Source organism: Sphingobacterium pedocola (assembly GCF_015209965.1).
GTDB lineage: Bacteria > Bacteroidota > Bacteroidia > Sphingobacteriales > Sphingobacteriaceae > Sphingobacterium > Sphingobacterium pedocola.
In genome coordinates this window covers 878200-921132 of record NZ_MU158690.1, presented here as the reverse complement: position 1 = coordinate 921132, position 42933 = coordinate 878200, and the positions used below count along the sequence as shown (strand labels likewise).

Annotated in this window: 36 protein-coding genes (1 of these 36 only partly in view); 6 read left to right on the top strand and 30 right to left on the bottom strand. The window is 40.8% G+C overall.

Annotation, left to right across the window (positions count from 1 at the left end; genetic code table 11):
- Positions 1-3791: DUF7507 domain-containing protein (locus tag C4F40_RS13975; protein ID WP_196939998.1), on the bottom strand; the 3791-nt coding region annotated here is incomplete at its 3' end.
- A 398-nt stretch (positions 3792-4189) separates the two neighbouring features.
- Between C4F40_RS13975 and C4F40_RS13970 the strand changes: the two genes are divergently transcribed.
- On the top strand, positions 4190-5665 hold the full coding sequence (locus C4F40_RS13970) for a tetratricopeptide repeat protein (RefSeq protein ID WP_196939997.1): 1476 nt from the start codon (positions 4190-4192) through the stop codon (positions 5663-5665).
- Between the two features lie 27 nt (positions 5666-5692).
- On the opposite strand, the gene C4F40_RS13965 is transcribed toward C4F40_RS13970, so the two are convergent.
- The 5 genes from C4F40_RS13965 to C4F40_RS13945 form a co-directional block, all read right to left on the bottom strand.
- Positions 5693-7231 carry a helix-turn-helix domain-containing protein gene (locus tag C4F40_RS13965; RefSeq protein WP_196939996.1) on the bottom strand — a complete coding sequence of 513 codons (1539 nt, stop codon included), beginning with the start codon at positions 7229-7231 and terminating at the stop codon, positions 5693-5695.
- On the bottom strand, positions 7224-8318 hold the full coding sequence (locus C4F40_RS13960; RefSeq protein WP_196939995.1) for an AraC family transcriptional regulator: 1095 nt from the start codon (positions 8316-8318) through the stop codon (positions 7224-7226). The genes C4F40_RS13965 and C4F40_RS13960 overlap by 8 nt, the downstream gene beginning before the upstream one ends.
- Complete coding sequence (locus tag C4F40_RS13955) at positions 8312-9268, bottom strand: AraC family transcriptional regulator (RefSeq protein WP_196939994.1); 957 nt, start codon at positions 9266-9268, stop codon at positions 8312-8314. The genes C4F40_RS13960 and C4F40_RS13955 overlap by 7 nt, the downstream gene beginning before the upstream one ends.
- 393 nt (positions 9269-9661) lie before the next feature.
- Complete coding sequence (locus C4F40_RS13950; RefSeq protein WP_196939993.1) at positions 9662-9901, bottom strand: hypothetical protein; 240 nt, start codon at positions 9899-9901, stop codon at positions 9662-9664.
- Between the two features lie 93 nt (positions 9902-9994).
- Positions 9995-10258 carry a hypothetical protein gene (locus C4F40_RS13945; RefSeq protein WP_196939992.1) on the bottom strand — a complete coding sequence of 88 codons (264 nt, stop codon included), beginning with the start codon at positions 10256-10258 and terminating at the stop codon, positions 9995-9997.
- Positions 10259-10504: 246 nt separating this feature from the next.
- On the opposite strand from C4F40_RS13945, the gene C4F40_RS13940 reads away from it, so the two are divergent.
- From C4F40_RS13940 to C4F40_RS13920, 5 genes are all read left to right on the top strand, one after another.
- Positions 10505-10882 carry a hypothetical protein gene (locus tag C4F40_RS13940; RefSeq protein ID WP_196939991.1) on the top strand — a complete coding sequence of 126 codons (378 nt, stop codon included), beginning with the start codon at positions 10505-10507 and terminating at the stop codon, positions 10880-10882.
- 169 nt (positions 10883-11051) lie between these two features.
- Positions 11052-12053 carry a class 1 fructose-bisphosphatase gene (gene fbp, locus C4F40_RS13935; RefSeq protein WP_196939990.1) on the top strand — a complete coding sequence of 334 codons (1002 nt, stop codon included), beginning with the start codon at positions 11052-11054 and terminating at the stop codon, positions 12051-12053.
- A gap of 963 nt (positions 12054-13016) precedes the next feature.
- The gene (locus C4F40_RS13930) at positions 13017-14141 is read left to right on the top strand and encodes a sensor histidine kinase (protein ID WP_196939989.1); all 1125 of its coding nucleotides are present in this window, start codon (positions 13017-13019) and stop codon (positions 14139-14141) included.
- Positions 14138-14896, top strand: a complete 759-nt coding sequence (locus C4F40_RS13925; RefSeq protein ID WP_196939988.1) for a LytR/AlgR family response regulator transcription factor — start codon at positions 14138-14140, stop codon at positions 14894-14896. The genes C4F40_RS13930 and C4F40_RS13925 overlap by 4 nt, the downstream gene beginning before the upstream one ends.
- A gap of 128 nt (positions 14897-15024) precedes the next feature.
- Positions 15025-15297 carry a hypothetical protein gene (locus C4F40_RS13920; RefSeq protein ID WP_196939987.1) on the top strand — a complete coding sequence of 91 codons (273 nt, stop codon included), beginning with the start codon at positions 15025-15027 and terminating at the stop codon, positions 15295-15297.
- A gap of 60 nt (positions 15298-15357) precedes the next feature.
- Here C4F40_RS13920 and C4F40_RS13915 read toward each other — a convergent pair whose 3' ends face one another.
- From C4F40_RS13915 to C4F40_RS13800, 24 genes are all read right to left on the bottom strand, one after another.
- Complete coding sequence (locus C4F40_RS13915) at positions 15358-16734, bottom strand: hypothetical protein (protein ID WP_196939986.1); 1377 nt, start codon at positions 16732-16734, stop codon at positions 15358-15360.
- Positions 16724-17545: a fimbrial biogenesis chaperone gene (locus C4F40_RS13910; protein ID WP_196939985.1), complete on the bottom strand. Its 822-nt coding sequence runs from the start codon at positions 17543-17545 to the stop codon at positions 16724-16726. The genes C4F40_RS13915 and C4F40_RS13910 overlap by 11 nt, the downstream gene beginning before the upstream one ends.
- Positions 17546-17620: 75 nt before the next feature.
- A complete protein-coding gene (locus C4F40_RS13905; protein ID WP_196939984.1) occupies positions 17621-18160 on the bottom strand; it encodes a hypothetical protein in 540 nt (179 codons plus the stop codon).
- Positions 18161-18279: 119 nt separating this feature from the next.
- The gene (locus C4F40_RS13900) at positions 18280-21165 is read right to left on the bottom strand and encodes a hypothetical protein (RefSeq protein WP_196939983.1); all 2886 of its coding nucleotides are present in this window, start codon (positions 21163-21165) and stop codon (positions 18280-18282) included.
- A 95-nt stretch (positions 21166-21260) separates the two neighbouring features.
- Positions 21261-21935, bottom strand: coding sequence for a response regulator (locus tag C4F40_RS13895; protein ID WP_196939982.1), 675 nt, complete (start codon positions 21933-21935; stop codon positions 21261-21263).
- Between the two features lie 182 nt (positions 21936-22117).
- On the bottom strand, positions 22118-24043 hold the full coding sequence (locus C4F40_RS13890) for a polysaccharide biosynthesis protein (protein WP_196939981.1): 1926 nt from the start codon (positions 24041-24043) through the stop codon (positions 22118-22120).
- A 514-nt stretch (positions 24044-24557) separates the two neighbouring features.
- Entirely contained in the window at positions 24558-24770 is a 213-nt protein-coding gene (locus tag C4F40_RS13885) for a hypothetical protein (RefSeq protein WP_196939980.1), read from the bottom strand.
- Positions 24771-24872: 102 nt separating this feature from the next.
- On the bottom strand, positions 24873-27251 hold the full coding sequence (locus C4F40_RS13880) for a GumC family protein (protein WP_196939979.1): 2379 nt from the start codon (positions 27249-27251) through the stop codon (positions 24873-24875).
- 14 nt (positions 27252-27265) lie between these two features.
- Complete coding sequence (locus C4F40_RS13875; RefSeq protein WP_196939978.1) at positions 27266-28045, bottom strand: polysaccharide biosynthesis/export family protein; 780 nt, start codon at positions 28043-28045, stop codon at positions 27266-27268.
- A 266-nt stretch (positions 28046-28311) separates the two neighbouring features.
- On the bottom strand, positions 28312-28740 hold the full coding sequence (locus tag C4F40_RS13870; RefSeq protein ID WP_196939977.1) for a WxcM-like domain-containing protein: 429 nt from the start codon (positions 28738-28740) through the stop codon (positions 28312-28314).
- Between the two features lie 98 nt (positions 28741-28838).
- Entirely contained in the window at positions 28839-29207 is a 369-nt protein-coding gene (locus C4F40_RS13865; RefSeq protein ID WP_196939976.1) for a four helix bundle protein, read from the bottom strand.
- A gap of 144 nt (positions 29208-29351) precedes the next feature.
- Complete coding sequence (gene glmS / locus C4F40_RS13860; protein WP_196939975.1) at positions 29352-31193, bottom strand: glutamine--fructose-6-phosphate transaminase (isomerizing); 1842 nt, start codon at positions 31191-31193, stop codon at positions 29352-29354.
- A gap of 115 nt (positions 31194-31308) precedes the next feature.
- Positions 31309-32271: an MraY family glycosyltransferase gene (locus tag C4F40_RS13855; RefSeq protein WP_196939974.1), complete on the bottom strand. Its 963-nt coding sequence runs from the start codon at positions 32269-32271 to the stop codon at positions 31309-31311.
- A gap of 242 nt (positions 32272-32513) precedes the next feature.
- Positions 32514-33401: an NAD-dependent epimerase/dehydratase family protein gene (locus C4F40_RS13850; RefSeq protein WP_196939973.1), complete on the bottom strand. Its 888-nt coding sequence runs from the start codon at positions 33399-33401 to the stop codon at positions 32514-32516.
- A complete protein-coding gene (locus C4F40_RS13845) occupies positions 33388-34590 on the bottom strand; it encodes a glycosyltransferase family 4 protein (protein WP_196939972.1) in 1203 nt (400 codons plus the stop codon). The genes C4F40_RS13850 and C4F40_RS13845 overlap by 14 nt, the downstream gene beginning before the upstream one ends.
- Entirely contained in the window at positions 34587-35744 is a 1158-nt protein-coding gene (locus tag C4F40_RS21795) for an O-antigen ligase family protein (protein WP_390881645.1), read from the bottom strand. Before C4F40_RS21795 ends, C4F40_RS13845 begins: the two co-directional genes overlap by 4 nt.
- A complete protein-coding gene (locus C4F40_RS13835) occupies positions 35744-36241 on the bottom strand; it encodes an acyltransferase (protein ID WP_196939970.1) in 498 nt (165 codons plus the stop codon). The genes C4F40_RS21795 and C4F40_RS13835 overlap by 1 nt, the downstream gene beginning before the upstream one ends.
- Entirely contained in the window at positions 36234-37478 is a 1245-nt protein-coding gene (locus C4F40_RS13830; protein WP_196939969.1) for a lipopolysaccharide biosynthesis protein, read from the bottom strand. The genes C4F40_RS13835 and C4F40_RS13830 overlap by 8 nt, the downstream gene beginning before the upstream one ends.
- Positions 37475-38509, bottom strand: a complete 1035-nt coding sequence (locus C4F40_RS13825) for a glycosyl hydrolase family 28-related protein (RefSeq protein ID WP_196939968.1) — start codon at positions 38507-38509, stop codon at positions 37475-37477. Before C4F40_RS13825 ends, C4F40_RS13830 begins: the two co-directional genes overlap by 4 nt.
- Positions 38487-39671 carry a hypothetical protein gene (locus tag C4F40_RS13820; protein ID WP_196939967.1) on the bottom strand — a complete coding sequence of 395 codons (1185 nt, stop codon included), beginning with the start codon at positions 39669-39671 and terminating at the stop codon, positions 38487-38489. The genes C4F40_RS13825 and C4F40_RS13820 overlap by 23 nt, the downstream gene beginning before the upstream one ends.
- A 25-nt stretch (positions 39672-39696) precedes the next feature.
- Positions 39697-40017, bottom strand: a complete 321-nt coding sequence (locus C4F40_RS21595) for a DapH/DapD/GlmU-related protein (protein WP_231390068.1) — start codon at positions 40015-40017, stop codon at positions 39697-39699.
- 240 nt (positions 40018-40257) lie between these two features.
- Positions 40258-41355: an N-acetyl sugar amidotransferase gene (locus C4F40_RS13810; RefSeq protein ID WP_196939966.1), complete on the bottom strand. Its 1098-nt coding sequence runs from the start codon at positions 41353-41355 to the stop codon at positions 40258-40260.
- Positions 41356-41383: 28 nt separating this feature from the next.
- Positions 41384-42127 carry an SDR family oxidoreductase gene (locus C4F40_RS13805; RefSeq protein WP_196939965.1) on the bottom strand — a complete coding sequence of 248 codons (744 nt, stop codon included), beginning with the start codon at positions 42125-42127 and terminating at the stop codon, positions 41384-41386.
- Positions 42112-42933 carry the 3' portion of a Gfo/Idh/MocA family protein gene (locus tag C4F40_RS13800; RefSeq protein ID WP_196939964.1) on the bottom strand. Its footprint extends 81 nt past the window's final position, so 822 of the gene's 903 nt are visible here — the last part of the coding sequence; the start codon falls outside the window, past its right edge — the gene reads right to left on this strand; the stop codon is at positions 42112-42114. The genes C4F40_RS13805 and C4F40_RS13800 overlap by 16 nt, the downstream gene beginning before the upstream one ends.

Below are 42933 nucleotides of genomic sequence, written 5' to 3'. Positions count from 1 at the left end.
GGAAGCACATGCGTTACCRAKAKGGTCGCCGTCGCAGCAGGTGCAAGGGTGCCGATGTTCTCCTCGCCTGCAGGGATAACAGCGTTATCATCTGTCAGCACAAGGTTATCGATCGTCACGTTACCCGTGTTCGTTACTGTTATATCGTATTCAATTACGTCACCCACGCTGTCATAAGGACCTGCACTTGTGATCTCTTTTGTTACCGTAAATGTACCTTCCTGAGGCAAATCCGTAACAGTAGGATCATCATTATCAAAGTCAGTCCCGGATTGATCCTGAACTATGATGTTGGATGGGTCTGTTCCATCTACTGTTGCAATATTAGAAATACTCCCGTCGTCAATATCTCGTTGATTTATTGTATATATATATGTGATAATTCCTTCTTCAGTTGGGTTTAAATCCGAACCTAGTAAAAGATTTGAAACGCCAATCGTAGCATCGTCAATATTAATATCGCTTAAGATTATCCCGCCAGTATTTTTTATCGTAAAGGTATACGTCACTGTTTCATTTTCCTGAGCTAAGCCATCAGCATTTTCATCGTTAAAAACAGCTTCCTTCTTCAAGGCAATAGCCGGCACTTTTACTTCAACCTCCGGCTCTTCTGGCTCTGTTGGGTTTTCCGGGTCGGTAACCACCGCCGTGTTCTTTATCGAAACGGTACCCGCTGCAAGGCCTGCCTTAACTGTAGCCTCAAAACTTAACGTCAGCGTGCTGTTCGCAGCTACCGTCAGGTTGCTCCAGCTGATCGTATTGCCCGTAGCGATACCGCCGTTAGTGATGTTCGCGATGTTTTCAAGCTCCGATGGAACAACATCCGATACGCTGAAACCAGTACGGTCTGTACCGTAACTGTTCGTCAGCGTGATGTTGTACGTCAGTATATCGCCAGACTTCACGCTAGATGGATTGCCAACAAGTGTCTTCGCAGAAGTAACAGGTCCCGATGTAGGGATCTCTACCTCCGGTTCTTCTGGCTCTATAGGATTTTCCGGGTCGGTAACCACCGCCGTGTTCTTTATCGAAACGGTACCCGCTGCAAGGCCTGCCTTAACTGTGGCCTGGAAGCTCAGTGTAAGCGTGCTGTTCGCAGCTACCGTCAGGTTGCTCCAGCTGATCGTATTGCCCGTAGCGATACCGCCGTTAGTGATGTTCGTGATATTTTCAAGCTCCGATGGCACAGCATCCGAGACACTGAAACCAGTCCGGTCTGTACCGTAACTGTTTGTAAGCGTGATATTGTACGTCAGTACRTCSCCWGACTTCACGCTAGATGGATTGCCAACAAGCGTCTTCGCAGAAGTAACAGGTCCCGATGTAGGGATCTCAACCTCGCCTGTGATAGGTTTAGTTGGATCTACAGGGTCGATAGCCGTTGCAATATTTTCTATTTTAAGCGTACCTATAGCTAGAGTTTCATCTATTTTAACATCAAAACTCGTCGTCAACGTTCCACTAGCAGGAACGGTAAGCCCGGTCCATGAAATTGTTCTCGTCAAGGGATCATATATACCCCCATTACTAATAGATCCATCTATTACTGTTAAGCCGGTAGCCAACACATCAGACACACTAACTGGAGATTTGGCAAGAACATTTGCACTGTTATCTAAGGTAATATTATATGTAATGGTTTCACCTAATTTTACAACTGTGGGATTTCCAACTATTGACTTGGTTACTTTAATTAAATCAAGAAATACAACCGTTGTATTTTGTAGAATATTATTACATGGAGAATTCAATCCATTATTATCACATTCATAATACGGGTCGGTCGGTGGAACATACGTCAGTGGATCGCTCGGATCACTATCGTTAGTTGCATCCGGATCTGTCACGTCATTTGGTCGCAAAATAGTTGCTTCAACGGTCTTATTCCCTAAAATCATCGTCTCCGTCACCGTACCGGTGATGGTATATGTGACTTCACAACCATTGGGTAAATCTAGGACAGATGAATACGTATGTGCAGCGGCATCGTAACTTAAAACGACGGCTTCATTTCCACAACCATTTGCTTCAAAAGCGAACGATTCGGGATCAAACCCCTCTGGAACGGTAAACGAAAAAGGCGCTCCCGTAACGTCACTTGGTCCATCGTTTTTTATACCGACTGTATAGGTAAGATCATCCCCCACTACAACGGAAGTTTTATCGGGAGTGATATTCGAAATTTTTAGATCAGCAATCTTTACAGTTACATTCGTCGTCACCGTTACCGCTTCCCCCTTTATAAAAGTCCACGTATCAATGGATTTATTATCTCCAAACTGGCCCGACGTACCAGACCCCCCAAGCCCCCATATATGTCCATTTACCCTGCTACTAATACCAACGCTGTTTTCTGGCGGTAAATGACTGTTGTCTTTGGGGTCGGAATAACGTCCCCGGGGAGCGTTGTTTCCGTTGGTTCCGTCGGATACGTCCGTATCATTCCAGTATACAATATCGGAAACTACATTATTCAAATTAGTATGATCCAAAAGTTCTACAATCGTACCAAATCGATTGTATTCCATATCAAAGAATGGAAAATGTACTTCAGCACCCTGTAGCTGTACCGTTATCTTTGCGGGAACATTTCCAGGAGGAAGAGGAGAGTCCAATCCGTCTCTACCATCCCAAAAAATATTATTAAGTCCAGCTGAAGCGGATCCAGTAAGTGTACGCGTGACAAATGCGGCCGGTACAGCTGTGCTCTCTATAACGATGGTGTAATTACCTTGTGTACCAGCGGTAAACTGTACGAATCCACCTTTATTACTTACTTGTCCCGGTGTATTATCTGCACCTACCAATTTCACACCAGAAACTTCAGGCGTAACAACTTCATTTTTCAACCAGGTCGAACCGTTTGGAACCGCTCCTATTGCTACTGTAGGTAAATCGTTTGATGGTAACGTGTAAAACATCTTATGGGTGATATTCCGATCCGTATCCCCACTATTAGGATCGTGTACACGTCCGCCCAAATTACTTGTTGTATTCAAGCTTTTATAAATGGGCTCTTGTGTCGTTTGATCAATAAAACCATTATTGTTTACAAAAAAAGTAAAATATAGTCCATTATTACCATTGTTGTTAACCCGGTATGTATAACCATCTTTTGTTAATACATACACTAATCCGTCAAATCCATTGGTATTCGCGCTAGAAGTTCCATTACTAAGATTCAGCACATTTGTATATACGCGTCCTTTTACAAAACCAGAATTAGAAGTATTAATAACAGAAACGTCCCATGCAAGAATACCCGCATTACTACTGCTCTGTGTCCAGTTTGCGGTTGCCACATATGTATTACTAGGATCGTTTGTTGCCCTGGCAACAAACTCTATCCTATAAATTCCCTCAGCGGTCACATTATGATAAATGGGTGTGTACCTATTACCCCCCGTTTGCCCCGGTAGTTGTGGTCCGGCCAATTCCGCAGCTCGATTACTAATTTGACCGGCTGATGTACTGTTAACTAATAGACTGCCAGTGGGATCGTATAATCTAATACGTCCATTTCCGCCCCCCTGTGCACTAGACGCTAACGTAATCGTCTCCCCGCTTTTGGCGTACACGTAATGTGTGCCATGGTTAGCGAAAGGCCAGTTTACAGTAGGCGATGTGTGCGCACGTAGATAAGCACGTAAGCCAGTCGCGTTGTTCGGATACAAATCCCTAGATCCATCCGCAAAAGCGTTGGTACCTATAAGTGTAAACAGTAAGACCCCCAGATACAATACCCAGTTTGCTTGCCCCATTCGCCGAGCTAACGATTGAAAAAAATTCATGATACTATTCATATTTTCAAGAAAAAACATTAGTTTGGTAGATTATAGATCTTCCGTTACGAAAACCCACTTTTTCCCGGCGCAAATATGCTAACACCACGCTGAGATTCCTGTCTCATTTTTGAACGTTGTTGTCCATTTAAAAAAATGAGACAAAAAAAAGAATAACAATAGCCTGAAAAAGAGCCACATACAAATGCAAGAAGGCAACACCTCCCATTCTCACTCATACTCGTGATTTTCGCAAAAACCATACGATACTCATCTCAATAGTCGCTATTTTTGTAATCTTAAGCCAACTGATATTCGTAGCGGTTGCCGAATATCAGTATACATTTAAGCGATGCAGATCTTCAGCGCATTATACGCTTACATTAATCACCAGCTCTATTTTAAATATGACCGTATTCTTATCTATCTTTTTATTTCTATTCGCTCCTTCCGTTGGTCAGGCATTGCCCTTCAACGTAGACCTTACCTATCCCTTCGGTAAGACCAGCTCGTATCCCGCTCAGGCAACCGATAATGTCAATAAAGAAAAGGCTCATAAGAAATCGCATGCAATAACGGAAGATGGTATTCCGCATAGCGACAAGATCTACGTACAGATCCGTAAGGCAACAGAACTTTACGGGTCAGGGGATAGACAGCAGTCTTTACAAATCATCAATCGGATTGAAGACACCGTACTAGCTCGTGAGGAATACTATCATTTAAGCAACCTCCTCCGTATAAAATCAGTTATCATCCAGCAAGCAGGCTTCAAAGATGAGGGATTACGATTAATCGACCGCAGTATCCATTACGGTAAAAAAATAGCAGATAGCGACTCTAGCCATTATCAGATTGGTTACGCTTTATTGGCGAAGACGAGTATGGTGGAAGAAGAAACCGTGCGGCATCAATTGAAAAAAGCTGCTTACAAGCATATGAGTTCCATATCGAACCGTCACCCTAGACAGCAAAATGCTATGGCATCGGCTTTAACATCTTATGCGACAAGCCTCATGGACAAAAAGGAAATAGATTCGGCAGAAATGTACCTCTTAAAAGCATTACAGATATTCCCTCCAGACACCCTTTACAAGGTCTCAGACACCTTTTACACCTTAGAGACCATAGGAGTTCTCTATTTTGATAGCGGCAGATATGTGGAAGCAGCAACTTACTTTCAAAAGGCTCTTCGACATAATGAAACTGAACAAAACTCCTACCACACCAGCCGTATGTACCTGCGCTTACACGGCGCCTATGACCGAATGAACAAAACAACGGAAGCTGATTATTATTTACGGCAGTATTCTATCATTAAAGACAGCCTGGACCGCGCAAAAGACGCTTTGATAAATAACATCGCGATCGATAGAAAATCCGAGGAGCAATTTGATAAACCGCAAAACAAAGCACGTATCCGAAGTATAGTCATCACGCTGCTCGTCTGCATTTCCCTTGGCGTATTTGCATGGTATATCGGCAGACCGTTCGGTAAACGAAAGCAATACGATAAAGATGAAACAAATCCCAATATATTTACGGATATTGAGCCCGCACCTCAGTCACCACTTGCCCCTAGTCAAGATCAATTATTAGAGCTCTACGATCTAGCCAAAGCAAATAATCCGCTATTCCTGACCAAATTCTGCTCGCTCTTTACACTATATGTAGATAGGCTGAACCAGTTAGCTTTTCCGGAATTAGTTAGCTCCGAACTGGAAATATGCGCTTATCTCAAACTAAATCTCGATACGAAGGAGATATCCAGGTATACCCATCGCAGTATACGCTCCATCGAAAATAGAAGGCACAGGATCCGAAAGAAACTGAACCTTCCGCCTGATAGTGATCTGAAAAACTTTTTATTAAACCTAGAGTAGACAGTTTTTCTTATCTACTGGCGGTGATTAGAATGGTACTTCTTTATCCCTTAACTGTTGAATGTATTCTGAAGGCAACAGGCCGGTTTCTGCACGGAACGCAATAGAGAATTTACCATGCGTAGAAAACCCACACAAACTGGCGAGGTAACTGATTTTACAATTTAGCAGATTTGGATCCTCATCCAAACGCTTCACGATATAGGCAATTCTATGTTTCTGCAGATAAGTATTGAAATCAACTGCACGATATTTTCTAAAAATATAAGATACATAACGTACATTGGAGTGCATAACTGAAGAAAGCTTCGATAAGGTGATGTCAGTCTGGAGATAGAACTGGGTACTTTCGAGTTCCTCCAGCACCGACAAAAGCCTTTGTTCTGTTTCTTCGGCAATATGTACTTCATCATCCGTCTCTGAAATACCCTTTGTCAGGGTTTCGGCTAAAGCTATAGCATCTCTCTTACGAACAATAGGAATGCTCGTATCCACACGCCGATTACGTAGGATCAAAAAGCAAATAAAGATAAGTCCCAAAGCAATGACGACTATGGCTATGACAACGGTTTGCTTTTCAAAACGCTGTTGTTGCATTTCTCTGCTGTTTAATAACTGATCCGCTACATTCTGCCATATTGCTGTACGATTTTCCAGTGCTTTTGCATGAAGATCCTTATAATGAGACGCCCGATCTAAGTCCCGCGTCTTACTATAGAGTTTTGCGTACGATTCATAAAGCAGGAGCTTTAATTCTTCCCGGTTAGAGCTCGCGATGTATGGCATAGCTTCTTCCAGGTAATCTTCCGCTATCGCTAGCTTATTTCGCATTAAGGCTACTTCAGCAAGACCGCGATTGATATAGGGCCTTAAGTTACTTTCTTGATCACCGAGGAGCTGCAAAGAACTAAAAAACGATGAATCGGCCAAAGAAAGCTTATTTGTATTTAGATAACAGACACCAACCAGCTGATCGTTCGTTGCACGCACTAAAATACCGCGCGGACTGGATGACGTGTCCCTCTCGGCGTATTGTTTAGCTTCATTTAAAAATTTAAGAGCAGCCTCATAATTCGCGTCATTCATGGCATGAAATGCATTTTCCTGCAGGATATTAATTTTTGTCAACACATATCCATTTGCTTGGCGTTGCTTTTCATTAGCCCTCTCTGCTCTTTTTAAATATTTTCTAGATTCCGAGTATAAGCCAACATTTCGATACGTCGTTGCCAAAAAACCCGCTGTACGCGATTCCCATTCCAAAAATCCATCCAACTCGGCAATTTTATGCGCACGCACGGCATAAAGCAGTGCAGGCGGAATATCCCCTGTGCTGTGTTTAATATTTGCTAGGAGCATAAGCGCTTTGATCCGTTGAAGGTCCCCTTTTGCGTGTTGATACAACGAGTCGGCTATCCGCTCCGCCTCGATTACATTAGAAGAGATCTTGTCACTATACACCTCATTGTACCGCTGATCAAACGTTTTATCATTGGCGGATACCATAAAACAGATAAAAAAGGAAAGGAATATGCTTAAGCTTAAGAAGATGTTGTATCTATGCATTCCGACGTTTTTTAAACAAATGGTTATCACGGTATTCCAAAGGCGTGCAAGCCTTTTCCTGATTGAAATTACGGTAAAAAGATGCCCGTGAATTAAAGCCGCATTTCATGGCCAACTCTTCCATGCTATTTTCCAAAAATTCCATTTCCAATAATTCACAGGCTTTTTTCACCCGTAGCGAGTTGATCGCTTGTTTCACAGTAGCACCATATTCATCTGCAAAAAAAGCCACTACTACCGGCTTGGGTAGACGCAGTTCCCGTAACATCCCACTTATCTTAAATTCGGTATTCAGGTATCTTTCATGGCGCAGGTACGTTTCTATCCTTCCATAATATTTTTGGAATTTCGTAGTATCCACCGTAATAGCGGTTACATCGTTTTCCAGCAAGGGCTTCGGCTTCTCGATTTGAATATTAGCCTTCGAAGTAGCCCGCCGCGTACCCGTTAGCTGGTACAGTTGATAAAAATAGGCTAAGCATACACCGAGAAACATCGAAAGAAATATGACAAAACCAGATGTAGAGGAGGTCGCCCGATGCCCCTTTACCGTGCCGGTAATAACCAATGGAAGCATAAACGCCGCTAAAATTAAAAGAATCACAATAGCATATCGATAAATCCATTTCGAATCCGTATGTCTTCTATTATCGGATAAGACGACCACAATGGGATAAATCAACCAGGAGAGCGCCATCAGCCCATAAAGAATGGCAAAGTAAGGTCTATCGTATGCCATCCGGAACTGGTAAAAAGCTAAAAAACAACTATAAGCAAGCAGACCGATTATAAAGGGGAATGCATGCCAGATTATCGTTTTTAAGGAAAGCATATCGTTGTGTGCTGTCCGGTATGCAAAAAAAAGCAAGGGGCCATATAACAATCCAAAGGGCGCACCTCGATCCACATACTTCAGCCCAATAAAGACGTCGCGGAACAGTGCCGCGTGTATGATGTGAATGGTGACAAGTATCAAAAATGCGCGAATAACTTGATTCAACCGCGAAGGTGATGTTACCAAGCTTGATAAATGGATACCAAGCAATGCAACAACCAAAATAGCAGCGTATAATAACCAGATTACCATGCAGCGCTTTCGATATTTTCCCGATATGTACTAGGTGACATACCCACATATTGCTTAAAATATCTGTAAAATGTTGTCTTTGAGTTAAATCCACTTTGGTTAGCCAAGACCTCCATTTTCAATACCTGGTGCTCATGCTCCAGGAGTTCCTTCGCGTGCTCTATACGAAATTTTGCCAACCATTCGTAATAGTTGGTTTGTAGATACTGATTTATATAGTCTGTGATGTGTACCTTCGGGATTCCTGCCTTTTGTGCTAGATCATCGAGCGTCAAAGTGGTGTCCAAAAATAATTTATCACCAAGCATACATGTCATTAGTTTTTCTTCACACTGCCAGACAAGTGATTCATTCATTTCAACTTGTATTTTATCAGGTCGAATTTCCTCCGTTTCTGTTATCTTATCATCTTTGGAGACAAGTAAGTAATTGATGAGGAGCAAAATTGAGAAAACCATTACAAACGCAACCACGTACAACGGATCTACATCCAATTCGAAGCCCCACCGATGACTGAGCAATAGCATACCGACAAAAAAGCCAATTGCGTTGCCCAAAAAGGCTAACTGTCGCAAAAGAGCGAGCTTATCCGAAGTATCCGACATATTCCTGCGCATCCGAACCAACGCAACGAGCGGGTAACCGATCAACGACACGGTCATTATCGGAAAATAAACGTCGTAATAGAGCGGATTAGGCTTTCCTAATTGTAGAAGATACCAGAGTAAAAAGATAACGAATACACTAAAATGAACCACCATTGAAATCCGGTTTTCAAGCCTGCCCGAAGACGCTATTTTATACATCACTATAAAAATTGGGCCATATAAGAGCGGAATAGGAACGGTATAATCCTGAAAAATAAACAAGAGATGTATCACCTGCAAGAGTGCAAATGATAGTGCAAACCATTTAAAAACATTCTCATTTAACTTCTTGGTTAATAGCATTGTTATTCAATTTTATAGTATAATCAAGTACTTGCAATAAGCAGTCTGTTATATTTTCAATTTTAAAAAGCTACATCACTGCTTGCATTTTTCCGCGCATTATATTGCTTGCACAGCCTTTAGATCGCATGCCCGCATGTGATAGTTTTGAGCAGCTGGCGAGACGTCCTTATCTGTATTTTAAATTTTAACCTTAGGGTCAATTCAACGGTTGGCTTTACTTGTCTCTCTGATAGCTAGGCGAATATACAGGTTAATTTTTAAAAGCACTATTGAATAACTTAAACTTTACATTTTTGTAGCTAATACGCTACAAATTAAAATTTCCAATCGTTTAAAAACAAAAAAGCCACTTAAAAGTGGCGTGCATTAAAATGGAGCTATACGATGACCCTACTCGGTTATATCGTCCGCGGCTTCGTTGGGATCTTCGGTATCGGGAACCACGTCTTCCTCTGGAGATGGAGAAAAATCTTCGTCGTCTTCGTCCGGTGTTTCCTCTTCCGAGGGCCTCCCATCTGGGTCTACAGTCTCTACCCACTCCATTTGTCGTAGATAATCTTCGTAGGCTAAAATTAGCGCAATAACCAAACCTGGTTTTGAAGTTATTGTCGATATCTTGTCTGTGTTCATATTCAGTTAGCTTATGTATTAACAACATCCGACATCTGCAATTGTTTGTAACAACGATGCGAAATTCTATCGATTTTTAGGAACTTATCGGTGCTATTCTAAAAAGACGCTGCCTTTCAAGTCCTCTTCGGCTATCTCTGCCAGGGCATCATTTATAATTAGCAGTGCGGGTTCTTGTAAGGGAGGTCTCTTACCCGCAATATCCAACTGCATTATATATTCCTTCACATCTGGTATCTTTTGTGGCATCCAGGTAGGGTCATCATCATCTGCAAAATTAACAGACGTTAGAAGCGTGTAACCCTGCCATTCCAGCGAATGCAATACCGCACGCGTAAGCTTAACAAATTTCATCATGCTTATCTATTAAACAACTCCATCTCCTCTTCAAAACTCCATGTAGTCATACCTATCTACCTATTACTAGACAACATTTTAGCTATAATTTTGTTTAAAATTGCTTCATTTACTTCCGTATTTACCGCAAATCAATCGAAATATGTACTATTTTACGCCTTAAATCACCCAAACCATTCGGAAACATAAAAAATAATGTATACTTTAGAGATAAAGTTGCCCCGTTAATTAAATTATGATGATCAGATGAAAAAAATTATTTTTGTCGACAGTACTCAAATAGGCCATCTGACGTTTCAGGCTTATATTCTTGAGCTAGATACGCTAAATGTTGGTTTTGGCATCTATGTAGAGGGCTTAGATCCTCCCCTTGTTCTCTTCGAAAAAGATGCCTTAGATATCGTACGGCTGTCCATTGATGAAAATTTGGTTCAATTCATTGCCCAGAGAAGTACATCTAGCCGAATAGACCGCCTACACAATTTCAGTCGACTAATGGAATTTGTCAAATCGAGCGAAGAGATCGCTTCCAAAATGGTGTTTAAGAAAAAAAAGATGGAATATCTTGCCGATAGCAAACACCTCGTGCGGATGAAAAACATCTATATAAACGCCGGAAAATAACATCCCAAAAAAAGCCATTTTGCCTTCCTAAAAAATATTTAAAAATAAATTTAGCACATAACCTTCTATACAACAGTTATTTTAAATTCGTGTACAGATTACAATAAGCTAAAATTCACTTTTTTAGTTGCTAAAATATTACCTAGTTTTGCCACAAATTATAAGCAGTATGGCAATTAAAACGTTAGGACAATTTATCATTGAAAAACAAGCCGACTTTCCATATGCCAAAGGAGAACTTTCCCGTTTGCTGCGGGATATTGGCATCGCCGCCAAACTGGTCAATCGGGTAGTCAATAAAGCAGGGCTCGCAGACATCCTGGGGCAGCAGGGCGACATCAATGTACAGGGAGAAGTCCAACAAAAACTAGACGTGTATGCCGACACGCAATTTATCAACGCGTTAAAAATGGGCGGGGAATGTTGTTATGTTGCCTCAGAGGAACACGAAGAGGGTGTAGATTTATCTACAAATGTCACCTCACGGGAAGCGAAATACATCGTCTGTATCGATCCGCTCGATGGGTCGTCAAATATCGACTCCAATGTTTCGGTGGGCACCATTTTTTCTATTTACCGACGTCTCTATGCAGACCGTCCTATCCAAAAAGAAGAAATCCTTCAGGTTGGTCGTAAGCAGGTGGCAGCAGGTTACATCATCTACGGGTCGTCTACGATGTTGGTCTATACGACAGGTTGTGGTGTCAATGGATTTACGTTAGACCCCTCCATTGGCGAGTTTTGCCTCTCGCATCCTGACATGAAGATTGCCGCTCAGGGATCCATATACTCCATTAACGAAGGATATTACAGCAAGTTTCCACAGCCTGTAAAGCAATACATAAAATACTGTCAAGAGATTGATTCCGCTACAAACCGACCCTATACTTCGCGTTATATCGGCTCCATGGTAGCAGATATTCACCGCAATTTAATAAAGGGAGGGGTATTCATTTATCCGCAAACTTCCAATCATCCCGAAGGAAAACTGCGTCTGATGTATGAATGTAATCCGATGGCATTCATTGTAGAACAGGCAGGTGGTAAAGCAACTACAGGAAAAATAGCGATACTTGATATCCAGCCCCAATTATTGCATCAACGTGTGCCTATTGTTATTGGCAGTAGCGATATGGTCGAGCAGGTAGAAAGCTTCTATGCCAATCACTAACCGTATCATATCAGTAAAAAATTAATCCGTCATAATTAAAAAAATTCTTTCACCTTAATTTATTTACATTTAATTTATTACGTAAGGGGGGAGAAAAAAAACGAACTTATTTCGATTTGAATGTCCCCCACATTACCTTTCCGCCACTGGCCGTGGCAGGGCCTTCATTTTTTCATTAATATTTAGTTTTCAAAGGCATTCAAGAGCCTCTTCGAGGGTTTTTTGCTTGACCAAAAAAACGAAGCAAAAAAAGTCAAGACTTGGTCAATGTTACGCTAAAAGCTTTGGATTTACTAAACAGCTCCAAGCCGCTTCGCTTTGTGGATCTGTTCTTAACGCAAATCCAAAAGCTTTCTTAACGCTACATCGACCTAGGTCGTCCTTTAAACCCAGCTGAGGCACTAAGTAACAATTAATAACAAAGCACTATCCTTACAATTACTCAAGATGTCGCCTGTGAAGCTTTTGGTAATAGCAATGGGAGGCACTATCCCTACGGCCAAAAGGTTCGAGCGACACGGTTTTGCATCCTTTTGACAAGACAAAAGGATGAGCCAGTCGCGGCTTGAGCGACAAAAAGAAAAATATAGATATTAATGATACAAGCACTGCCTGGTATTAGTGAAGAAATTGTGATTAATTTAATCCTTCCTTTATTATCACTTCCAAAGCATTAGCTAATTCGAAACTTAGATTTTCTTAAAAAAAAAGTAAATCCTGAAGCGGGGAGCAACAGGATTCACAAACCAATTATTAACCTAAATTATGAATTTTTTTAAAAAAAACCAACCACTACTAAAACGTCCAATTTTTACTTTTAGTATGCATGATGTCTATTATTTTTAACAACCTTCTTTACAACAGAACAACTTGACAACAGATGATCAGCATTTGTATATAGGCAAATTACGAATAGTGCTTTTTCTATTGGGCTTTATTCATTTAATTTTTTTTTTCAATGGTATGAATGAGCTCTTTACATTCGGTTCGTTAATCCAACGCATTTTATCTAAGTTTGCAAAAATTATCGTTCGAAAAAACAAGATGGGTTTCAATTGTAATAGAGTAAATTATCCGTTAAAGGACTGGATTAAGCGCAGCTTTATTTTTTCCTTTTGCATCGTATCCATTCTGGCTATTGATATTATGTATCAAGACCAGCCTGCGTTTTGGTGTAACATTCTCATCGCTTTTATCTGCTTTTTTGGTGTCATCGTTTTCAACCTTCTAATTCACATACATTTTGATCTCAAGGATCCGGTCAAATCCCCTGTATATGTCAAATTATTAAGCTTTCTTTCCACGTTGGCCATCTGTTCGCTGACGTTTTACGTAACTACTCGTTTGGGTGTGATTAACATGGAAGAAAAACGGATTTTAAACACGTCCACGTTTGGCTTTATACTACTCATGGTTGTACGAGCTGCCATTCTCAATTTCATTGTACAGCTTTGGCTGTATTTCGTCATGAACGATCATTTTCGCAATCAACTCGAACTCGAACGGTCCAAGCTCGATAAGCTCAATGAGCGTGCAGTCAACCAGATGTTGCGGCAGCAAGTGCAGCCCCATTTTTTGTTCAATGCCCTATCCAGCCTGAAATCCCTGATTAAGAAAGATAGCGCCATGGCCGAATCCTATTTACTACAGCTTTCCGATTACCTTCGCGCTAGTTTTACAACATCCGAAGACGGATTAGCCACCGTAAAGCAGGAAATACAACTGTGCGAAGATTACCTCAACATGCAAAAGATCCGGTTTAACGACGCCATATCCTATGCCATAAATGTGTCTGAATCGGTGCTTAAAGACAGCCTTCCGGTTTTTTCGCTACAACCTTTGGTCGACAATGCCCTTAAGCACAATCAATATACCGTGGAGCACCCCCTTTATATTGAGGTGGTGGATCAAGACGGATGGATTATCGTGCGCAACAACGTCTGCCCGCGCAAAACATCCCATGAAGACAATAACAACTATGGCTTAAATAACCTCAAAGAGCGGTTTAGCTATTATTTGAAAGAAAGCGTGCACATTCATGATCATGGTAACTCATTCGAAGTACATGTTAAAATTATCACGCCATGAACGCCATCATCATAGAAGACGAAGATCTCACTGCAGAAGATCTGCATTGCACCTTGAAACGCCTGGACCCCACCATTGAACTGCTCACGCGCCTGTCCAGTGTCAAAGAATCGATCGCATATTTCAGCACAATGCCAGCCGTAGACCTTATTTTCAGCGACATACAACTGGGGGATGGCGAATCGTTCGAGATCTTCAAAAGCATCACGCCTCCTGCTCCCATCATATTCTGCACGGCGTACAATCATTACATGATGGAAGCCTTCCAGACGTTCGGATTGGATTATATCCTCAAACCCTTTTCGGATGAAAGCATCCAGAAAACCCTGCATAAATACAATTCGTTGAAGCATACGTTCAATAGGGGAACAAACGAGATGTTATCCGAGCTACAACATCAGACAGCAGGAGCCGAACAGCGACGTAAATCCATTATCGTCATGAACGGCGACAAAATCATTCCCGTTCAGTTCAGTGATGTGGTGCTCTGCTACATTGAATTCGACAATGTATTTATCAAGATCAGCTCGGGAAAGGAGTACTTGGTCAATAAATCATTGGATGAAATGGAACAACTGTTAGGGACAGACTTTTTTCGTGTAAACCGACAGCATATCCTAAAAAGGGAAGCCATTGCCTATGCAAATATGGGGCTCAGCCGCAAACTGATGTTGACACTGCATGTGAGCCATCCCATCAAAATTTCGGTCAGTAAAGAAAAAGCCAGTGCCTTTTTACATTGGTTAGAAGGCTGATAAGTCAATCCATTTCACGTCAACCTTTGGACGATTCAGTCTTCGATTTGTCTGCTTCAACTATTTTTTCATTTCGGATCTTTATAATTCTACACATCTTTGAATTAACAACTCAAACACGTAGTACGATGAAGAAATACATTTTAATATTCAAGACCTCGATCCGAACGATATTAGATCGATCCAATCTGATTCAAAAATTATACGCGGTTTCAAACGATGTGAAGTTTGCGACGGTAGATCTTGATGACGAAGATTTCATCTTACGGATAGAAAGCACCCGTCGGAACGAAGACTTCATTTCCCGTTTTCTATCCTTAGAAGGACATCAGGTATCCTTTTTAGCCGCATTTGAAAAAGATGAACAAGGGAGACCGTTGATGAAAGCATCTTATTATTAGTATTTAGTATTAAGTATTGAGTATTAATGCTAGGTATTAATTGCTACACTTGATCTCGACTTACAGAGCGGTTAGTGTATAAGTAATCACTGCTGTATACTTTCCTTTTGCTTTGTTTATTAATGCAGCCGTCTTGATACTGGGGATCGCATAGCGTATCCCATACTTCTTATCTACCTGCGGCACGTTAGACGATATAAGCACCTGAGATTGTGTCGATAGTTCCGCAATCGTATTTACCCCTGTTTCCCCTGTTGCTGGTCCGATCTGGAGGGAAGATACCGGGATAACATTGGGCCCGAACGTGAAATTAGCACTGTTTGCCCTTACGCTCACTTGATAGGGTGTAGTTTTACTCACTGTGATGTGCTCCGCAAGAGTACTGCTCACCCCATTTCGATAATGGTCAGCACTGGTAAACGCCAGATCCACCGCTGCATTACTTAGCTTCAATTCGCCCATATCCGCTACCTGTACGGTCAGGTTATTTGTTGTTGTTTTCGATACGGATGGAGTCGTATCCTTATCTTGCACCTGTAGATCGAATGTGGTACTATATACCCCTTTATTTATAAAATGTTGTTTTAGTGCCGCTGCTCCTATTTTAATCTGTGGAGTCAAACTGGTTTTGTTGCCAACAGGCACTGTAGCGACCGAATAGAACTTCTGTTTCGTCGTGCCCAGGCTAATTGTCGTACCGCCTTGTGGGGCGGTTACCATATACTGCAAAGCTGAAGTTAGCCCATTCGGATCACTAACCCCGGTGGCACCGTTAGAAAATGTAAATTTAGTGCTGGCCGTAGCTAAGGAAAACTGCATCGGCACCGTGTGCAACATACTGATCTGGCCCAATGCGCTGGAGGTATAGCCATTCCGGAAGTGATCGAAGGAATTGACATGTAACAGGATATCTGAAGGGGTAGTATTTGGTGTTAAGATAGCTGGTACGGCCAAGTTCAATAAAGCAGAGGTTGGGTTAACCGATACGCCCAAATTTATCCCCGTTATCCTTAAATGCAATATAGTTTGATAGTCTCCAAGTACCCAGGCATAATTATTTAGGTTATTTATTGCGTACCGCAAGCTAAATGCCCCCGTTGAAAAAAGCCCTATTATCGTTGAAAAAAGATTCTGTTCTGTAGCGCTTAGCATTACGGTTGTATAATCTACACCAGTTCTATTGAGCGTTAAAGACACCCGATTTACCGGTACCACCGCGGTAGAATTGGTACTGCTAAAGTTGGTGCCGGCAGTTCGCGCCTGTAAACCTGGAAGCAACGATACCACCGAATTATATTGAAACCCCGAAGCATTGAAAGATACCTGCCCCGCCCGCAGTGCCGCTTCATTGATCTGAAGTGTCGCATTTTGTGCCCTTACTGCACCCATCAGTGCAACCAGGAGTACCCCCATCACACTCAAGCTTCTATTCCACATAAATATCCTTTTCAGCAACTTTAAGATTGTATCCGGCTCCAGCATCCAGTAAAGATACCAGCAAGTAGTTCCCTTTCGGCATGCCAGCAGGCAACGCTATCTGCATAATCTGTACATCATGCGGCATAATCGCAAACGGTACAGGTTGCAATTTAAATTCTTCCCCACTTTCTTTATTCGTGAGTTCAACACGGATTGTACCGGTTTTATTGACATCGCCGTCGTTTTTATATTGCAGTTGTACCTTAGCCGCTTTCTCATCCTGAGCCGAAATAAACGTCAACTGTTCGTATTCTATTTCACCTTTTTGCGCGGCGGCTGGATTGTAAAAAAGCTGTACACCGAATTCGTATGCAATCTTTATGCCGATAGCCGATTCGTTCGTTGCAGACTCCTGCGGATTGGTTTGCGTTAAAAACACCATACTGTTTGAAGCAACATGCCCCACCCCTTCAGCCGGAATCTCCATATAGATTGTAACCAGCTTCCGTTCACCGGGTTTGATGACAAATGAATTCTCAGCGACACGGATCCAAGCGCTATTCGAATTTGGCAATGTACCTGCATCCGCATGTACCTTATTTCCGGAGATCTCCCTTTTCCAATCTTTAATACTAACTAAGAATTCGTAAGGCATTTTCCCCGAATTGGTTATCGTGAGTGTTTCGGATATCGTTTCTCCGGGATTACCCGACAACGTTATAACCGAAGGCGATACCGATATATCCTGCGCATACGACGAACCCACTGTGAGTATGAACAGCGAAAGTACACGAAGAGCACGTAGCGAAAATAACATTTTCAAGTTCATGGGTTAGAAAATAACATTTATCTGAAATACAAAAGTTGATGCAAAATGTTTGCATCAACTTTACTTACCGTATGATTACTGGGCAGAAACAGTATACGTCAATACGACGTTGTATTTTTCTTTATCCGCCTCGATCAAGGTTTGATTTGGTGCGATCTCGTATTTAAAGTCATAACCTTGATCTAATGTAGCTACGCTTTGTGAAACAATTAACTGATCGAGTGTAGTCGGAGTAATTACGTCTCCAAATGCATTCGCTCCTGTTTTCGATGCAGAAACTTTCAAGATATCCAAAGGCAAGGTGGCTGAGCTTGTAGTCGATACGAAAGTTGGTGTCTGCGCTTTTAAGTTTACGACATAAGACTTTGTACTCAACACACGTACTTGATCTGCTATTGTCTGTGTCTGCGTCGTATTGTATTTGTTCACATTATCGAAGAGAAAATCTACGGCGTTTGCTCCTGCTGCTGTACCACCGTCGCCAATACCACCAGCACTTAATACATCTTTTAATTCTACACTCACCGTTACATCCCTTGATTGTGCGTTTGCCAAATCAGTTGTAGATACCAATGCGGCTACTACAGCCACCAAAATTAACATGTTGTTTTTCATTTTTTTGAGTTTTTATTTTTTATATTTTGTCTTCTAATTAACTGCTGCAAAATTGCATACGATTACTTGTCTTTTAAAATTTTGCCCATCACATGTTGATGTGGGATCGCAATTTATTTTTAAAATTTTTTCACCTCCACTTTCCGCCGTTGATCCCTGGACTCAAACGTGAGGTGCGCATCAGTGCCTTTATGAAGGACAATCGACTTTTCATTGTCGATCACCCTTAATGGCAAAGCAACATCATCAATAGATACCGTGTATTCGGTCTCGGGCAAGAATAGATTGAACCTACCGTTTTCGTTTGTCATGGTCTTATACACCATACCGTGCGCGTCTTTCGCATATACGCGAATCCCTGCGAGCGAACCAAACGCTTCCGTATAAGCCTCCTTAATTGTACGCAACTCGCCACTCAACCGTACCGTTTTGACCAAGGGCATCATGATCTTTACATCCTTTGTTACCCCTATCTCCGAGGGTGCTAGGGGCGAAGTATTCCAACCATTCATATTCGCAATGACAGGCGCATACACCTTATCAGTAGGGGCGGTAAAGGTTACCATACCTTTGTCATTAGTAATCGCGGCCAATCCATTGATCTTAACCAAGATACCCGATACCAGCTGCTCACCCTTATCCTGTATCCCGTTGTTATTCAAGTCTTCAAAATAGATTAGGGTCAGTTTTTTCTCCCGTCCATTCGCTTGCGCGCCAATTTTCTTTTCGACCCCTATTTTGATCTGCCGCGTCGTATAAAGTGACGGATCCCTATAATCGATATTCGGCTCCAGATTATTAAGCCCTGTTTCCGGATTATACTGACGTAAATTTTGGAATCTGTTCACGCCGAAATACAGTTCTGTCGAAATCGCCCAATCATTTTTCAGATTCCACCGTGCGTGTGCATTCCCAATATAGTTCTGGTTTTTTGAATACCCATAGTAATAGTACATGGCCGAGGCGGTGACACTCAATCGGTTGTCGAGTGCAGCAAAGGATATATTAGGCCCTATGGATAGCACATCGTAATCCCTACTCGTACCATTGGCGAGCGCATCCGAGATATAAAATGGGTTGTGTTGATAAAAGGCATTTACACCCCATATGTTATTCCGGTAGCTCGCATTCACCCGTGTCGAGAAATAGGGAGCCGGAGGCCGTTGTGATGTATTCTCAGACGTATATCCGTTGTCCATTGACAAAGCAATACTATGCTTGCTGGTGTTGTAATTTAGTGCTGTTTTAATCCGATACGAGCTAGACGTCCACGAAGAGTCTACCACCGAACCGCTGTTTAGGGACATGTCCTGTTTAAAATAGTACGGAGACAACGTCATATTCCAGTTGTTTCCCATAGCCGTTTGATAACCAAGCTGGATCGTTTGTTGCGTATACCGATTAATCTGCGCAGCCCACTCATTCCATTGCTCCGAAACATATCGGGCCTGAGAACGGGAGTAATTGACCTGTGCATTTAACGACTGCCTCGCCCCCAAGGGCAAAGCCAGTGAATTGTCCGATTGCATCAGCCCCCTTCTGAGCCCTGCGTAATAAGGTGAACTGTAATAGTGATACGAACGTAGCGATAGCGAGGGCGACTCGAACTGATACGCGCTACCTACAGCAAAACCTGCATAATTATCTTTCAAGTTTCCTTGGTCGATAGTCTGTGTGCTAAGCCCACCCTCCGCGATCAAACTATTTCGCTCATCGGCAAATAATTTTTGTTTTCCAGAAGCCAGGTAGCTATCGCTGTTTAGGCTCTTATCGTTGTTGTACAGTAAGACCACACGCGAGTTCTCTTTATCAGGTATACCGTCCACATATTCCGTGGCAAGCGTATAGCCATTGCGTTTGTTCAGCGTCTCATTCGATGCTAAAGTATAATTGTTGTCTACACCATATAGTGTGATGCGTTTATTTCCCGGAAAGAAAAGCGATCCTTTGATTCCCTTTCCATTCACATTGTAATCCAGGTTACCGTAGATACTTCCTACATGTACGCCCCATTGTTCCCCTTTATAATACGCATACGTATCATTTAAAAGATAAGATTTGCGTCGGGGATAATAATTGAAATTCAAATTATAACCGACCTCTTCCTGATTGTTCAGCGTATATTTGCCCGTTCCCAAGAGCTGTACCGCATTGAAATTATTTCCGTTCACATAATTCATTACAAGCGTATTCGGCCTATTTTTAAAATAAATATCCTGTTGGTTTAAGACCAGGTTCCTACTATTGCTGAGTGCCATTACCCTGACCTTTTTCACGGCCAGCTGTTTCCCCAACGGGTCTATGGCGCGAATCGTCACGGCAAAATCGGCGTTATTGCGGCTTTTACCCGTGTAAACCGCTTTAATCCTGATCAATCGCTGTTCATCTGGCGCCACTGTGATCGTATCCTGCGACGGGACAAAGTTCAATCCTTCCGGCGTTTCATAAAATTCAAGCCGAAATACCGACGCGATAAGACTGTTGTTAAATACACGGATAGGAAGATCAACCTGTGTGCTATGCGGATCCAGGTATACTTCTGCCTGTTCCACATCCAGAAATAAACCTTGCGCATCGATTAAATGGGTCGTAAAACTGGCTGAAACAACTGGCCATGTCATATCCGAATTGATCGAAGCTGTTATTTGTACCGCAAAATTCTGTATGTTTTTGGAAATTAATTGCTTATCAGCAAGAAACTTTACCGGGTATACGCGTTTTCCGTAGGCCTCTACCGTACCTGTTTGCGGCAAGGCCAATAAAGCAGCACCGGCGAACTGGTGTAAGACATCAAAGTTTAGTACTTTATCGGTCTTATTTTCGATTACCAATTGGTTGGAAAACGTGTTGCCCGACTGAATATCAATCGTATCTCTCAGGAAATAAGCATGCACGGATGCTTCCTGCGCCTGGACTACTGGTGATAACCCAATTAAAAAGCAAAGCCCCAGCACTCCAACCAGTGCAGCGCATTTCTTAATTAATTTTAAACCGGGTATCACCATTCTTTACATCGGGTCTTGATTTTCAGACCGATGCAAAAGTCATCATTAGCACTTGACTTCTGAAATTTCCGCCATCACATAAAGATGTGGCGTCATTAAAATTTGACAATAGCCAGTAATTCCCCTTTGCTGTTTATATTCAGCTTACGGTATATTTTTTTGATGTGTTCACGGACGGTATCAAGCGATATTCCATAATGGTGTGCGATCAACTTATAACTCATGCCATCGACGATCCCTCGTACGATACTTTGTTCCCGCTCTGTCAAGTGGCTTACTGTACGCTCCTTTTCCTGCATTTCTGTAAAGAAGGAGCGTGCCAATATCGGACTCACATAGGATCCACCCGCAATGACCTGTTTGATAATAAAAACCAGTTCTTGCTGGTTTGTCCCTTTCTTTACATAACCCAGTGCGCCAGCAGAGATGCTTTTACGTAGAGATGTAAGATCTTCCCGATCCGTCAGCATGATGATTACACAATCGGGAAAAAGTCTTTTTAGTATGGGAATACCTGTAATGCCGTCGATATGCGGCATATTGATATCAAGGAGAATCGCATCGGGATTGCTGTGCTCATGTGAGTGAACATCGACCAATGAAGACAATTCAAGGACAATATCGAATTCCGTATCCGAGTAGGTCGTTAACAAAACCCGTAATACATTGCGTACAATATCATTGTCATCAATTATGCCTATCCTTACCGTATCCATAACCCCAACCTCCTTTCGGAGATACTCCAGCAATCCAAAAATTACTGGAGGCACTCCAGTTTTTCATAAGTAGTTATGATTATAACAACACGTGCATCAGATTGTTTTCTAAGATGTTGTTTACGCCGCACAGCTCGGCAGCGTCGTAGCCAAGTAGATTATCCAGCTCTATAACAAAAAAAATCCTGAAACGGCTGTGTTTTCAGGATTCACTATTTAAAATTCTACCTAGCTTCTTATAGTATCATTTCCTCGGCATTATCCAACTGTTCGTAGATCGAATTTTTCGAGACGTACTCCGGCACAATGTCCTTCATCATCGACACCAGAGCCATGCGATCGATGGCTTCTGAACAGGTAAGTGTACATAACTGCTCAATTTTGTATTTCTTCACGTCTACATCCTCCGTATTCACCTTTGCAATCATGATCTTCTCGTGATGCGTTTTCTGGGTATTTTCATCATTCGCCAACAATTCCTCATAGGTCTTTTCTCCGGGGCGTAATCCGGTGATCTCAATATTGATATCTTCCGGATAACGGTATCCCTTCAGTCGGATCATCCGCTTCGCCAGGTCCATGATTTTAATGGGTTGCCCCATATCAAATACAAATATTTCACCCCCATCGCCCATCACTGCAGCTTCCTGTACCAGTTGGCAGGCTTCGGGAATCGTCATAAAATAACGCGTAATATCCGGATGCGTTACCGTGAGCGGTCCGCCTTTTTTCAGTTGCTTCTCAAAAAGCGGGATCACAGAGCCATTGGAGCCGAGTACATTTCCAAAACGGGTGACGATGAAATTAGTTGTACTTTGTCTGTTCAGTGCCGAGACATAAATCTCCGCAATGCGTTTCGTCGCGCCCATTACGTTTGTGGGGTTCACGGCCTTGTCGGTGGATACCATAACGAATTTTTCAGCACCAAACTGTACGGCCAGATCGGCAATATTCTTCGTACCGCACACATTCGTTCGGATGGCCTCATAGGGGTTTTTCTCCATCAGGGGCACATGCTTATATGCCGCCGCATGGAAGACCAGCTGTGGTCTATATTTTTCAAACACCTGCTGCATAAATACCCGGTCGCGTACGTTGCCCACCACATAAGAAGAGGTTTTCGGAGCAATCTGCACTATTTCTTGCTGCATGTCGTAGAGCGCAGATTCGGCCTGATCCAATAAGATAATGCGCTTGCAGTCGCTATAGGCGATCTGCCGCGCCAGTTCAGATCCGATTGAACCTGCCGCGCCCGTTACCAGAATGACTTTCCCCTGTAAGGACGCTTTTACAATGAGGTTATCCAGCTTAATCGACTCCCGACCCAATAGATCGGTAATCTGCAGCGTACGCATCTGCCGTGCGGCAGCCTCCCCCTGCAGCAATTTTGCCGTAGAGGGCATGATCATAATCTTCGTCGGCAGCGGCTCCAATATCGAAGATATACGCTTTAAACGTTCTTTATTACTGTCATCCAAGGCAATAATAAATTTATCCACGCGTAAATCTTCCACATATTGCTTCGTAACGTTGGCAATGTCTTTAATATGAAAGCCGTTAATACGCTTTCCGATCCGGCTCGGGTTGTCGTCCACGACGGCTACTACCTTATACTTGTTTCGCGTATCATTCTGTAGGATGTTATACGTTATCGTGCCCATATTTCCGGCACCGGCAATAACGACCCTGCTCACTGTACGCTCGTTCCAAAAAATACGTTCGTAAATAGTCCGGTAGAATATACGTGCCGCCACCATAGCTACGATAGTTAGGATAGCGTGGATAAACAACACACCGTATGACATCCGCAAAAAATCGCCCACGGGGGTTCCTCGATCAAAAAAATAACGAATGATAAAAGACTCGGCAAATAATACCAGCATTGCTACGCCTACCGCCGTCATAATGTATTGTGCATCCCGAATTCCCGACTGTCGGATTATTCCTTTGTACGTTTTAAAATATAAAAAGCATACACAATAGATCAGGGTAACCACTGCCGACTTTTTAACCATCAGCAGCAGGTCAAATCGTCCTTTAAAACTATTGATGATGAAATTAGCGAGAATATAACAGCCCCACACGATCACCAAATCAATTAATAAAACTACCCACCTCGGATTGTCCTTACGCAACCGTTTAAAAATATGTGCTATTTCCATTAATACCTATATATACCCTCAAATGTTACCCTAGCGTAACTTAGTTTTTCACAACTTCAAAGCTTATAACAAAAAGCACACCAATATTCGGCAGAATTTATTTTTTAAGCCTACGTATAAAAAACAGAAATGAAATATGCGTAAAAATACGCAAAAGCCACGGTATTCGTCATGAAATTCATTTTTTTTTGAATGAAGAGGGGTGGTTTTTTCTTGCAAAAAGAAAAGTTAATTTTTTGTTATGGAAAAAGAAGGTTTATTTTAATCACAATTTCTTTGCTAATACCAGGCAGTGCTTGTATCATTAATATCTATATTTTTCTTTTTGTCGCTCAAGCCGCGACCGGCTCATCCTTTTGTCTTGTCAAAAGGATGCAAAACCGTGTCGCTCGAACCTTTTGGCCGTAGGGATAGTGCCTCCCATTGCTATTACCAAAAGCTTCACAGGCGACATCTTGAGTAATTGTAAGGATAGTGCTTTGTTATTAATTGTTACTTAGTGCTTCAGCTGGAGTTAAAAGGACGACCTTGGTCGATGTAGCGTTAAGAAAGCTTTTGGATTTGCGTTAAAAACAGATCCCCGAAGTGAAGCGGCTTGGAGCTGTTTAGTAAATCCAAAAGCTTTTAGCGTAACATTGACCCAGTCTTGAATCTTTGCTTCTTTCTTTTCAAGAAGAAAGAAGAAGCCCTGCCACGGCCAGTGGCGGAAAGGTAATGTGGGGGACATTCAAATTGATTAAAAAAAAGGCTCTTTTTCTTTAAACAAATTAGCAATAAAAAAGGAGACAACACCTTGCCTCCTCCTATATTACTTAATTACGCTAAACCCTTATTTCTTCTTTTTACCAAAGAGTTGCTTACGTAAGCGTTCGCGTAACGAAACAGGAGCGGCATCACCATAACCATAACCGTACCCATACCCGTAGCCATAACCACGAGCAAAGTCGACATCGTTAATCACAACCGCCATATTCTTTAGCTTACCTTCTTCATACAATTCTTTCGGCACGTTAAGGAGGCGTTTATCCAAGTAGTTTGCACGCGCTACGTAGATCGTCAGATCCGCATTATCGGCAATCAAGAGCGTATCCGTTACCAAACTCACCGGAGCCGTATCTACGATCACATAATCATAGTGCTCCCGACCGTAGTTGATTACATCATCAAAATGCCCGTTCATCAGAAGCTCCGCCGGATTCGGTGCAATATAGCCCGAATAGATGATATCAAACTGATAGGGTGCCGGGCGTTTTATAATAATATTATCAATATCCATATCCGGATTAATCAGGAACTGTGTAATCCCGATATTCGTATGTTGCAGATGCGAAAGGCCGAGGTAATCCAATACTTTTGGCGAGCGGATATCCGCACCGATTAAGAGCACTTTTTTCCCCGACATGGATAAGATCCGCGAGAGGTTTGTCGATACAAACGATTTTCCTTCACCAGAGGTAGTAGAGGTCACAAAGATGACCGCCGAGTCCTTCTTAACGCCGAGCATAAAGGCAAGGTTAGTACGTAGTATCCGGAAAGCCTCTGCAAGCGATGAGCGGTCGTTATCCTGAATAATGGGATCATCGGAAGTTGGCACCTCACCCAAAATTGGGGCTCCAAACTTCTCTTCAATATCTTTACGTGAGTGGATTTTGTTATCCAATAAGAATTTAATATATAGAAACGCAAAAGGAATCAGGAATCCCATAATCAGTGCGCCTAACATAATAATGGATTTCTTCGGTGCTACGGGAATATCTGAACCGTACGCTTCATCAATTACCTTCATAATGGCAGGCGTGGCCGAAGCTTGGATTTCCGTCTCTTCGCGCTTCTGCAATAAGAAGAGATACAAAGATTCCACAATCTGTTGTTGACGGGAAATGTCCTTAAAGCCCCGCTCCTGGTTTGGCAATTGATTGAGTTTGCTCTGGAATTTATTACGCTGACCTTGTAACGCAGAGACGTTGCTTTGTAGTACTTGTTTGTAGTTATTCAAGGAAGTCTGCAGCGAGCGTCTGATCTCCTCTACATTTTTACTCAAATTCTGCACCACGGGATTATCCGGCGTCGCCGATTTTAACAGGTCATCCCGCTCCAAGACCAGTTCGTTGTATGAACGGATAGATGCTTCAATCGAAGGGTCATTTAATCCCAGGTTAGAGGGAAGGAGTGTTGTACCCTCACCTTGCGTAGCCGAGCCCATCAGTTCGGCAAGCCGCAGTTGCGTTTGGTACTCCACGAGCTTGCGCTCATTCTCTGATGCAGATTGCATATAGAGCTGTGCCTCGGACGTCATGTCCACGAGGTTGTTGTTATCCTTATAATCCGCTACCTTCGAATCGGCTGAGGCCAAATCCTTCGAAATTAACTCTAAACGGGAGTTAATAAAATCCGACGTCGCCCTAGTGAGACGGGTTTTATCTTCGGTCACATCGTTATTATAGGTATCAATCAGGGAATTTAGAATCAACTCCGCTTTATTTTTGTTGGCATGGTTCAGGGCAAAATTCACCACATAGGAGGTCTTCTCCTTATTCGGCGTGATCTGTACGCCCTGCAATAAATCGTCTACCGCTTTGTTTATCGGATTATAGGAAACAACCAATTCTCCTTCGAATTGCTTGCCATTCTGCGGCACTAGCATCATAGCACCAAGAGGTGAGGTAATCTTTTGGCCTAAAATATACGATCTTGTCCCATCTTCCTCATCTATTATTTTAAACGATTTACCATTGGATTTTACGGTGAAACTATAAGAAACCGAATCCAATCGAGGTAAATTTGGTTCCAACAACACCAATTTTAGCGGTGATTCTGACTCCAATGCTTCGGAGGATTTGACATTACCTTTATGGTAATAACCTATATTTAGTCGGTTTTGTTCCACCACCTTACGGAGAATGCGACGGGATTTAATCACATCAATTTGATCCGATACAAACGCTGAACCGCCCACTCCGCCTGTGGCAAGCGTCGCCAACTCGCCCAAACCGGCTAGCTCGCCAGATGCCTTATTCTCGTCCTGTAAGAGGATTTTGGCGGAAATGCTAAAAATGCGTTCCGCATAGCGCAGGTAGATAAATGCGGCTACAAGGCATATAAAAACCGATACGACAAACCATTTCCAGTAGAAAGCATATTGTTCAAAAAGCTGCTTGAGATTGATTTCTTGCTCTTCAGCCTTTACATTTTGATTCTTTTCCATCATATTATTCAATTCGCCTATCTACGGGTCAATACTGCTATTACGGAAATAATTACCCCGGCGATAGATACGAATACAGATGTATTCTGCGTATATCTAGAAGATTGGATACGCGCTCCGTTGGGCTCCACATAAATCACATCGTTCTGTGCAAGGTAATACACCGGAGAATTCAACGCATCGCGTTGGGTCAAATCTAACCGATATTCCTGTTTAACGCCGTTTTGTTCCCTAATCACGAGAACATTCTTTCGCACGCCATTGATGGTCAAGTCGCCTGCTAATCCCAATGCCTCCAATACGGTTATCCGATCGTTGTCAATCGTGTACGTTCCCGGTGTACGAACCTCACCCAATACGGTAACCCGAAAATTGCGAATATTGATATTCACACCGGGATCTACGATATACTTGCTAATCTCTTGGCGCAAATAGTCAATAGCCTCCGTCCGTGTTCTACCTGCTAATTTCATCTTTCCCAATTTTGGAAAATCAATATAACCATTGTTATCTATGGTATACGTAGGTAGGAAGGGATTGGTACTTTGGATCGTACCCTGAGCGCTATACGCATTTATCTGATTAAAAGGCTGTGTGGCCCGTATATCGTCTGCCGTAACCGAAATGGTCAAGATATCCCCCGCCTGCAATTTGGGTGCATTCAGTTCATAACTGGTATGTAAAGCTGTTGAATCGGGTTGGAAATAAACCAAATCCTTCCTGCTCGCGCAGGAATTCATGAGCAGTATTCCGACTACGAAAAGCGCCAAAAAGGCATTGCGTAAATATTGAGGCATATATAACAAATTAAGTTCTCCGGTGAGCAGTACAAAAATCTCTCCAAAAAAAATTTAGTTCAATCAATGGCAAAAATACCGTTTTGAATCGAAAATAATAACGTTTTTCAAATAAAAATGAAAACATAGTGGCAACCTTGCAGTAATTCTTAAGAGAAACCCGAAAACCGACATCGGAGATCAGACATTTCGATCAGATTTGTCTGGCTCCCGCTTCCGGTTATCCGTTTCCTGATTTCCAATTTCTAATCACTAGTCACTAGCCTTTAGTCACTAACTCTATTTACAAAGAAATCTACTGGCCAGGTATAATCATCATTTTTGGCATTCTCAATTCCATAATCTGCAAAAACCAACAGCTCCGACCCCTCTTCCAAGGCCTGAAATGCTGTACCATATCCTACCGGTACATGCAATACACTTTGGTCCGTTCCTTTTATGACTTCTCTCTCAATAATTAAATCAACCGAAGGTCTTTCCCAATTATCAATCTGTACCAGATCCACCGAGAATGATCCCGATAACACATAAAACCATCTTTGCTCAATGCGATGCGCCCGCCATCCCCGCACTGTTTCCAGATCTGCATTCTTTATAATGTAAAACCGCTTGACCAGCGACATATCAAAATCATTGACAAAACGAATAGAACCTCGATGGTCTGTGGCTATGCCTCCTTGTATTTTCTTAATCATATTACTTTTTTAAAGGGAATCCGGAACCTGAGACCGGGAATCCGACGGTAGAAATCCGGAATCGGTAATCTGAGACCAGAACCACTTCCCCCCGGTTCCTATTTCGTTTTCCTATATCTAATCAAGCCGTTTAACAATTTTCCAACTTTCTGTAATAGTCCATCTAGCTCATCAAACTCAGTTTTCGTCAAATAGTTTAAACCGTTCGCTATAAGTACCTGTGTTTCCAGTTCTGCATGGCTACCCAAGGAAACATATAAGAACTGTATATATTCGGCATTTCCTTTTCTTGCTGACCCCTCCGCGATATTACTAGGTATGGATACAGCACTTCTTCTTATCTGATTGGTTATACCAAACTGCTCTTTAGATGGAAACTTCTCCGTAAGCTTATAAACCAACAGCACTAATTCCATGCTTAACTTCCAAACATCAAGATCTTTATGTGTATAATTCTGTTCATCCATTTCGTATACAAGTTTATTCAACTCCCAATCTCGGTTCGCCGATACCTAATCTCTATCCCCTATTTCCAGCCTCCGGTTCCCCATTTCCAGTTTCCCGATTCCGGTTTCCTGTTTCCCGTTTCCCGTTTCCCGATCTCCCAATCACTATTCCACCGTTACAGACTTCGCCAAGTTACGTGGTTTATCCACATCGACTCCCCGTTCTATCCCAATGTAATACGATAACAACTGCAAAGGTATCACCGACAATAATGGAGCGATGATCTCATCAACTTCCGGCACAACCATGACATCTTCAGCAAGTGTTGCGCCCACTTCGTCCCCTTCCGATACGACGGCTATCAAACGACCTTTACGCGCTTTTATTTCCTGCATGTTGCTTATAATCTTATCGTAATAAGGATCTTTGGTTGCGACAAATACGACAGGAAGGGTCTCGTCTACCAACGCAATGGGGCCGTGTTTCATTTCCGCAGCAGGGTATCCCTCGGCATGTATATAGGAGATCTCCTTTAATTTCAACGCACCTTCCAATGCAATCGGGAAATTGTATCCTCTTCCGAGGTATAAGAAATCAGACGCGTCTTTATATTTAGCCGCAATAGCCTTAATATTTTCCAATTCATTAGTGAGTATCCACTCCACCTGTGATGGCACGGCATGTAATCCCTCTACTAATTTCGAAAAGCGGTCATTGGAGATTGTCCCCTTTAATAAGGCGAGTTTTAGCGCAAACAACTGTAGCACGATCACCTGTGCGGTGAATGCTTTGGTACTTGCCACGCCAATTTCGGGACCAGCATGGGTATAAGCCCCTGCATCGGCCATGCGTGCAATAGAAGAGCCGACTACATTCACGACGCCAAATATGGTGGCGCCCTGTTGTTTTGCATTTTCCAAAGCAACTAAAGTATCCGCCGTCTCGCCGCTTTGTGACACGGCAATGATCACATCTTCAGGCCCTACAATCGGATTGCGGTAACGGAATTCCGAAGCGTATTCCACTTCTACATTGATGCGGCATAGTTCCTCGATAAGGTATTCCGCCAACAGTCCCGCATGCCAGCTCGTACCACAGGCGACAATTATAATACGACGTGCTGCGAGTAAACGATCCTGAATCGCATCCAAACCGCTAAGGGTAATGCGATGTTGTTCAGCGTCCAAGCGTCCACGGAAAGAGTCAAAGATCGTTTGCGGCTGTTCAAAAATTTCTTTCAGCATAAAATGCTCGAAGCCACCCTTTTCAATAGCTGCCAAGTCTAGGTCCAGACGTTGTACAAAAGGCGTCAAGGGCTCGTTACCATAATTTTTAAGGATCAGTTCGCCGGGGCGAACGATGGCCATTTCATGATCGTTGATATAGACCACATCTTTTGTGTATGCTAGCATGGGTGAGGCATCGGAACCCAAAAAATGTTCCTGATCACCTACGCCAATAACCAGTGGCGATCCCTTTCTGGCGGCTATAATCGTATCCGGCAGTTCAGGATCTATGAGTAAAATCACGTAGGCTCCTGTAACACGCTTCAACGCTACACGAATCGCCTCTTCCAATGAACACTGATTATTGATCTTGATGTCTTCAATAAAGTTAACCAATACTTCGGAGTCGGTATCACTCTTAAACTGATATCCCTTATTTGTTAATTCCGTTTTTATCTGCGCATAATTTTCGATAATCCCGTTGTGGATCATGGCGATTTTCCCCGAGTGCGAAAGATGGGGGTGCGCATTTTTATCACAGGGCTCTCCATGGGTCGCCCATCGGGTATGCCCAATGCCTACATTACCTTGTAGATTCTTACCATTCGCTTCCGCTTCCAAGGCAGCGACCTTTCCTTCCTTTTTGTAAAGATTGATTTCATTATTATGAAGTAATGCTACACCGGCGCTATCATAACCACGGTATTCCAATCTTTGTAACCCATCAATTAAAATGGGATAAGCTTGCTTGCTACCAACGTAGCCGACGATTCCACACATAAGTTTAGTATGCTAAATATATTTAAAATAGTATGATTTATGTCCCCTCATTGCCATATGCTGCACGTTTGTCTTATATTCTATTTCCTTAAAACCTTTCACCTAAGCCTGATCTCTAACTCCTAGAAACATATTTCCTAATCACATACCCCTTTGTACCCAGATACGCTGCACTTAACACCGCTAACAAACCAATGGCAAACACCACCTGCGTGGAGACGGGCTGGTCGACAAATTGTAGGGCGAGTAATCCGATTAAAAACTGAACAGCTCCATATAGAAAAGAGATCAGCAATTTATTGACGCCTGCTTCATTACCTAGGTACTGATATAAGTGTGAACGGTGGGCTTCAAAGATATTTTCTTTTAAATATAGGCGACGGATAATCGTCCACACCGCATCAATGCCATATACCGCAAGAAAAAGAATATAAATTAAATTACCTGTTTGGATAATCAGTGCTGCTAAGGCGAACAATAATATAAAGGCAATGGCTACGGAGCCTACATCGCCAGCAAAGCATTTGGCTTTGGTTCTGAAATTAAAAAACGCAAATACCAGTACGGAAATAAGTGTATACGAGAGCAGATCCGGATTAATAAAGTTCAGACTATGATTTGCGAGTGCTAATAAACTCCCCACAGCTAGGGAGTAAGCAGCAGTGATCCCATTAATACCATCCATAAAATTGTAAGCATTAATGACGCCTACGACTACGATAAAGGTTATCGTTAAATAATACCAGGGCAAAGAGAATACTTGCAGCTCATACGCCATTAACAGTACTGACAAAAAATGCACACCTAACCGTACCTTATTGGATAAGGTCACGATATCATCCGCAAAGGAAACGATTGTCATTAAGGTCAAACCCAAAAAGAAATAGGGATATTGGAAATCCGATAGGATAAAAAATGCTAAAGCACCCAGATAAAATATAATACCGCCACCACGGAGTGTAATGGCAGTATGCGAACTCCGTTCATTAGGCTTATCAATAATATTAAACCGATCTGCAACCCGAAAATATAATAGCTCCGCCACAAAAAGAATCACAAAAATAATTATGTATATCATTTTTTCTATTTAACTTTTCTGTTATCTCTAACATCTAACTCCTAATCTCTAACTTCTATCCCCTATCCCCCAAAATCCAATCTCTAATCCCGGTTTCCTGATACCTGTTTCCCGTTCCCCAATCCCTATCTCCTAAAACCTAACTCCCAAAATCAACCTATAACCCCTAATCAACAATCACCAGTCTCTAACATCTATCCCCTAACTCCCAAAATCAATCTCCAATCACTAGTCACCAATTACTAATCACCAAAAGATCGAATCGTCTTCTCCAACCCTTCCTTTGCTGATAACGGTAATTTCTCTATTCCCAAAGCATCTTTAATTTTTTGATTCGAGATCAATAAATTACTCGTCATCTTTTTAAGACGCTTTGTATTTAACGGTATTGGAATGATGTCTCCGACTTTTGCTAGTGTCCTAACCAAATATTTAGGAAGCGAAATATTTATAACCTTTTTGTTGGTAACCTTTTTGATGATGTTGAAAATCTCCTTTGTTGATACTGGTTCGTCATCTGCAACATGATAAACCCCTGATTCCAATTGATCCTGTTTTCTAATTATTTCCTGAATAAAAAAACAAAAGTTAGCAATGGAAATAAAAGACCTGCTGTTATTAAATGAGGCTAAAGGATAGGGTATGCCCTTAGACACCCATTTATATAATAAGCCCAAGTTGCCTTTATCTCCCGGTCCATGAACCATTGGAGGTCGAAGGATAATTAACTTCTTACCTGCGGGTATTTTCTGGTTTAATAGCCATTCTTCGGCAGTCCGCTTTGAGCGGCCGTACCACGAGGAGGGATGACAGACAGCCATTTCCTCTAGCGGTTTGTCTGCTTCATATTCTTCCAACGCAGCCAAGGAACTTACATGTATGAGTAAACTGGCTGAGGAGTTTAAAAATGCTTCAAACACTGCTTTACTAAGGTCAACATTTGCATAAGCGTAGTCTTTTTCGGTAGCCTCCCCTTTATGATCATGCGCCTTCCCCACTAGATTGATTATAGTTTCTCCGTCCATCCGATCCTGCCAGTTAGCCGTCCTCAACGAAATACCCCGACTATTATCTAAACAACTGAGTAAGTTTTGCCCTATAAATCCGGTATAGCCACTAATTATTATCATGATGAACTTTCATTAAAATATCAAGCATCTTTTTGGATAAATAATCTTTATCGAAATATTGTTTCGCTATTTCCAGACTCTTAGCACCCATTGCTTCCGTCTCCATCGCATTATCTTTCATATGAATGAGGGTGTCCGCTAGTTGTTCAGGATCATTAGGATCTAAGGTGAGACCCACATTATGTTCATTTAAAAAGTCCTTCATCCATCCTTGTGTATTTTGAATGACGGGAACGCCAGCCGCCAAGGACTCAAAGAATTTATTTGGTGAGGAAGTATCCAAGACAGGCGTTCCTTTTAATGGAACTAAAGAAACAAAAGCGTTTTGAACATATGCTACGAGGTCATTTTTCGGCATTAATCCTAACCGAATAAAAGTAGTAATCCCTTCACTTTCCGCCCGTGAAAACAATTCTTCACGTTGTTGTCCTTCTCCAATCAAAAGAATTACTATATCATCTCTTTTACGTTGTTTCAAAATCTTTGCTGCCTCAAACAACCAATACGAATTATTAACCATTCCAATATTTCCCGTATAAATGGCATAACTTTTAGGCACAAGGAGATTTTGCTTAAAAGCTATGGGTGTGGAGAATAATTTAATATTGGCCGCATTTGTAACGTCGTCGACATTATGCATCCCAAATCTTCTTTTGATATTTTGCGTCATTCCCGGAGAGAGTGTTATAATATAGGAAGATGCTTTATAACAAAAGCGTTCAAACCAATAAGCCAGTCTTTTAATCCACTTATTATTTATGATTCCCAATTCAATAGCTCCCTCAGGCCATAAATCTCTTGTTTCAAAAACTAATTTTCTACCGCGCAAGTATCTTGCTATCAAGCCTGGGAGGCCAATTGTTATCGGACCCGAAGATGCTATTACAATATCCGCAGGTAAAGTTGCAGCATAGTATGATGACACGAAACTATATTGTATAAATGACCATATCCGCTTGAGAAAGGACTGTTTATTATCAATCGTAACGTTTATCAATTTAACATGAATACCTTCAAAATACTGATCTTCAATAAATTCACTCGCTTTCATATCCGATTTACTATAAACACTCGATACGACGGTTACTTCGTGTCCCTGATCGACCCATTCTTTCGCGAATTCGTAAACTCTCGTGCCCCAAGACCCCTTTGGGGTTGAGAAATATTGGTAAAAATATACTATTTTCATTGCAAAGCGTTTGATGTAGATGTTTTAGCCATACTTGATGCGATGTTGTTACTATTCCATAGTATCGCGAAAAAGATGATATCAAAAAAGGATACTCCCCATAAAATCCCATACTGCGAAAGCGAGTACACCAACATGGGTAAAATGAATTTTATGGAATTTTTATTTTTGAGCACTAAGTTTGCCACAAGAATTAAGATAATTATAGAAAGGAATAATCCTGCACTGGCTAAGGTTTCTAAATAGGAATTATGCGCATGGTACAACTCATTGAAGGAAGGGCTATACCATAATTTTTGTGCAAAGTTGCCGAAAAAAATATTTTCCTTAATAAAAGTAATAAAGAAATAAAAAATCTCATCTCGATGCGATAAATCCACTTCTGTTTTACCCCGGAAAACCTGATCCAAGACCAGATCCCAGTTAACGAATAACATATACAAGGAAGCTATTGACACTGCAGCTATAATAAATATTTTCTTCACAGACAGTTCTCTAAAATAATATACTGCAGCAAAAACTAACGCAGACAAGATAGCCGTTCTGTTAAAAGAAACTAAAAAACCGGCCAGGATTAAACAGAGGAGTATACTTTTGAATTTCTTTGAAAAAGTTAAAAAGTGAACCAACAAGAGTGAAACGAGGACTTTTTGAGCAAATATACTTACTCCTTGACTCAGCCCATAAACTCGGTTAAAATACAATAAATTGGTTGATCCATACTCCGTCTCACCCGAGCCGAAACCACTAGGTCGAAAAACATATGGCACGCCAATTAGAAATTCGACAATACCGACGCATATCTCTAAAACAAGCAAGTAAAATAAAACATATAAACTCTCCAGGGTAACTTTCTTCGAAAAATATATTGTCGTAACAATAAAGACAGTGTAAGGAAAGTATTTCGATAAAATGGATTTAGAATCTGCATTATTGGCTAAATTAATACCGAATACAAATATTACCACTGAGAACGTAAATAGAATTATAGCAATTAATTCCGTTGTGGTGATTTTACGATTCAGTTGCGTTAAAAAGGATAAAAGACCTATTAGAATTATGAAAGGATATACAACGGGCTGAGGAGTTAAAATAAACGCTGTACAATAGATCAATAAACCTAATAAAAAATCTTTTATGCTAATATTTCTCATTATAAAAATCGCTTTTCACGCTTCAACTTATCGTAATGATCGCCTTCTCGATGTTTAAATACTCGCGCTGGATTTCCACCGGCAATACCTAATTTGGGAATACTCTTGGACACAACGCTACCAGCTTGAATAATCGCTCCTTCTCCAATGGTAACCCCTCCTAAAATCATCACGTCCATCCCAATCCATACATTGTCCTCGATAAGAACATCTTTAGTAATGACCGTATGATCGTAAGGAAGCAAATTCCCATTATAATTATGATAGGTTGTTAAAATTTTCAAACCTTCAGCTGAATGAAAATTATCGCCTATACGCACAATTCCTGAACCAAACTTCTTGCAACCATTGAAGCTTGTATTATTGCCAAAAATAACCTTTTTATCAAATTTACAAGGACCATTTATAAAACAACGGAACACGTTGCTGTCGCGACTCTGAATAAAACAAATAAAGGTATACAGTAACCTTCTAACTTTATAGAATAATTTATACATTTTTAACCTCCTTATTATTTTGTTTAAATAAGATTACGCACATAAATAGAAAAAAATACGAAAAAAGAGTTGAATATGCTGCTCCTAATACGGCAAACTTAGGGATCAGTAAGAAATTAAGTATTAACGCGACAAGACAACTGAGTAAGGTAAATAAAGAAAGCTTAGTGGTTTTCTTATGATAGAAGAAATAATTCCCTTCAAATTTATACAGTGACAATAATACAAAGGCGAGCAATAAAAGAGCAATAGTTTCATGTGAAATGCCATAATTCTTAATCTGACTAATATAAGGGCTGATAAAAATCCAGCCTAGGAGTATAGCTAATGCTCCCAAAGAAAGTCCTGTATATACCAATACACGTACTTTCTTTATACTGCTCTTTTTTTTATTGTCCATCCAACTATAAAAAGTAGGTGTCCAAGCCATATTGAAACTTGTGTAAAAAAAACTAATTGACATGCCGATTTGGTACGCAAGGGAGAAACTACCAAGCACTTTTTCACCATTATAGTGAAGAATAAAAAATCGGTTACTTAAATTTAAAATGTACCCGGCTACCATATGGATAATTAAAGGGGCACTAAATATAATCGCCTGCTTTAGCACGTCTCTATCTACAGCAAACGGGATATTTCTAAATCTAAAAATAAGAACACATATCCCAATACCGATAACGACAGCCGCTATGATGATTGGATATATCCTGAACGTCCAATCATGATGCGTGAAAATAAAGTAGAACAGCGTAAGTAAAGACAACTCCAGAACAACTGTACCTATGCGCACTTTCAAAAAATTAATTGCTTGTCGTTTAACCCGTAACACGACTAAATAAATTTCAATAATTTGATAGAATAAACAGTAAATAATTGCCAATAGGATTATTACATAATATTTCTCCGGCAAAAAATCAATCATCAAGCTTAGTAAGAAGATGACCGACAGAGCCATGACAAAATGAAAAATTATTAACGTACCAATTAAGTTTTGAAATTTCTTTGTATCTAAATCGAAATAAAATCGATCGACGGAGGCCAGTGTACTTAAACCGATGACCGGAATAAGCATTAAGCTAAAACTTCTAAACAACTCCACAATACCGTAATCTTCTGGCTGAAGAATGACGACCAGAAATGGCATTAATAATAAAGGAAGTCCGGTATATAGCGCATTCGAGAAACCATAAATTATGGAATCCTTAAATAAGGATGACTTCGTAATACCTCGTATCATTTAAACTTATTATTGCGGTTTATGGCAGATTTTTTACCGTCATCCCTAAGTTGGAGACTCGATTGGTATTGATTAGAAAAAGTATTATTATTAATATCAAGATCCGAAGACAACCCATCTTCGTAAACAATTTTCGACCTGATTCTAGAGTTTTTAATAGAAAAGCCTCTTGCGCTCACGGTCGATACAATATCTCCACTATTATCGAAATCACAATTGTCTATTATAAGTTTACTATCCATTGCAGCACCGGCTCTATACCATATATGCACTTTCTTCCCTTTGATCTCTTTCAGGTTGCTTGACCTACGCAAATCTATGAAACGGGAGTTCTTAATCGTCACGACATTACCCAACATGGCCCCCCGTTCATACGAAATAACGCGAACATTGTGATCTCCAGCATTCAAAAATGTGCAATTTTCAATCCTTATAGCCGCATTTTTATGAATTCTGGAATCGTTTACGACGCCTAAATTCGTCTGCGGGGCATTCTCAAATCTACAATTATAGATTAAGACGTTACTTGAATTGACAATCCCTAAATTATTGGCGAGCGATTTATCCACTTTACCCGATCGAAAAGTAATATTTTTTATCGTAATATTTTTAGATGGAATAGTTTTTCCTGTATAAGTCACAAATTTACTCGGATTAGATTTCCCAAAGGAGCCATAGTATTTATGGTTTTTGATTTTGCCAGATATGTTCATTAAATCGCCCCACCAGCCTGCTGCGCCTTGCTTTAACAAAATTGTATTTGTACCCCCTACAACGTCCACATTACTTCCCCAAATTAGGAGCGTTTTATCTTTTATCAGGTACGTCCCGTTCGGTATAAGAACCCTACCCCCACCGGCCAAAGAAACCTGATCTATTGCTTTTTGGAGGACGGCATAATCATCTGTTCTACCATCGCCTTTTGCACCCTGATTCCGCACATTAATTTCTACACTGCGGGCATAGCTGCCAAACCACAGGATTTGACACACTAATAAAATACAAAACCTAGTTAATTTTATCCTTATCATATCGTTTTAATAAATCACTCATCATTTCTACCTCGGTATTAAATATAAAATATTTCAAATCCTTTAACCCTTCCAAAAAGGACGGATCAGAGGTTACGTCATCAATAATCAGTTTTTTATTATTTAAAAGTCCTTGATAAAGCACAGTTGAATACAAAGAAACGAGTTTGTTTGTTCGCTCAAAAGATTCTTTTAAAGTCACTTCTCTCGCGTTTTCTATTTCCAAACCTTGAAAAACACGTGTTATCAATGCCATATCTGAATATCGTGGATGTATCCGTACAGCTATTTTAAATTCTTTCTTGGCTAAAAAAAGCAGCAATTTTGCAATTTTATTTAGCTGATCGCGTTTTTCTCCACCCAAATAATATGTAAAATCGTAAACAGGGCTCCTCGACTCATCCAAATTTAGGCTTATATTATCTGGAATAAGGATTTCAAATTGTGTTTTTTCCGCACGTAACTGAAGGAATAAATCTTTATAGTGGGCACTCCAAACAAGACATTTATGAAATCTAAAAAAAGAATCGGTCATACTGAATAGCTTTTCGCCATGCATAACATTTATGTGAGTGACATTATTTATTTCACAGTATCTTGTTAAGATAGATGACGAAAATGAGTACTCGCTGGAAACAAAAAGGACTTTAGGATTAAACCTGATAAATATTGATCGGTAAAAAGCCACCTTATAAACGACTGTTACAAAAAAATACCAGTTGAATGGAAATTTTTTTGTAACTAAAAATAAGAAAGGGATATCCTTTAAGGAAAGACTTAGTTCCTGAACCATATTATTATATGGTATTTCTAAAGGTAGATATTTTTTTAAGTATAATTGCGGAATTATATCCCCATACTTCCCTTTATAAGGAAAAACAGCTTTACCTTCAGACTTTTCTTTTTTAATAAAAAGTCTATTGAGCAGCAGGTAAAATAGTAAAAACCAAACAATAAGAAAAGCGACTACATTCAGAACAATGAGCTGCCCTTTTCCTTTGGAATATTGTTGGCACTTATACTGAAAAAAGGATCTTTGAAAATCATCTTTCGGTTGCGGAAAAGCGTCCAGGAAACTCTTTTGTTCACTATACGATAAACTAAATACCTTGTCGATATCAATTTTTCTAGCAAAAAAAAATTTAATATATTTTTTGATCAATTTGAAAATAATTAAATAAAACTTTTTACGCTAAACTTCTAATAACTTTGGCCGGATTTCCCACCGCAATTACTTTTTCGGGAATCGATTTTGTAACCACACTTCCTGCACCGATAACTGCATTTTTACCAATGGTAACACCCGGTAATATAATAACATTCGCTCCGATCCAACAACCCTTTTCGAGTACGACTAATGCCGCTCCCGAATGACCCTGCTCAAATATTGGTACATTCGGATCGTCGAATTTATGGTTTTCGACATAAATATGAACTCCCGAGCCAATCAATACCTGATCTTCAATGATTAATGAAATATCCAGCGTAGCAGTTTCAGCGTGAATCATTGTTCCTGGCCTTAAGACTATATCATTTCCTATTTCAACCTTTGAACATCCCACTACGTATACGCCAGGTCTAATTTGTGAATTCTCACCAAATTTTCTAAACTTTTTTCTACATAAATCGATCATTTTTTTTCTAAAAAAAAACCTCCAATAAGTAAATAATATATCAGGTCCGATGCGATCGGTACTCACATCGAACCTGTATTTCATTTTAACTTCCTTAAAAAAACTCATTCAATATTATTTTAACACCCACTTACCCAACTTATCTTTTTTGAATAGATCGGTATTATACTGTCTTTCTATGATACTCCAAAATTCGGCTTCCGTATAGCCCATAAATTGGCAAAAATCTCTTACACATAACGCATCTAAATCATGATCATGCTTCTTCACCAAATCAAAAGCTTCTTCACGCGTTAAGAAACCATATCTAACCATCCTCGCAGAATAATCTGTTGCTGAAGCATGTCCAAACTTTGGATATTTCATCCAAGAATGAACAAGATAAGCTCGCGAATCGATCTGATCAAAATTTTCCACATGATGACTTCTATTCCATTCATGGGATAAATCATGAAATCCTTTCGTCTTTGCTAATTCATAATTCTTGAAACTATTCCACTCTACAAAGTAACTCAAATAAATCGGATCTAACTGTTCTAAATCTTCTGCCTTCGGTGGATCGAAGAAATTTAAATCTTTAGGAAACAAACCCTGTGCCAATAACTCGTCTGTCGGTACGCCCGCACCTACACCATTACTAATTTGGTCTTTCGCTGAATAGGTTTCAATTGAATTTAACCCTCCATATTCGTAGCCAACATTTTCTCCATACACTAATAAAGGAGTCTTAAACTTTACGGCCATATGCAAAGGATAGGTATAAATATAACGATCTACAAAATATGTTGGTTTCCCATATTTTTCGAAAGTATACTTCATCGCCATTTTTTGAGCTTTAATGTTTGGTTTCATGCTGATAACGTCACAACCAAAAGCAGCGGAAATATTTTTCAGGTTGTGTACACCTGCTGCCGTCATCGGGAAATTGTCTTCCACGGTAACAAGCAAAGGGTTCATTCCTAATACTTCCTTAAATAAATGGACTTGATAATGACTATCTTTCCCACCACTCACAGCGATCATACAATCATACCCACTGGGGCCATTCGATCCGCGATATTTATCGCAAAGATTTTTTAATTCTTCGAAACGATCGTCGTAATTTACTTTATTACGATTTTCATAGGCTTGACAAGCCGAACATATTCCATGTTCATTAAAAGAAATACCAGGTCTAGTATCTGGCATAACACATTTAGTGCAATAATTCATATTTTAAATTTTAATAATAATTTAATTGTTAAATACTAGTCCACCCTCCGTCTACCATTAAATTATGCCCGGTAACAAAGGAGGCTTCTTCAGATAACAAGAATATAACTGCTGGAGCAATTTCTTCTGCTTTCCCCATTCTCTTCAGGGGTGACTTATGTACATATCTTTCAATAAAAGAAGGATGTTGCTTGTCAATAATTCCTCCTGGTGAAACACAATTAACCCGGATACCGTCTTTTCCAAAATAAGAAGCCAAATACCTTGTCAAATTTATCAATCCCCCTTTAATAGCTGCATAGGCCGCAGGCGACGTGCCGCCATACCCTTCATATATTGTAAAATCATTCCCCACCACACCGTAGATAGAACCAATATTTACAATTGATCCCGATCGTTGCTTCTTCATAATTTCCAGAACTTTTTGGGACAAAAGGAATACGGCATTAAGCTGCATATCCATATTCTTTTGCCACGACTCATATGGCACATCCTCAAATTTCGCTCCCCAATCGGTCGTTCTAGGATACGCATTATTGACTAAACCATCTATTCTACCATAATGACTCAGCACATCCTGGACAAGTTTTAAAACTTGAAATTCATCCGTAAGATCGCATAAATAATTCCCTCCTTGAAGATCATGCTCCCCCGTTATATCCACACTGATGGTTATTGCTCCTTCTTGTTTGCTATAAGTTACAATATGCCGACCTATCAAGCCAGCTCCTCCTGTAATAATTATTACCTTATCTTTTAGTCTTCCAGACATAATGTTAAAATTTCATAAGCCTCATTTATATCATTAAAATAAACATTGCCGTTCAAAATATTATTAATAAAAAATTCCATTTGGGTGTAATAGGTGTCCGCGATTCGGCTGCTAGCTTCGAAGACAACCTCCTCTCTCCAAAGCACCTTATTATGCAGAAGATCGATAAAAAATGTACCGTTTTCGCACACGATTTCGAGACTACGCTTCGGATCCCTTCTATAATAATTTAATTGAACGTTAACGTTAAATGTAGGATAACTCAGCAGATAATTTGCATAATCGAAAGCAGAAATATTCAACGAAGATACATTAGAAAAATGCTTTTTAACTCCTATTGGTTTCCCGAAAAGCCAATAAACGTAGTCAATCTCATGAATAAGATCAATATGCACACCTCCCCCCATTTCTTTGTTGGCACTATATACGGTGCGGTAATCTAACCTTGGTCTCCAATCCGGTAAGTAGGATCCGCAGTATACGTTTACCTCATTAATACGTTTTGCGGCAATATGTGTCTTTATAAATTGAATAGCCTCCAGAAATCTCAAATTACAAGCGACATAGGTCTTAATATTTAACCTTTTAACACGCGCGACAAGCTCCTGATGATCTAAGCTACTAAATAAAGGTTTTTCGATAAACATAGGCACCCCTTTATCTACCAACATCACTATGGTGTCTGCATGTGCAGCCGTTGGATTAGAAACGATAGCGAAGGACACTTGTTCTACTTCATCTAATGAATAAATATTTATCACATCATCTTGCGCAGCCGATGTCTTACTGCTTCGCAAAGCATACAG

Excerpts from the sequence above, each read along its gene's own strand:
- C4F40_RS13970 (WP_196939997.1), top strand. The coding sequence starts at position 4,190 with ATGACCGTATTCTTATCTATCTTTTTATTTCTATTCGCTCCTTCCGTT.
- C4F40_RS13965 (WP_196939996.1), bottom strand. The coding sequence starts at position 7,231 with ATGCATAGATACAACATCTTCTTAAGCTTAAGCATATTCCTTTCCTTT.
- C4F40_RS13960 (WP_196939995.1), bottom strand. The coding sequence starts at position 8,318 with ATGGTAATCTGGTTATTATACGCTGCTATTTTGGTTGTTGCATTGCTT.
- C4F40_RS13955 (WP_196939994.1), bottom strand. The coding sequence starts at position 9,268 with ATGCTATTAACCAAGAAGTTAAATGAGAATGTTTTTAAATGGTTTGCA.
- C4F40_RS13950 (WP_196939993.1), bottom strand. The coding sequence starts at position 9,901 with ATGAACACAGACAAGATATCGACAATAACTTCAAAACCAGGTTTGGTT.
- C4F40_RS13945 (WP_196939992.1), bottom strand. The coding sequence starts at position 10,258 with ATGATGAAATTTGTTAAGCTTACGCGTGCGGTATTGCATTCGCTGGAA.
- C4F40_RS13940 (WP_196939991.1), top strand. The coding sequence starts at position 10,505 with ATGAAAAAAATTATTTTTGTCGACAGTACTCAAATAGGCCATCTGACG.
- fbp (WP_196939990.1), top strand. The coding sequence starts at position 11,052 with ATGGCAATTAAAACGTTAGGACAATTTATCATTGAAAAACAAGCCGAC.
- C4F40_RS13930 (WP_196939989.1), top strand. The coding sequence starts at position 13,017 with ATGAATGAGCTCTTTACATTCGGTTCGTTAATCCAACGCATTTTATCT.
- C4F40_RS13925 (WP_196939988.1), top strand. The coding sequence starts at position 14,138 with ATGAACGCCATCATCATAGAAGACGAAGATCTCACTGCAGAAGATCTG.
- C4F40_RS13920 (WP_196939987.1), top strand. The coding sequence starts at position 15,025 with ATGAAGAAATACATTTTAATATTCAAGACCTCGATCCGAACGATATTA.
- C4F40_RS13915 (WP_196939986.1), bottom strand. The coding sequence starts at position 16,734 with ATGTGGAATAGAAGCTTGAGTGTGATGGGGGTACTCCTGGTTGCACTG.
- C4F40_RS13910 (WP_196939985.1), bottom strand. The coding sequence starts at position 17,545 with ATGAACTTGAAAATGTTATTTTCGCTACGTGCTCTTCGTGTACTTTCG.
- C4F40_RS13905 (WP_196939984.1), bottom strand. The coding sequence starts at position 18,160 with ATGAAAAACAACATGTTAATTTTGGTGGCTGTAGTAGCCGCATTGGTA.
- C4F40_RS13900 (WP_196939983.1), bottom strand. The coding sequence starts at position 21,165 with ATGGTGATACCCGGTTTAAAATTAATTAAGAAATGCGCTGCACTGGTT.
- C4F40_RS13890 (WP_196939981.1), bottom strand. The coding sequence starts at position 24,043 with ATGGAAATAGCACATATTTTTAAACGGTTGCGTAAGGACAATCCGAGG.
- C4F40_RS13885 (WP_196939980.1), bottom strand. The coding sequence starts at position 24,770 with ATGTCCCCCACATTACCTTTCCGCCACTGGCCGTGGCAGGGCTTCTTC.
- C4F40_RS13880 (WP_196939979.1), bottom strand. The coding sequence starts at position 27,251 with ATGATGGAAAAGAATCAAAATGTAAAGGCTGAAGAGCAAGAAATCAAT.
- C4F40_RS13875 (WP_196939978.1), bottom strand. The coding sequence starts at position 28,045 with ATGCCTCAATATTTACGCAATGCCTTTTTGGCGCTTTTCGTAGTCGGA.
- C4F40_RS13870 (WP_196939977.1), bottom strand. The coding sequence starts at position 28,740 with ATGATTAAGAAAATACAAGGAGGCATAGCCACAGACCATCGAGGTTCT.
- C4F40_RS13865 (WP_196939976.1), bottom strand. The coding sequence starts at position 29,207 with ATGGATGAACAGAATTATACACATAAAGATCTTGATGTTTGGAAGTTA.
- glmS (WP_196939975.1), bottom strand. The coding sequence starts at position 31,193 with ATGTGTGGAATCGTCGGCTACGTTGGTAGCAAGCAAGCTTATCCCATT.
- C4F40_RS13855 (WP_196939974.1), bottom strand. The coding sequence starts at position 32,271 with ATGATATACATAATTATTTTTGTGATTCTTTTTGTGGCGGAGCTATTA.
- C4F40_RS13850 (WP_196939973.1), bottom strand. The coding sequence starts at position 33,401 with ATGATAATAATTAGTGGCTATACCGGATTTATAGGGCAAAACTTACTC.
- C4F40_RS13845 (WP_196939972.1), bottom strand. The coding sequence starts at position 34,590 with ATGAAAATAGTATATTTTTACCAATATTTCTCAACCCCAAAGGGGTCT.
- C4F40_RS21795 (WP_390881645.1), bottom strand. The coding sequence starts at position 35,744 with ATGAGAAATATTAGCATAAAAGATTTTTTATTAGGTTTATTGATCTAT.
- C4F40_RS13835 (WP_196939970.1), bottom strand. The coding sequence starts at position 36,241 with ATGTATAAATTATTCTATAAAGTTAGAAGGTTACTGTATACCTTTATT.
- C4F40_RS13830 (WP_196939969.1), bottom strand. The coding sequence starts at position 37,478 with ATGATACGAGGTATTACGAAGTCATCCTTATTTAAGGATTCCATAATT.
- C4F40_RS13825 (WP_196939968.1), bottom strand. The coding sequence starts at position 38,509 with ATGATAAGGATAAAATTAACTAGGTTTTGTATTTTATTAGTGTGTCAA.
- C4F40_RS21595 (WP_231390068.1), bottom strand. The coding sequence starts at position 40,017 with ATGATTCACGCTGAAACTGCTACGCTGGATATTTCATTAATCATTGAA.
- C4F40_RS13810 (WP_196939966.1), bottom strand. The coding sequence starts at position 41,355 with ATGAATTATTGCACTAAATGTGTTATGCCAGATACTAGACCTGGTATT.
- C4F40_RS13805 (WP_196939965.1), bottom strand. The coding sequence starts at position 42,127 with ATGTCTGGAAGACTAAAAGATAAGGTAATAATTATTACAGGAGGAGCT.